A 55,559-nucleotide genomic window follows, 5' to 3' on the forward strand; every position below is an offset into this window, starting at 1 on the left:
AGACGTCCCGCAGAATCGCGGGAGTGTCCGCCTCCGGCGTGTACCAGCCGATACCGAAGCCGTCACCGTTCGTCGTCTCCACCCCCATCCGGGAGTGCAGGCTCTGGTCGATCAAGGAGTGTTCCGGCTTGAACAGAACCTGGCTGAGAAGAATGGGCGTACCCGAGTAGGCGATCCAGCGACACATCCTGGGTCCCCCGTTTCTTGTTTCGGGAGGTATGGAGAGCCGTGCCCCGGGTCGATACGCCGGCCGGCGCGGCCGGGGGAACACGGCGTGACGTTCCCGGACTTGGGGTTCCCGCCGTACGCGGGACAGCGGACCCGGTCACATCCGCGGCACATGGCCCACGGCACACCGGGAGCGTCAGCATGCGAGCACTCACCAGTATCGCTTGTGCGGGCCCCCTTGGCGCGCGGAGTACAGCTCCCAGTGGGCCGGCACGGACCGACACGGGTGACCCGTGTCCAGGCATCGCGGAAGATCCCGTCAGTAGTCAGGGTGACCTGCCGGCGTCACGCAAGGGGGGTCAGGAGTTCAGGAGCTTGCGCTTCTGGTCCTCGAACTCCGCTTCGGTGAGGATGCCCTGGGCCTTGAGCTCCCCCAGCTGCTTCAGCTGTTCGATCCTGCTGGCCGTGTCGGAGGCCGCCGGTGCCGCGGGAGCCGCGGGCGGCTCAGCAGGGTATGCCGCTTGCGGCGCGGGCTGCTGAGCGGCCCATCGGCCCTGCTGGCGACGGGACACACGGTTCGATACGGCGGTGGCCGTCCCGGCGACGACGGCCGTGCGGGCGACTCCTCGGATGAGACCGGGCATGGTGGTCTCCCTTCTCACTCCCCCTTGCTCTTCAGGCTCGCTCTTCAGGAAGTGGCTTCGGTCGAGTCGAGCGCGGCCATGACGACCGACGCGGGGATTCTTCCGGAGGCGACCAGTTCGGCACCGCCGCGATGCAGGGCGGCGGCGAACGGCGCGGCCCACACGTTCTCGTAGACCAGGACGCCCGCGGAGTTCCCGGGCTCCAGGGCGGCGGCCGCCTCCTGGAGGTCGTCCTGGCCCAGCAGCCCGGAGGACGCTCCCTCGAAGACGGCCAGGTCCAGCGCACCGTCGCCGGTGAGATCGCCGATCTCCAGAGCGATCACGGATCCGTCGGCGTCCTTCCGGATGAACGTCAGGTCGAGGATGCGGATGAGGCCACGGTCCACCAGGTCGACCAGGAGGGGGAGGCCCTCGCCGGTCATTCGGTTACCGGGAAACTCGACGACCAGATAGTCGATCGGTCCCATCTCGCCGGATGTGTCGACTTCATCGAATGCGTCGCTCACGGCGTCACCTCTGGGCTTGTGGCTGCCTTCCCCCATGCCATTGCATCACCGGACCACTGCGATCGCACCTCGTGACGGACTCACCCGTCGGGCCCACCCGGGTCGCGTGTGCCGCACCGTACGGATCTTCTTGTGCCCATGAGCAACGAAGGCGACGAGCAGCTCTCGGCCCGGGAACGCAGCGAACTCGATGAACTGCGGCACCGGGTGGGCGCTCTGGAGAGCGCCCACGGCCCGGAGGCGGCGCGGCATCACCGGCTGCGATCCACGGGCTCGGTCCTGCTCATCCTCCTTGCCGCCCTGCTGTCGTTGCTGTCCGTCGTCGCGGTCTGGGCGAACAGCATCGTGCGGGACACGGACCGCTATGTCGCCACCGTGGGGCCGCTGGCCTCCGATCCGGATGTGCAGAAGGCCGTCACCAACCGGGTCACCGACGTGGTGCTGGCGCAGATCGACGTGAACGCGTTGGTCAAGCAGTTGCAGGACGCCGTGTCGGAGAAGGGCGTCCCGCCGAAGGCGGCCCAGCTGGTCGGCAACCTGGACGGGCCGATCACGAGCGGTCTGAAGCAGCTGGTCAGCGGCACCGTGGAACGGGTGGTCAGCAGCAGCGCCTTCGAGACGGTCTGGGTGGACGCCAACCGCAGGGTGCACTCGTCCGTCGACAAGGCCCTGACGGGCGAGGGCGGCGGCGCGGTCTCGCTGAAGAACGACGAGGTGGCCATCGACGTGGCACCGATCGTGGCGCAGGTCAAGGAGCGGTTGGTCGGCGCCGGCCTCGGAGTCGCCGCGAAGATCCCGGACATCCACACGGACTTCGTGGTGGTCCAGTCGAAGGACCTCGGCAAGATCAAGACCTATATGAGGGTCCTGGAGATCATGGGCAGCTGGCTGCCCCTCATCGCCCTGCTGGTGGCTGCGGCGGGGGTGTACACGGCGTTCAACCGCCGACACGCGCTGATCGGAGTCGGGTCTGCGGTCTTCGTGGCCATGCTGGTCCTCGGGATCACGCTCACCGTCTTCCGCGACGTCTACCTCGACCATCTGCCCTCCGGCGCCTCCCCGGCCGCCGCCGGTGCGGTGTACGACGCGCTGATCAGGTTCCTGCGCGCCGGTGTACGGGCGCTCGGGGCCGTGGCCCTCATCGTCGCCGTCGGCGCTTTCCTCAGTGGGCCGTCCCGGGCCGCCGTGTTCGTTCGCAAGGGCTGCCGCGGAAGCATCGGCGCCCTGCGTGACGTGGCGGAGTCCGGAGGGCTCCGCCTGGGTGCGGTCGGGCGGTTCGTGCACCGCTTCAAACGGTGGATCGGGGTCGCGATCGTGGTGGTCGCAGCGATCGTCCTGTTCACCTGGAGTTACCCGACCACGATGGTCGTGGTGTGGACCACGGTGATCGTGCTGGTGGGCTTCGCGATCCGCGAATTCCTGGACGGGGCTTCCGCCGCGCCGGCTGACCAGGCGGTCGGCACCGCTCACTGACGCGTGGTCAGACCGAGAGCCGTACGAGCCCGTACAAGCCCGTACGAGCCCGTACGAGTCTGGAAGAGCCGGTACGAGCCCGGAAGAGTCCGTACCGCCCCGGCTCGCCGGAAGCCGCCTCCAGGGATACGTTGAGTGGAGATGGAGAAGCTCGTATGCCCCTGTGACACGGCCGGGTCGGAGCACGCCCCGAAAGCAGTGGCCTGTGTGCCCTGAGCGCAGCGACGCCTGAGGACGGCCTGCACGTGTCGGAGCGGTCAATCCTCCGCCGACGCCCACCGCCGCCAGCGCCACCGCCATCGGCATCGCCTGCGCGTCGGCAACCACTCTCGGAGCCGCTGCCATGACGGAAAACAGGCTGGACGGACACGCGCTACGGCACCGCACCCCCCAGGAGCGGGCCGCACTCGGCAAGGGGGCGCGGGCCACGGTACCCCGCAGCAGCCACGCCGAGTTCGCCCCCGGGCCGAAGCGGCCGGATCCGCTGGAGATCATCGAGAAGCAGTCGGCGACACGGGTGCCCGAACTCGTACCGATCCGCTACGGCAGGATGGCCGAGTCGCCCTTCCGCTTCTACCGGGGGGCCGCCGCCATCATGGCCTCGGATCTCGCGGACACGCCGAGGTCGGGGTTCACGACGCAGCTGTGCGGCGACGCGCACATGCTGAACTTCCGGCTGCTGGCCTCGCCCGAGCGCCGCCTCATGTTCGACATCAACGACTTCGACGAGACGCTGCCGGGCCCCTGGGAGTGGGACGTCAAACGCCTGGCCGCCAGCCTCGTCATCGCCGGCCGGCTGAACGGCTTCAGCGACAAGGAACGGGCAGGGATCGTGCGGGCGACGGTGCGGTCCTACCGCGAGCACATGCGCGACTTCGCCGGGATGGGCAATCTGAGCGTCTGGTACGCCCAGTTCGACGTGGACTGGGTACGTGAGCGGTTCGGGGCGGACCTTTCCGCGCGTGGCCGCGGCCGCTGGGCGAAGGCCACGGCGAAGGCGCGCTCCCACGACACCCTCGAGGTCTTCGAGAAACTGACCCGCGTCACCGACGGCAAGCGCCGCATCACTCCCGATCCGCCGCTGATCATCCCCCTCCAGGACCTGTTGCCGGATGCTCAGCGCGGCAGTCTGGAGCAGCAGATCCGCCAGCTCATCGAGCGCTATGGCCAGACCCTGCAGTCGGACCGGCGCTTCCTTCTCGAGCAGTACCGGGTGGCCGACATGGCCCGCAAGGTGGTCGGGGTCGGCAGCGTCGGCACCCGCTGCTGGATCGTGCTCCTGCTGGGCAGGGACGGCGAGGATCCACTCTTCCTCCAGGCCAAGGAGGCCGACGAGTCGGTGCTGGCACCACACGTCGGGGGCCCCCGTTTCCGGACGCAGGGCGAGCGGGTCGTCTCCGGGCAGCGGCTGATGCAGGCCACCAGCGACATCTTCCTGGGCTGGGAGCGGGTCGAAGGGCTCGATGGCCGACGGCGGGACTTCTACGTACGGCAGTTGCGGGACTGGAAGGGGGTCGCGGTGGCCGAGGACATGGTGCCGCGAGGCATGCGTACCTTCGGCGCGCTCTGCGGGGCGACCCTGGCCCGCGCCCATGCGAGGTCCGGCGACCGGATCGCCATCGCCGCCTACCTGGGAGGCGGCGACTCCTTCGACCGGGCGTTGCTGACATTCGCCGAGCACTACGCCGACCAGAACGAACAGGACCACCAGGCACTCGTCGACGCCATCAGCAGCGGCCAACTGGCGTCCGAGGCAGCCTGAAGAGGTACGGCACACGCGAACTCCTCGTCGGTGATGCGCCGAGGCGCAGACCGCGTGGCCGCCTGACGTCCGTCCGCCGTCGTGATCGCCGAGGCCCTGTCTCCGCGCCCCGGCCTCCCCTCTCCGCTACCTGTCCCTCTCCTCCTTCCGTTGCAGACCGGCCTGCACCGCACCGGCCACCACACGGGCGGCCACGCCGACGAGCAGGATGTCGCCGGTCATCTGAGCCATCGTGAGGACGCGGGCCGTGTGCGTGACGGCGGTGATGTCGCCGAAGCCGACCGTGCTGAACACGGTGAGGGTGAAGTACAGCGAGTCGGTTCTCGAGAGGGACTCACTGAAGCTGCCGGACGTGCTGCGCCCGAGCAGGTAGTAGGCCGCCGCGAAGAGCAGCAGGAAGAGCGGAAGAGTCGTGGAGAGGGCCTCGACCGCCCGCAGACGAGGGGCGGGGGAGGAGGTGATCCTACGGATTTGCCAGACGAAAAGCGCCAGCATGGCCATCAGGCCCACGATGAGTCCAACCGCCGAGCCGGCCGAGAACTCCGTGTCCATGGGCAACAAGTAGTACCCGAGGACAAGTCCGGTCGTCGTCATGACCGTACGCAGGACAGCGAGCAACGCTTGGTGGCGGCCCGGCCTGGGCGGCCGGGCCGTATCGCTTGCCGTCTGCTTGCCGTGGGGAGGATCCGCATGGTTCATGTGCTTCTCCTCGGCTCGCAGGAAGCCGCTCCTGAGGCCTGCCCGACCGGCAAACGGCGGTTGGAACGCGAAGCCGCTGAACGCTCGGGTCCGTGTACGTGTGAACGCACGCCCTCACCGGGGCGTCAGTCGGGGCCGACGCCCATCCCATCGTCAGCGTCGGCCGTCCCACCCGCGACCAGAGCCGTGGAGTCGCCATGACGGTCTTGAATGAGGCGCACACCTCGTCCGCCGCCACGTGCCACCTGGTACAAACCGGTGGTCTGCGTCAACTCCACGCATCGCTCCGGATCGGCGACGCCCGCCAGTTCGACTCCTGACAGGACCGGCGACCCGTTCTCCGTGCGCTCACGCCAACGGCCCCGAACGAGGAGTCCGAGGCCGAGCAGGAGCTCTCCCTGGGGGAGAAATTGGGGCCCACCTCGCGCACTGGTGTCATACATGACCGCCGGTTGTCGCCGCTGTCCGTGCTCGTTGATGTCAACATTGGATGTCAGCGGAACAGCCCTGGTACCGGGCAGATCTCCAACGGTTCGTCCGGTCGGTCTGCCCAGCTCCACCAGACATGCCCATCGGCACACCTCCACAGCGACCGACAGGTCCGCCGGCCGTCGTCCTTGCGCTCGGAGAGCACCAGGCCGCCAGACTCCAGAGCTTGGCGGCACTCTGGACAGGCCGGGGCTTTGTTGGGCATGGGGCGCACCCTAACTGAGTGACCTCTTCGTCCCGAAGCAATTGGTGCGGGAGTACTGCCTTGAACTGGCGTGCCTCTCAACTGGGCCGATGGTCCGCAGACGTCCGCACGCGTTCGCCGGTGTTCGTCGGCGTTGTCACGCAGTTAGACACTCACTGCTGCCGTAGGTCAGTCCGCGGTGCGCTACGTGGGCAGGCGAGTTCATTGAAAGATCGGTCCGAAGGGTGCGGGGGAGAGCAGCTCGGAGAGTTCCATTCGTGGAGCCTGATCCTGATCTGATGGTTGTGGTCCGCATGCCAGATGACCTCGCCCGTGACCGACGCGCCTATGGGGGGCAACTCCATGTGATGCGGCATGCTTGTGATCTCTGCGAGTCCCACCGCGTTCGACACGCCGTCAATCATGAAGAACACCCCGAACGCCGGCCGCGCGATGACACGTCCACTGACCCGAGAACCCAGCGGCAGCGCGGCGACGGTTGCTGGCCAGCTCTGAACTATGGCGTCTGGGCTCGGCGCGCGGGAGGAGCCTGGCTCACGGTGCTCGGACATCGACTCATCATGGCAAGCGCGGCGACAGAGTGTCGACGGAAAGCTCCGGGAGATCCCCTCCTGGGGCACCACGCTTTCCGATTGTGGTGGGGCGCCGACGTGCGTTCAGGGTCGTTCACCTGCGTTCATGAGCGGCTGGCCACAGGGTGGGACGCACTCCCGGTCTTGGCCGAACGTCGGTGAACCGGGCTGAATGAGACGGAAAGTGAGACGGACGGGGCGGTCGTTGTCAGTGGCCTCGCCCAGTCTCCTGCCATTAGCATGATCGGCCAGTACCTGAGCGGCAGTTTTTGGATCTGCTGGAGCAATCCCTGAAACGGCTCGCGGCCAACGGCGAGCCGGGATACCTATAGGTAAGGTTCCCGGCTCATGTTTGTGTAAGCCGTTGTTAAGGCACCCGGAAATCTACGACATACGTGCGTGCAGTGCTTCTGGCCGAACTTGATGTCAGCCAGAAGCGCTGCACGCCTAAAACGGGCGCGGGGGATCGGCGCGGCCAACCGTGATGCTCATGGTGAATTGTTCATTTCCCAGATGGTTGGGTGACAACAATCCGCCAGATCACCGAATTGGCTGCCGAGAACTTCCATGCCAGTTCATGCATCTTGGCGTGCGGAATCTCTGCTGTGAACACGCCGCTGCCGTCACTGCACTGAGACCCGACAAGGGACTTTCCAGCGGCGATCACGTTGAACTTGGAGGGACCGGCGCATGTCCACATCACCGTGATGGATGAGGCTTTCCCCGCTGACGCCGGAAGCGTGACGCCGCCCGCGCCGCGACCCGACCCCGTGTACCACGTCTTCGACCCGACAGGGAGTGGCGATTGGACCGGATTGGGAAGGCGGTCCGGGCTCGTCGGGGTCCACTCCGGAGAGGGGGCCGCGTCGGACCCCGCCGTCGCTTCCGCCCGCGACGACGTCGACACGTGGGAGGCGGTCGCCTGGGAGTGAGATCCGCCGGAACAGGCCGACACCAGGGCCAGGGCCGACAGGGATGCGGCCAGCAGAGAGCGCTTCATCGGATCGTCCTCAGCTCACGAGTGGGCGATGTAGGGCGAGAGCGCCGGGAGCTTGGCGGTCCCGTGGTTCGAGACGATCAACTTGCAGCCACCGTTATAGGAGCCGCGCTCCCAGTTGAAGGAGTAGCCCTTCGAGCCGAGGGCGAGCCATCCGTCCTTCTGGCTCGCGGGAACCTTCCACGACCCCCCAAGGGTAGTGGTGGTGGTCTTGGCGTAAGAGATCGAGCCGCTGATGGTCTCCTCGGCGGACTCGACGATGATCGACTCGCTGAGCTTTGCCGCATACGTGATGGTGCCGGTGAGATCCTCGGCCACAGCCAGATCAGCATCACCATAGACGTGTACACGCACGTCGTGCAGGGCACCCAGCGGGAGGCCATCAGTCACATGGATCGGCTGCTCAAGAGGCGTTTCGGTCGTCAGCGACCGCACCCGTTGATGTCAAAAGTGGATGTCAAAGGCCCCGGACCATGATCGGTCCGGGGCCTTTTGTCTGGTGCCCCCGGCAGGATTCGAACCTGCGACACCCGCTTTAGGAGAGCGGTGCTCTATCCCCTGAGCTACGAAGGCGGGGACCGCCGCGGAGGGCGGTCCCTGACAGGTTAGCGGATCAGGTGGGGGTGGTGGGGCCGGGGCTGATGCCTCCGCCCGGTTTCCAAGCTTGGTGGTCTCCCGTCGTTGCCGAGGTCTGTTTATTACCGCGGTGCTCGCCCTGGACTCCGGCTACGGTTCGCCTTCGTCGCCGTCGCCGTGTGCGCGGTCGGGGCGGCCCCCAGTCCCCGTCCATCCATCACGACACGTACCAAGGAGCACCCCCCATGACCGCCCGTTTCAAGGACAAGGTCGTCATCGTCACCGGGGCCGGATCCGGCATCGGCCGGGCCGCCGCGCGGGCCTTTGCTCGCGAGGGTGGCATCGTCGTGGCCGTCGGGGCCCGGCCGGAGTCCATCGAGGAGACCGTGCGGCTTGTCGACGAGGACGGTGGTGTGGCCGACGCGGTCGTCGCCGACGTCACCCGGCCCGAGGACATGGAGCGTCTGGTGCGCACCACGGTGGAGCGTCACGGCGGTCTGCACATCGCCCACAACAACGCGGGCATCTTCGGCAAGCCCGCCCCGGTCGGCGACCTGGACCTGTCCGTGTGGCGGTCCGTGCTGGACGTCAACCTGAACGGCGTCCTGATCGGCATGCAACAGGAGATCGCGCACATGCGGGCGAACGGCGGCGGCGTCATCGTCAACACCGCGTCGAACATCGGCTACCACGGGCGCCGTCCCGGCATGGCCGCCTATGCCGCGTCCAAGGCCGCGGTGAGCACCCTCACCCGGGTCGCCGCCCTGGACCACATCAAGGACAACGTGCGCATCAACGCGGTCAGCCCCGGTGCCACGGACACCGGCATGTCCCTGCGTCCCGGAGAGAGCGATGCCGACCGTGCCGCCCGGCTGGCGACGACGGTTCCGATCGCCCGCGTCGCGACGACGGACGAGATCGTGGCCGCGGTGCTGTGGCTGGCGTCCGACGAGTCGAGCTTCGTCGTCGGGCACGACCTCGTCGTCGACGGCGGTGTCACCAGCTGATCCCCACCTGATCCTCCTGTCAGAGGAGGGCGATTCAGAGGAGGGCGACCCGGGTGAAGTGGCCTGCCGTGTGGAGTTCCTGCTCTATGCGGGTCGCCGTGCGGCGCAGTTCCGGGAGGATCTCCTCGACGCACTCCCGCTCCGTGCGGCCCGCCGCGTGCAGGGCCACGTTCACCGCGGCGACCGCCCTGCCCGTACGGTCGCGGAGGGGGACGGCGATGGTGCGCAGGCCGTCCTCCCAGTCCTCGTCCAGCAGGGCGTACCCCTGGTTCTCCGTCAGCAGCACCCGGCCCAGGGAGGTCGCCGCGGCGGGCAGCCGGGTGCCCACCCTGATGTCGACGCCCATGATCCGGGGGGACGCGGCCCTCGCCGTGTACTGGATCTCCGGGCCGGCGTCCGAGCCCGACGGCACCAGGATCGCCAGTGCCGTCGACTCCCCCACGAGTGCCGAGAGGTCGGCCAGGTGGGGGGCCGCGATGCGGGGGAGGGTCGTACGGGAGAGGGGTGGGAAGCCCAGGGACAGGACGCGGGGGGTGAGGCCGAAGGTGCGGGACTCGGGGTGTCCGCGGACCAGGCCGAGGTGTTCGTAGGTGATCAGGGCGCGGCGGGCAGTCGCCCTCGTCAGGCCGGTCGCCCGGGCCACGTCCGTCAGGGTCAGCGCGGCCCTGCCCTCGCCGAACGCCGTCAGGACCGTCAGGCCACGCGCGAGGGACTCGACGAACTCCCGGCCCAGTTCTTTCTTGGCCGTGCCGATCCAGGCGGCCGATCCCGAGGGCGGCGGGCCCGGGTCCGGTTCGGGGGCGGCGGCCAGTTCGCGTTCCATCTCGGCCACCGTCGCCCGCAGTCGCGGCAGCAGGGTGTCGCGCAGGTCCGTCGCCGTGTGACGGCTGGTGTGGCTCACGACGCTCGCCACACAGGCGATCCGGCCCGTGCGGGGATCCCGTACGGGAACGGAGACCGCCACAAGGCCCGGTTCGATCAACTGGTCGTCCAACGCCCAGCCGTCCCGGCCGGCCTGTGCCGCCTTCGCCTCGAACTCGCCATCGGGGAGGGGGAGTTCGCGTGGGGGTACGGCGGGAAAGTCGCGGTTCTCCGGGTCCGCCGCCCGCCGTTCGTGCCATGTCCGCCAGTCGCTGTCCGTCCACTCTGAGGCGAACAGGGGCCCCGGCGCGGTGCGTTCGGCGGGGAGCAGGTCGCCGATGCGGAAGCTGAGGGACATCGCGCGGCGGCGGGTGGCCTGGTGGATGAAGCGGATGCCGTCCCGGTCGGCGACGGCCAGCGACACCGACTCGTCCAGTTCGCCGGCGAGGGCGTCGGCCCGTCCGGACAGCAGGGCGGGCAGGCGCAGGGCGGCGAGATAGGCGTTGCCGAGTTCCATGAGGCGGGGGGTCGTCACCGCGTCCCGGCCGTCGAGGCGGACGTATCCCATGCGGGCCAGCGTCGACGTGATGCGGTCGACCGTGGAACGTGCCAGGCCGGTCGCGCGCTCCAGCCCGCTCAGGCTCAGTGTCCCGCCCGCCTCGGTCAGCTCCCGCAGCACCCCGACCCCCCGGATCAGCGGTGTGACCGCCTCGTCCGGCACGGCGGACCGCGGTACCGGCGGGGGAGTGGTGGTCTCAGCGGGCATCGGCTCTCCGGTACGGCGTTCGCGGCAGGCCTACGGTAATCCGATACCGCGCCCCCAGCGCGCCACGGCCCCCGCCGATCCGCCCAGCGCCACCGCCCTCGAACGGCCCGCAAGGGGCCGGTTCCTGCCCCCCACCCCCCTACCCCCGCATCACCCCCACCCGATAGTTCCCGTCCCCGTCCACCCCCAGCACCCGCACCCGCACCCCCCTGACCGGGTCCCGGAACTCCTCCCCGACCGCGAACGGTGCGTCCGAGAGTTCCGCGTGGACGTTGGGGCTGCGGGTGCAGCCCCCGCTGTTGCGGCGCGCGTCGTAGACGCGGACCGGGCCGCGGCCGGTGTCCACGTTCGCGTCGACCTTGTAGACGAGGACGCCCGGCCGGCACACCGTCTCGTCGTTCCCCTCGCGGGTGCGCAGCTCGACCGCGTAGCCGGTGCGCCTGCCGAGGGGGACGAAGAGGAGCTTGGTGCCGAGGCCGGGCCGGGCCAGCGGGGTCAGCGTGTACTCCGAAGTCCCGGGCGCGGTCACGCAGTTGACCTGCGTCGCGTCCAGCCAGCCGAGCTTCCACTTGTGCCAGCCGAGGAGGTCGTTGTTGGTGCCCCAGTCCTCGCTCATGATGTCCCAGTGACCGACCGCGCCCCCGCCGTTCTGGGTGTAGAGGTCGGGCAGGCCGAAGACATGGCCGTTCTCGTGGGGCAGGACGCGGTAGCCGGTCTGCGGGAAGGAACCGGAGCCGTCGTCCTGGCGGGAGTACACGAAGGAGGCGTTGGCGACGGGGACGCCGTCGGCGACCGGGGCGTCGGTGTTGCCGGCGAAGGTCACCGACAGGACCGTGTCGAGGGCGGAGGGGCCGGCGTTCGGGGTCACCAGGACGTTCAGGAAGTCGTACGACCGGAAGTCCACCCGGGGATCGGCGGCGGCCACGATGTCCTGGACGAGTCGGCGGTAGCCGGGGTCGAAGGGGGCGCCGCGCTCTATGCCGTAGGCCCGGAAGGACCTGGGCATGCGCAGCCAGTCGGTGATCGGGGCCTCGGCGCGGTAGTCGAGACGGCCGTAGGAACTGGTTCGGAACCAGTCCTGGGTCTGCGGGAAGAACTCGCGGAAGCGGCTCTGGGCGGTGCCGGAGCCGGGCGCGTCGGAGAAGTCGATCATCAGGGTGAGGGCGCGGACGGTGCCGGTGGAGCGGGAGTAACCGCCGGGCGTGGGCAGGCCCTCGGACATCTGGACGGCCGGGCCGCCGCTGATCAGGCAGGCGCCGTGGCTGTCGGAGCGGGCCAGGGCGACCGGGCCGGCGGTCGTGGTCCCGGGGGCCGGGCGCTCGGTGCCGGCCGAGGTGCTGACCGTGAGGGTCAGCGCGGTCACGGACACGAGGGCGGCGACGCGGCGCGGGCGTATCCGACGTCTGGTCCACGGCATGCGAGCACCCTCCGGAGCGCGGCAGCCGCTGGTCACAAGGCTGCACTTCTTCGATCACCCTCTGCCGGGGCAGGGGTGCACGCGCGCTGGAGGAGACCGAACGTGGGTATCGCGTGACTGTGACTCAGGTCACATCATCATTTCTCCTCAACCCGAAATAACCGGGGAGCGTCTCCCCGTTTAGACCAGTGTCCGAGCGAAACGGGGATTGAGTCCCCGGATCAACCGTCAACCGAGGAGCACACCGTGCAGACCGCTCTCTCCGCACAGCGCAAGGCGCCCCGCGCCGACGCCCTGCGCAACCGCGAGCGGATCGTCACCGCCGCCAGCGAGATGTTCACCGAGTTCGGCCCCGACGTGCCGCTCGACGAGATCGCCCGCCGGGCCGGCGTCGGCAACGCCACGGTGTACCGCAACTTCCCCGACCGCGACGCACTCGTCCGTGAGGTCGTCTGCTCCGTCATGGACCGGACGTCCGAGGCGGCCGAGCTCGCACTCGCGCAGACCGGGGACGCCTTCAGTGCTCTGGAGCGCTTCGTGCACGCGTCCGCCGACGAGCGGATCACCGCGCTGTGCCCGATGGTCCAGGGCGCCTTCGACCAGCACCACCCCGACCTGGTGGCCGCACGCGTACGCGTCGAGCAGCTCGTCGAGCAGCTCATGGACCGGGCGAGGGCGGCCGGTCAGCTTCGCGGCGACGTGAGCTTCGGTGACCTGATGGTCGCCGTGGCCCAGCTGTCCCGGCCCCCGGCCGGCACCGGCTGCCTCACCCTCGACGGGTTCGTGCACCGCACGCTTCAGCTGTTCCTGGACGGACTGCGGGCACCGGCCCGCTCCGAGCTGCCGGGCACGGCCCTGACCTTGGAGGACCTCCGCCAGGCCTGATCCGACGCCGATTAGTTCAGCGCGCGAGAACAGTCTCAACAACGACCTTCGACTTTCGACCGGCCGTCGCCGACGACGGACCGTCCCCTTTCGACATTATTTTTCCGTTCCGAAGTCCCGAAGTGGGTACCCCCATGTCTGCAACAGCCGCAAAGGCCTCCGGCGCACCGGCCGTGTCCGGTGACGCCAACCGCTGGAAAGCGCTCGTCTTCATCGCGCTCGCCCAGCTGATGGTCGTCCTCGACGCGACCATCGTGAACATCGCCCTGCCCTCCGCCCAGACCGACCTGGGCATCTCCGACGGCAACCGTCAGTGGGTCGTCACGGCCTACGCGCTCGCCTTCGGCGGACTGCTGCTCTTCGGCGGCCGCATAGCCGACCTGTGGGGCCGCAAGAACGCCTTCGTCGTCGGTCTGATCGGTTTCGCCGGCGCTTCCGCGCTCGGTGGCGCGGCCACCAGCGGCGCCATGATGTTCGGTGCCCGTGCCCTGCAGGGCGTCTTCGGCGCGCTGCTCGCGCCCGCCGCGCTCTCCCTGCTCGCCGTGATGTTCACGGACGCCAAGGAGCGCGCCAAGGCCTTCGGCATCTACGGCGCGATCGCCGGCGGCGGCGGCGCCGTGGGCTTCATCCTCGGCGGTGTGCTGACCGAGTACATGGACTGGCGCTGGACGTTCTTCGTCAACATCCCGTTCGCGATCGTCGCCGCGCTCGGCGCGTACTTCGTCATCCGTGAGCCCGAGGGCGGCCGCAACCGCAACCCGCTCGACATCCCCGGCGTCCTGCTGTCCACCCTGGGCCTGGTCGCGCTGGTCTACGGCTTCACCCGCGCCGAGTCCAACGGCTGGGGCGACTCCGTGACCGTGGGCATGTTCGTCGCCTCCGCGGTCCTGCTGATCTCGTTCGTCGTCACCGAGGCCCGTACCAAGGCCCCGCTGCTGCCGCTGCGCGTCGTCACCGACCGCAACCGCGGCGGGATCTACCTCTCGCTCGGCATCGCGATCATCGCGATGTTCGGCACCTTCCTCTTCCTGACCTACTACCTGCAGATCATGAAGGGCTTCACGCCGATCAAGACCGGCTTCGCCTTCATGCCGATGATCGTCGGCATGATGATCGGCTCGACCCAGATCGGCGCCCGCCTGATGACCCGCGTCCCGGCGCGGCTGCTGATGGGCCCCGGCTTCCTGGTCGCCGCGGTCGGCATGCTCCTCATGACCCAGCTGGAGATCGGCTCGTCGTACTCCTCGACGATCCTGCCGGCGATGCTGCTGCTCGGCCTCGGCATGGGTACGGCGTTCATGCCGGCCATGTCCCTGGCCACGCTGGGCGTCGAGCCCCGTGACGCCGGTGTCGCCTCCGCGATGGTCAACACCTCGCAGCAGGTCGGCGGTGCGATCGGTACGGCCCTGCTGAACACGATCGCCGCCTCCGCCACGACCTCCTACATCGCCGACCACATCGGCTCCGCGACCTCCAGGTCGCAGCAGCAGCTGGTGACGCTGGAGGGCCAGGTGCACGGCTACACCAACGCGATCTGGTTTGCCGTCGGCATGCTGGTGCTCGCCGCGGTGATCGTCGTGACCCTCGTCAACGCCGGCCGCACGGACACGGCCGTCGTGGCCGGGTCCGGCGAGGGCGCCGAGGAGGAGCTGGCGATCCCGGTCGTCGCCCACTGACGGCGACCGGCCGGTCGTACCCCTTCGAGAACCACGTACGTACGGGGAAGGGGACGCCCCGTACGTACGACCCCAGGAACTGCCCTGGCCCAGCTGAGTGAGCGGCTCAGCGGAGCCAGGGCAGATCCGCGCCCGCCTCGTTCGGCTGCAGTCCCTCGGCGACGATCTGCATGATCTCGCCGAGGGACTTCTGCTGTTCCGGGGTGAGCCGGTCGAAGACGGCGTTGCGTACGGCCCGCACATGGCCCGGCGCGGCGCCCCGCAGCATCTCCAGGCCCGGGTCGGTGAGCACCGCGAACTGGCCGCGCCGGTCGTCCGGGCAGTCCTCCCGGCGCACCCAGCCGTTGCGCTCCAGACGGGCGATCGCGTGCGAGAGCCGGGACCGGGTGATCTTCGCCTTCATGGCCAGCTCGGTCATCCGCAGCCGCCGGTCCGGGGCCTCGGCGAGGCCGACGAGCAGTCCGTAGTAGATGTGCGGCATGCCCGCGTCCCGCTGGAGCTGGCGGTCGAGGTGATCCTCGAGAAGGGTCGTGGCGTGCACGTACGAGCGCCAGATGCGCTGCTCTTCGTCGTCGAGCCACTGGGGCTCCTCGTCGGGGATGGATGCCGTGTTCATGTTTCCCACTCTACGAGCTCTCTCCTTGAACCTTAAACAAGTGAGGCGTACAGTCATGTCGGTAGAAGCTTTAAATTTGAAGCACTCGATCCATGTGAAGCACGCGACGCATCGGAAGTACCGGAGGAGTCCCCGCCATGTCCGCCGCCACGCTGGAGCGCATGCCCGCCCTCTATCTGAGCCACGGCGCCCCGCCGCTCGCCGACGATCCCGTCTGGCCCGGTGAGCTCGCCGCCTGGTCCGCGGAGCTGCCCCGCCCCAAGGCGATCCTCATGGTCTCCGCCCACTGGGAGGAGGCCCCCCTCGCCCTCGGCGCGGTGCGGCCCGTCCCGCTCGTCTACGACTTCTGGGGCTTCCCCGAGCACTACTACAAGGTGACGTACGACGCCCCCGGCGCCCCCCAACTCGCCGATTCCGTCCGTAAGTTGCTGCGCGCCCCCGGCATCCCCGTGCAGGACATCCCGGACCGCGGACTGGACCACGGCGCCTACGTCCCCCTCGTCGAGATGTTCCCCGAGGCCGACATCCCCGTCCTGCAGATCTCCATGCCGACCCTCGACCCGGTCCGGCTCATGGAGATCGGCCGCAAGCTCGCCCCGCTGCGCGACGAGGGCGTCCTGATCGTCGGCTCCGGCTTCTTCACCCACAACCTCGCCGCCCTGCGCCACACCGGTGGCGGAGTGCCCACCTGGTCCTCGGAGTTCGACGACTGGGGCCGGCGGGCGCTGGAGGCACGGGACGTGGACTCCCTGCTGGACTTCCTCAACAAGGCCCCGGCCGGGCGCTACGCCCACCCCCGCACCGAGCACTTCGCGCCCCTGTTCGTCACCATGGGCGCGGCGGACGTGAGCGGTGAGCTGGACGCGCAGAAGTCCGTCATCGACGGGTTCTGGCTGGGAATGGCGAAGCGGTCGGTGCAGTTCGGCTGACCCCCGCCGGCGAGGGCCTACAGGTCCTTCTCGTACCAGGCCACGTCCCAGTAGCGGCCGAACTTCCTGCCCACCTCCCGGTACGTGCCGACGTGCCGGAAGCCGAAGCGTTCATGCAGCCGCGTGGACGCTTCGTTGGGCTGTGCGATGCCGGCGTAGGCCCGGTGCACGTCCTCGCCGGCCAGGGCCTCGAAGAGGGCCTTGTAGAGGAGGGTGCCGATGCCCCGGCCGCCCGCGTCCGGGGCGAGGTAGACGGTGACCTCCACGGAGGTCGCGTACGCGGGCTTCGCGCGGAACGGGCTCGACGTGGCGTACCCGAGGATCCGCTGTGAGGTTCCTGTCGGGTCCGTGTCGGTGGCAACCTTCAGCCGGTACGGGCCGTCTTCAGGGTGGGAGAGCAGCCAGGGGCGGCGCTCCTCCGGGGTGAAGACAGCGGTGTCGAATGTGATCGGCGTCTCACGAACGTAGTGGTTGTAGAGGTCGGTGAGGGCCCCGAGGTCGCTTTCGACTCCCGGCCTGACCTGCAACTCTGCACGTTCCGACGGCATCGCGCCTCCCCATGTGGCCGGACAGGGTACTGCAAGATCAGAAAAATAGCGGCACGGCTTGGGAATTCTGTCCGGTTTCCAGTCGTTGTTTCCATCGGATGCAGGGCACCCGAGGAGAGTCCGGAAAGCAACCGGTACCGGGACCCAGCGTCCGAAGGACCACCCGCTGACCCAACATCGCAAGGGAGCACGCATGGCAACCCGTGCCGTCGCCCGTCGTAAGTCCGCCACCGGCGGGTCTACCGACGCGGCACGCAGTGTTCGCGTCCATGGCGGCGAGATCGCCGACCGCGACCTGGTCGGCATGTACCTCGACGAGATCGCGCGTACGCCGCTGCTCGACGCCGCCAAGGAAGTCGAGCTGTCCCAGATGATCGAGGCGGGTGTGTTCGCCCGGCAGGTCCTCGACGGGTACGAGGAAGCCAAGGCCGACGCCACCCGCGAGGAGCTCGAGGCCCTGGTGGAGGAGAGTGAGCGCGCCAAGGACGTGTTCATCCGCTCCAACCTCCGCCTGGTCGTCGCCGTGGCCCGCCGCTACCCCCGCAGCGGACTGCCCCTGCTCGACCTGATCCAGGAGGGCAACGCCGGCCTGGTGCGCGCGGTCGAGAAGTTCGACTACCGCAAGGGCTTCAAGTTCTCGACCTACGCGACCTGGTGGATCCGGCAGGCCATCACCCGCTCCATCGCCGACCAGTCCCGCACCATCCGGCTGCCCGTCCACCTCGTGGAGGAGCTGGGCCGCATCCGCCGTGTGCAGCGCGAGTTCAACCGCGAGCACGGCCGCGACCCGGAGCCCGCGGAGGTCGCCGCCGAGCTCGGCTCGAACCCCGAGCGCGTGATCGACGTCCTGGACTGGGCCCGCGACCCGGTCTCGCTGAACATGTCGGTGGACGACAACGGCGACACCCAGTTCGGTGACCTGCTGGAGGACACGTCGGCGGTCTCGCCGGAGCAGTCGGTGCTGACGCTGCTGCGCAGCGAGGAACTGGACGACCTTATCGGCCGCCTCGACCAGCGCACCGCCTCCATCATCAAGATGCGGTACGGCATCGAGGACGGGCGCGAGCGCACGCTGACCGAGGTCGGCAAGGAGCACGGACTCACCCGCGAGCGGATCCGGCAGATCGAGAAGCACGCCCTGCTGGAGCTGAAGAAGCTGGCGCGGTCCACCGGGTTCGACGCGGCGGCGTAGGCGGGGTGTGCCCGCGTACGCCGGGTGGCGAAAGACCGCGTAAAAGATGGCTGTAGTAGGCCGCTTAACCGGCTGGACCCAGGGAACAAGACTTCAGGGTCCAGGTGTTCGGGTCCCGGAGACCTGGTCTTCGGACCCATCGGACCCATCGGACCCTCCTGAACCAAGTCCCGCCGCAATCCCCCCCCGGCGCCGGGACTCTCCCCGAGCCGGATCTCGGCGCCCCTCCCCCCGGGCGCCGGGGTCCGGCTCTTTTTCACGCCCCGCCTTCTCACGCCCCGCCTTCTCAATCCCGTCTTCTCAATCCCGTCTTCTCGCGCTCCGCCTTCTCGCGCTCCGGCACAGCGGAACGGTGGGTCACCCCGTACCTGAACCACGGGGTGACCCACCGGACGGCAGATTCTTTCACCCCCTTGCCGCCCGGACCAACCGTCCTCCCAACTCCCGCACCGCGGCCGCCAGTTCCACCGGCTCCTCCACCGTGAACTCGACTCCCGTCATCGCCAGCCGCACCGCCATCCAGTCCACCGCGTCCCCGACGGTCGCCCGCAGCCGGCACCGGCCCTCGCCCACCGGCTCCGGCACCCCCATCCACGCCGGCACCCGGGCCCCCACCACGGACGCCTCGCCCTCGAACGTCACGACCAGCTCGTAGGTCTCCTGGCGGCGGTACATCGACTGCCGCAGAAACTCCGCCGCGCCCCCCGTCGGCAACTCCCGCGGAGCGAACCGCGCCCCCGTGGCGAAGGGGTCGTTCACCCGGTCGACCCGGAAGGTCCGCCAGTCGCCGCGGTCGAGGTCGTAGGCGACCAGGTACCAGCGGCGGCCGGTGGAGACCAGACGGTAGGGCTCCACGACGCGTCGGGACTCGGCGCCGTCCTTGGCGCGGTAGGCGAACCGGAGCCGCTCGTGCCCGGCCACCGTGGACGCGATCACCGTCAGGGTCTCGGTCGGGATGCTCGCCCCGTCCCCGCTGGTCAGCGGAGTCGTCGCGGCCTGCAGGGTGGACACGCGGTGCCGCAGCCGGGACGGCAGGACCTGTTCCAGTTTCGCCAGCGCCCGTACGGACGCCTCCTCCATCCCCTCGACCGCGTGCCCCGCCCCCGCCCGCAGCCCGACCGCGATGGCCACCGCCTCCTCGTCGTCGAGGACCAGCGGGGGCATGGCCTTGCCCGCGACGAGCCGGTAGCCGCCGTCGGAGCCCTTGGTCGCCTGGACGGGATAGCCCAGTTCACGCAGGCGGTCGATGTCCCGTCGGACCGTGCGGCGGGAGACCCCGAGCCGGCCGGCGAGCTCGCCGCCGGGCCATTCGCGGGGCGTCTGGAGGAGGGAGAGGAGCGTCAGGAGCCGTGCCGGGGTGTCCGTCGTCATGAGTTCGAGAATGCCGTAGAAGTAGGACACGATCTGACCTAATGGGGCCATAGCTTCACGGCATGACCTCCACCGAGACCACATCCACCGCTGTACAGCCCGCCGTGGGCGACCGGCGCCGCTGGTTCGCCCTCGCCATCGTGATGACCGCGGCCTTCATGGACCTCGTCGACGTCACGATCGTCAACATCGCCATCCCGTCCATCCGGCAGGACGCCGGCGCCTCCGTCAGCCAGATCCAGTGGATCACCGCCGGTTACGCCCTGGCGTTCGCCGCGGGGCTGATCACCGGAGGGCGGCTCGGTGACATCCACGGGCGCAAGCGGCTCTTCCTCGTCGGGATCGGCGGGTTCACGCTCGCGTCGGCGCTCTGCGGCTTCGCCGCGAACCCGGAGATGCTGGTGGCGTCCCGGATCCTGCAGGGCGGCATGGCCGCGATGATGGTTCCGCAGGTCCTGTCGATCGTGCACGCCACCTTCCCGGCGCACGAGCGGGGCAAGGTGTTCGGGCTCTTCGGCGCGGTCGTCGGGCTGGGGGCCGTCTCCGGTCCGCTGCTCGGGGCGCTGCTGACCGAGTGGAACCTCTTCGGGCTCGAGTGGCGGCCGATCTTCCTCATCAACCTGCCGGTCGGGATCATGGGGCTGGTGCTCGGGAGCCGTTTCATCACCGAGTCCAAGGCCCCGCGCGCGCTGAAGCTGGACCTGGTGGGCGTGGCCATGGTCGTGCTCGGGCTGCTGATGCTGCTCTACCCGCTGACCCGCGGCGAGGAGCTGGACTGGCCGGTGTGGGGGTACGTGTCGATGGCCGGCGCGCCCCTCGTGTTCGCGGCGCTGGTGGCGTACGAGCGGCGCAAGGCCGCGCGGGACGGGTCGCCGCTGGTCGAGCTGTCGCTGTTCAGGGTGAAGAGCTTCGCGGCCGGGATCGCGGTGCAGACGGTGTTCGGGGTCGGGCTCGGCATCTTCTTCCTGGTGTGGACGCTGTACATGCAGACCGGGCTGGGCTGGAGCCCGCTGCGGGCCGGGCTGACCGGGGTGCCGTTCTCGCTCGCCGTCTCCACGGCCGCGGGGCTGTCCGTGCAGAAGCTCGTGCCGCGGTTCGGGCGTGGGGTGCTCCAGGCGGGTGCGCTGCTGATGGCGGTGGGCGTGCTGCTCTACCTGTGGGAGGCCGAGCGGTACGGCATGGGCATCAGCTCGTGGCAGATGGCGTTGCCGCTGGTTGTGATGGGAGTCGGCATGGGCCTGATCGTCGCCCCGCTCACCGACGCGGTGCTCTCGGAGGTGCCGCGCGAGCACGCCGGTTCGGCGTCGGGACTCATCAACACCGTGCAGCAGATGGGCAACGCGCTCGGGCTCGGGCTGGTGTCGGTGGTGTTCTTCGGGGTCATCGGCGAGAACCTGCGGCCGGAGCAGGTGGGCCCGGCCTTCGTGGACGCCTTCCAGCACGCCCTCGGCTGGGTCGCGGCGGTGATGGGCGTCATCTTCCTGCTGATGTTCGCGCTGCCGAAGCGGCCGGCGCAGCATGTGGAGGGGGCCGGTGACCTTCCTGTGGTGGACGAGAAGGAGCCGGAACTCGTGTCCTGAAACCCGAGGTGAGGGGCCCGGTACCGGCTGCGGTACCGGGCCCCTCTGCCGTACCCGGACACAACCGGACGTCCCTCGGAAGTTCGGTGGAGTCCCTTGGACGTTCGGAAGTCCGTTGGAGTCCCTTGGAACGCCCCTGGAAGTCCGTTCATGCCTGGATGACGTCCGAACCTGTTTACTTTCCGGAAATCCGGGCGTAGCCTCCCGACTGAAACCACACGTTCGGGCATCGGTCGGAGGCGAGCGGGCATGTACGCACCGGAGCGGCAGCAGGAGATCCTCCGGCTCGCGCGTGACGGCGGGCGGGTGGACGTCGTCTCGCTGGCCGAGGAGTTCCAGGTCACCGCCGAGACCATCCGGCGCGACCTGAAGGCCCTCGACCGCGCGGGTCTGCTGCGCCGGGTGCACGGCGGTGCCATCCCGGCCGGGCGCCTCGACTTCGAGCCGGACCTCGCCGAGCGCGAGACGACCGCGGCCGACGAGAAGGACCACATCGCCAAGGCGGCCCTCGCCGAGCTGCCGACCGAGGGCACCCTGATCCTCGACGCCGGTACGACCGTGGCCCGCCTGGCCGCCGCCGTCCCGCTGGAGGCCTCGCTCACCGTCGTCACGCACAGCCTGCCGATCGCGGCCCGCCTCGCGGACCACCCCGGCATCCAGCTCCACCTGGTCGGGGGGCGCGTACGGCACCGTACGCGCGCCGCCGTCGACGCCTGGGCGCTGCGGGCGTACGGCGAGATCCGGGCCGACGTCCTCTTCGTGGCGGCCAACGGCTTCTCCGCCGATCGGGGCCTCACCACCCCCGACCTCGCCGAGGCCGCGGTCAAGCGCGCGGCGATCGCCGCCGCCCGCCGCGTGGTGCTGCTCGCCGACTCCTCCAAGCACGGCCAGGAGCACTTCGCCCGCTTCGGTGACCTGAGCGACGTGGACCTGCTGATCACCGACAGCGGGCTGAGCCCCGAAGACGCCGTCGCCATCGAGCGTGGCGGCACGGATGTGCTGTGTGTTTAGAAACGAGTGCGCATGATCCTCACGGTCACCCCGAACCCGTCCCTGGACCGTACGTACGAGGTCCCGTCGCTGGAGCGCGGCGAGGTCATCCGCGCCACCGGTGAACGTATGGATCCCGGCGGCAAGGGCGTCAACGTCTCGCGTGCCGTCGCGGCCGCCGGACGGCGCACGGTCGCGGTCCTGCCCCTGGGCGGGGCGCCGGGGGCCCTCGTCGCCGACCTGCTCGACGCGCAGGGCATCGAGGTCGCGCCGGTGCCGGTGGCCGGGGCGACCCGGTCGAACATCGCGCTCGCCGAGTCGGACGGGGTCCTCACGAAGATCAACGCGCCGGGTCCCGAACTGTCCGCGGCCGAGCAGGAGGCGTTGCTGGAGACGGTCCGCTCGCAGTCGCGCGACGCCTCCTGGATCGCCTGCTGCGGAAGCCTGCCCCGGGGGCTCGCCCCCTCCTGGTACGCCGAGGTGGTCGCACGGGCGCACGCCGGAGGCGCCCGGATCGCGCTGGACACCTCGGGGCGCGCGCTCCTGGAGGCGCTGCGCGAACGGCCCGACGTCGTGAAGCCGAACGCCGAGGAGCTCGCGGCGGCCGTCGGACGCCCCCTGTCCACGGTGGGCGACGCGGTGAAGGCGGCCGAGGAACTCCGGGAGATGGGTGCGCGGGCGGTACTCGCGAGCCTGGGCGCCGACGGGCAACTGCTCGTGGACGGCTCGGGCGCCTGGTTCGGCAGCGCGCGCGTGGACGCCGTACGCAGCAATGTCGGCGCCGGCGACTCGTCCCTGGCCGGCTTCCTGATCGCCGGCGGCAGCGGCCCCGGGGCCCTCGCCTCCGCGGTCGCGCACGGCGCGGCGGCCGTCCAGCTGCCCGGCAGTGTCATGCCGACGCCGGACGACCTGGACCCGGCGGCGGTGACGGTCACGGCCGAGGTGCCGGTGGACCGTGTGCTGACGGAGCCGGTGACATGACCGGCCCGACGCCTTCCCCAACGGTGGCGCACCGTACGGCGACGAACCGTACGGCGACGGCGACGAACCGTACGGCGACGAACCGCGCGGTGGCGATCCTTACGGCCACCACCCCCGAGACCCCACACCGCTGCACCCCCGTGCCCCTCCCATTCCCCCTCACCCTCCCCCTCGCCCACCCCACCCCCCGGGCGATACGCGTGCGAAGGAGCCCGCGATGAGCGACATGATCACCGCGGACCTGGTCGATCTCGACCTGTCCGCCGACACCAAGGAAGCGGCGGCCCGTGCCCTCGCCGAGCGCATGGTCGCCCTGGGCCGGGTGACCGACCTGGAGGGCTTCCTCACCGACGTGGCCGCCCGCGAGGCACAGATGCCGACCGGCCTCGACGGCGGCATCGGCATCCCGCACTGCCGCAGCGAACACGTCACCGAGCCGACGCTCGCCTTCGGGCGCAGCTCTGCCGGGATCGACTTCGGCGCGCCGGACGGACCCGCCGACCTGATCTTCCTGATCGCCGCACCGGCCGGCGCGGACGACGCCCACCTGACGATCCTGTCCTCCCTCGCGCGCCAGCTGATGAACACGGAGTTCACGGACGCGCTGCGGGCCGCGGGCGCCGCGGAGAGCGCGGCCGCGCTGATCCGCGGCGACGAGGCGCCGGCGCAGGATGCCGGTGCGGCGCAGGGCGCCGCCGAAGACTCCGTTGCGGCATCGGCGGCGGCCTCCGCCGATGCCGCAACGGCCACCACCCCGCAGAGCGCCGACGACGACGCGCGCCCCTTCCGGATCGTCGCCGTCACCTCCTGTCCGACCGGCATCGCCCACACCTACATGGCGGCCGAGTCGCTGGAGAACGCCGGCCGTGAGGCGGGCGTCGAACTCGTCGTCGAGACCCAGGGCTCGGCCGGCTTCGAGCGGCTCGACCCGGCCGTCATCGCGGCGGCGGACGGCGTGATCTTCGCGCACGACGTCCCCGTACGCGACAAGGCCCGCTTCGCCGGCAAGCCCACCGTCGACGTCGGTGTGAAGGCGGGCATCAACCGGCCCGCGGAACTCATCACCGAGGTGCGGGGGAAGGCCGCGCGTGGTGAGGTGACGGCCGGCGCCGCGGGCGCGGGGACGCCGGTCGAGCGGGCCGGCGAGCCCGGCGACGGCTACGGCACCAAGCTCCGCAAGTGGCTGATGACCGGCGTGAGTTACATGGTCCCGTTCGTCGCCGCGGGCGGTCTGCTGCTCGCCCTCGGGTTCGCGATCGGCGGCTGGCAGATCGCGAGCGCGCCCTCGGTCATGAAGCACTTCTCCTGGACCGAGATCGACAGCTGGGGCGCCCTGCTGTTCCAGATCGGCCAGGTCGCCTTCGGCTTCCTCATCCCGGTCCTCGCCGGATACATCGCGTACGGCATGGCGGACCGCCCCGGTCTCGTCCCCGGCTTCGTCGGCGGAATGATCGCCTCCAACATCGCCGCGGGCTTCCTCGGCGGCCTGGTCGCCGGTCTGCTGGCGGGCGGTGTGGTCCTCACGATCCAGCGGGTCAAGATCCCACCGGTGCTGCGCGGCATCATGCCGGTGGTGGTGATCCCGCTGATCTCCTCGCTGATCGTCGGCTTCCTGATGTTCGTGGTGATCGGCAAGCCCATCGCCGAGGCCCAGAAGGGCATGACGGACTGGCTCAACGGCCTCTCCGGTTCCAACGCCATCCTGCTCGGCATCCTGCTCGGCCTGATGATGTGCTTCGACCTCGGCGGCCCGGTCAACAAGGTCGCGTACGCCTTCGCCACCGCCGGAATCGCCGTCCAGGCCCCGAGCGACTCCGCGATGAAGGTCATGGCCGCCGTGATGGCCGCGGGCATGGTCCCGCCGCTGGGCATGGCGCTCGCGACCACCGTCCGCAAGAAGCTCTTCACCGAGACCGAGCGGGAGAACGGCAAGGCCGCCTGGGTCCTGGGCGCGTCCTTCATCTCCGAGGGCGCGATCCCGTTCGCGGCGGCCGACCCGCTGCGCGTCATCCCGGCCTCGATGGCGGGCGGCGCGGTCACCGGCGCCCTGTCGATGGCCTTCGGCGCCACCCTGCGCGCCCCGCACGGCGGCATCTTCGTGGTCCCGCTGATCGGCAGCCCGTTCCTCTACCTGATCGCCATCGCGGCGGGCGTGTGCGTCACGACCGCACTGGTGGTCGCCCTGAAGAGCATGCGCAAGCCGGCGCCGGGGACCACGGACACCGAGGCGACGGACGCCGCCGGCACCCCGGCGGCCGAGCGGAAGCAGCCGGTCGCCGCGTGAACCCTGCCCCTTTGGGGCGGCCGTGAGTGGTTCACGGCACCTGCGAGATACGTCACGGTCCGGGACTGAAGTCCCGGACCGTGGTGTCTACTGGAACGCATGCCTGAGCACCACTCCGCCTACCAGTTGCTTGGTATGACCCTGCTCGTCCTGGTGGCCGTCGCCTGGGCGATGGGGCTGGCCTTCATGCTGCACCGCGCCCGCCACAACACCGCGCCGTGGCACTTCGGCCGCGGTCTGCCCGCCCTGCCCCACCAACGGCAGACCGGCCCCGGACGCGAGTGCGTCGAGCTGACCCCGGCGGAGGAGGACGCGTTCGCGGGACTGGTACGACAACTCGGCGGCGGCCGCTGACACGGGCGCCGGAGCGGGGACGTACGTGAGCATCCGCGCCCGAATTGCGAGCCCGCCGGTCAGGAGACCTGGGCCGCGCGCCGCTCCATGGCGTCGCGGGCCGCGTCCTCGGTGACGTACACCTCGCACATGTGCCGCCCGTCGGGCGTCGCCGTGTGCTCGACCTCCCACAGGGAGATCTCCGCCCCGTCGCGCAGCAGGAACGCGTGCTCGTACAGCGAGAAGCCCAGTCCGGCCCGCCCCGCCCGGCACGGGCGACCGAACGCCTGCGTGATCTGGTGGGCGAACGCCTCCGCCAGCCGCGCGGCCGTCTCCGGGCCCGGCCGGTCCGTGTTCTCCGCGCGGCGCAGCAACCGGCGCGCGTGGTCCGCCGAGTCGTCCGGGACGTAGGCGTGCCGCGGTGTCTGCACGGGCAAGAGCTGCACCGTCACCGGGAGCTCGAAGTCCGGGTTGTCCGGCGGTAAGGGCAGCCGCGCGGTCGCCGCACGCAGCTCCTCCTCGTCGACGTACACCTCGTGCTGTGGAACGCTGTCCCGCGCGGTGTTGTGGACGAGCTCCCACAGAGTGAGCGCCGAGCCGTCGGCGAGCAGCCACGTGTGCCGGTACGTCTCCCGGTGCAGCCCCGCGCTGTGGTGCGCGGAGTGCAGCGAACTGTCGTACGCCAGCGCGCAGTCCAGTTGCCGTATCGACTCGTCGGGCAGCTCGAAGGAGTTCAGGGCACGACCGAGGAGCCGCGCGAGATGCTCCTCCGGAGACTCGGGCGACTCGTGTGGTTCGTACGCTGCCGTCTCGTACGGAACGCTCAAGGCTTCTCCCGGCGTTGCTGCATGTCACCTTGTGGGTGCATACCGTAGCCCCTCGGTCGGACATCATGTCCGGGAACCGAGAAAACGTACGCCCGGAAAACGACCGGCCCGCGCGGGAAATTCCCACGCGGCCGACGAACCGTCAAAAACCCCCGGTCAGACAGGGCTTGCGGCGATCACGACGTACCGACGGCACTGCCCGCGACCCACTCGTTCCACGACATGTTCCAGCCGTTCAACCCGTTGTCGGGCGCCACCGTCTTGTCGGGGGAGTTCTTCACGATCACCACGTCCCCGATCAGCGAGTTGTCGTAGAACCACTTGGCCGGAGTGTCCGACTGCCCGCCCTTGACGTCCCGCAGCCCGACACAGCCGTGGCTGGTGCCGGTGCGCCCGAAGGGCGGATTCCCCTTGTTGTACCAGTAGTTGCCGTGGATGAAGGTCCCCGACTGCGTCAGCCGCATCGCGTCCGGGACGTCGGGGATGTCGTACGCGTTGGCGAGGGCGACCGTCCGGCTGTCCATGCGGATCTTCTTGTACTTCTCGGAGATCGCCATCTGCCCGTTGTACGTGGTGAACTCCGGGCTGCCGGTGGAGATCGGCACCGACCGGACGGTCCGCCCGTCCCGCACGACCTTCATGGTCTGCGTGTCCGCGTCCACGGTGGACACCTGCGAGCGCCCCACGGTGAAGCTGACCGTCTTCTCCTGCACACCGGTGACCCCATTGGCGCCCTCGACCCCGTCCAGGTCGATCTTCATCGTGACCTTGGAGCCGGCCTTCCAGTACTCCTCGGGCCGGAAGTCGAGCCGCTGCGCCCCGAACCAGTGCCCGACCACCTGCTGCCCGCTGCTGGAGCTGACCTCGATGTGCGACTGCACGGCCTTCTTGTCGCCGATCGCCTTGTCGAAGTTGAACGACACCGGCATCCCCACGCCGACCGTCGCGCCGTTGTCCGGCGTGTACGTCCCTATGAAGCTGTTCGCCTTGGAGACGGTCGTGAAGACGGACTTCGCGGTCACGGCCTTGCCGTCCGAGTCCTTCGCCGTCGCGGCTATCTCGTACTTCGTCCCCCGCTCCAGCTGCTCCCCGGGCTTCCAGCCCTTCCCGCCCGCGACCAGCTGCCCCGGCACTTGCTTCCCCGTGCCGGCCACCGTCATCTTCACGCCGGTCAGCGTGCCGTCGCTGACCTTCACGCCGGTCGAGTTGATGGACGCGCCCGTCGAACCGTTCTTGGCGGAGATGACGATCTGTGCCGCTGAACTCTTCGCGGGGTCCTTGCCGCCCTTGCCTTCACTCCTGCCGTCGGAGTCGCCTCCGCACGCGGTGAGGGTGAGGGCGCCGACCATCAGGACGGCACAGGCCCCCAGTGCGCGCCGCGCTGTTATGTCCGGCGTTGTCACGAGCTGCTCCAGATTCATGTGATGTGCGTAGTCCGCTCCACTCCGTGAAGAAAGAGGGACCCGGTCCCCGCCCGGGTTCCCTGCCAACGCGAATGCCATCACGTGACAGAACCCGGACAATCGGGGGCGGGGTGAGGTTGTCGGCCGGCTGCGGGCCGGTGGGGGCTGGTCGCGCAGTTCCCCGCGCCCCTAGGAGGTTGCAGTCACCTGCGCCAGGACGAACCGTTCGCCGGACCGCGCACTACCACGGACACCCCCCACCCCGGCCCCGACCCACAACGCACCCGCACGCGCTACACACGCCCCCACCGGACCGAGGCAGGCCGCCGCAGGCATCCAGGGGCGCGGGGAACTGCGCAAAACGCCCGCCCCCACCGAACCCGCACCCGCACCCGCAGACAAACACCGTTCAACCGCCGGAGGCACCCGCAGGCATCACCCCCCGTACAGCTCCCGGTAGGCCGGCCACACCCCACCCACCCCCTCCACCGACTCCGCCGCCCGTACCGCCCGCACAATCGCCCGTGTCACCACATCCGCCCCCGCCGCAAGCACGGAGTTCAGCGCGAGCGGGTCCGCGGCATCGAGCGGCCGCGCCCCCGTGGCCAGAGCGAACACCGTGTCGCCGTCGTGCAGCAGATGCACCGGCCGCACGGCACGCGCGATCCCGTCGTGCGCGGTCCCCGCCACCTTCTGGGCCTGAGCCTTCGACAGTTCCGCATCCGTGGCCACCACCGCGAGCGTGGTGTTCAGCGGAGGTGGCGCACTCCTCGCCGCGGCCTCGGCCAGCCGCCGGCGCGCGGCGTCATGCACTCGCTGCTCCGGATACCGCACCCGCCCGTCGAACAGCTCCCCGTAGAGCACCCCCGTCTCCGGATCCGACACCGCCCCCACCGCGTTGGCCACCACCAACGCCGCCACGGTGATCCCCGAGGGGAGCACGACACTCGCCGTCCCCACTCCGCCCTTCATCGCCCCGACCACGGCCCCCGTCCCCGCCCCCACACACCCTTCCGCCACCTCCGCACCGAAGGCACTCGCCGCGGCGGCCTCGACAGCGGCCCGCCCGGTCGCCGCGTCCGGCCGGGCCCGGAAGTCACCGCCCCGCCCGAGATCGAAGACACACGCGGCGGGCACGACCGGCACCACATGCGAGGGATCCGGTCCGACCCGCACCCCCCGCCCCCGCTCCTCCAGCCAGGCCATCACCCCGGAGGCCGCGTCCAGCCCGTACGCGCTGCCCCCGGTCAGCACGATCGCCTCGACCTTCTGCACCAGGTTGCGCGGATCGAGCGCGTCGGTCTCCTTGGTGCCGGGACCTCCACCGCGCACGTCCACCGCGGCGACGGCCCCGCCCTCCGGGGCGAGCACGACGGTGGTGCCGGTGAGCCAACCGCCGCCGGTACGCGTCGCGTGCCCCACGCGCACACCGGGGACATCCGTCAGAGCGTCAACTGTCATGGGTGTCTTCGGTGTCATGAGCACAGTTTCGCCCGGCCGGTGTCAACAACGCTCGTGATCAATACAGCCAGGACCGCCTCGCAAGGGGAGCGCACTGTTCGTCGGCCCGCAGGCCGAAGCCAAGCTCCCGCCCGCTGTCATGCCCTACGGCGGCCGTTCCCGGGCCCCGTACCCTGGACACATGACCTCCGCCCCCGCCCCGGCCCCCGAGCCCCGCGAGCCGAAGCCCGCGCTGATCTTCGATGATCCGCTGGACCAGCAGTCCTCGGACGACACGGACCGAGGCTGGGGCGACCGGCCGCGCACCGACAGTGACAGCGCGGCCGACCTGAAGCGCTTCCTCGACGAGAAGCCGCCCCACCACCTCTGAGCGAGGCGCACCACCCAGGTCGCTAGCGCCCGTCGTGGCCCGAGCCCCGCTGGGCGACCAGGGCGTCGCGGATCTCCTTGAGGACCTCCAGCTCGGTCACCTCGATGACCTCGTGCGTGCCCTCCTTCGCCTTCCTGCGGGCCTCCGTCCGGGCCAGGTACTTCGACATCGGCAGGACCATCAGGAAGTAGACGACGGCCGCGGTGATCACGAAGGTGAGCGTCGCGCCGAGGACCGAGCCCCACAGGATCCGGACCCCCTCCGCGCTGTCGCCGGTACCTCTGCACGGGCCCTTGATGCACGAGTTGTAACTGTCGAGGTTCTTGGTCCCGACTGTTCCTACCAGCGGGTTGATGATTCCCTTCACCACCGAGTTGACGATGTTGGTGAAGGCGGCGCCGATGACCACCGCGACAGCCAGATCGACGACGTTCCCGCGCATCAGAAAGGCCTTGAAGCCCTCCAGGACGCTCGGCTTCTTCTCGCTCACCCAGAGGCCTCTTCTCGCACGCGCAGCTTGTGGAACAAACAGCTCCGCAACCTACGTCAACGCGAGGTGACCCTGTTCCATTGGGTAGCTCGAAAGGGCGACTTGACAGGAACTCGCGCAGCAGACGGACCGCACGGCTCAACACAGCGTCACCGCCAGCCGTGCCGTCGCGCTCGCGCCGGCGAGACGTGCCGCCGTGGACCGCGGCACCGAGAGCACGACCAGTGCCCCGCCCTCGCTCACACCGTCCTGCGGCTCCGGCACCTTTGTCACCCGCGCCCCGCGTGCGACCACTCGGGCATCCCCGCCCAGCGCCGACTCCTCGGCGGCGATGACGTCGACCCGGTCCCCGGCGCGCAGCAGCCGGACCGTGGCACCGTCGGCGATCCGCACCGGCGCCGACACCGACTCCACGACACGGTGCTCGCGCACGGGCTCGGCTGCCGGATGCCCCCGCGCCCCGTCGACAACACCCGGCACCCCGTCGCCGCCCCGCGGGCCCGCCGCCACCAGTGCCGCCGCGGTGACGGCCAGGCCGAGGGCCACGGCACGGCTGCGGCTGCGTACGAGTCGCCGTAGCCGGAACCGGCCGCCCCCTACTCGTACAGGGGCGAAATGCGGGACCGCGCACGTCGGGGGAGCGTCGGTGCCGGGCGGGCACGGAACGAGGGGAGAAGGCGAGGGGGAGAGGGAGGGGGAGGGGGCGAAGGACATGTGGACCACCACCAGCGAAGGGACATCGGCTTGCGCTGCCACGATGCGGCTTCGCGCCGAATCCCGCTGAGCTCTGTGGACCACCGGCCGGTTGTGGAAAACTCCCTCACCCGAACGAGGACTTCCGCCCCCTCAAGCCCGGCATCCGCTAGGGCAGTTCGAACCCGGGGTCCATCCCGCCCAGTGCGCCGACGCACAGGCAGTCCCGCTCGTCCCCCGTCGGCAGCGCCGCCACCGCGTCGAACAGCACACCCCGCAGCCGGTCCACGTTCGCCGCGAACACCCGCAGCACCTCGTCGTGCGAGACGCCCTCACCGGTCTCGGCGCCCGCGTCGAGATCGGTGACCAGGGTCAACGACGTGTAGCAGAGCTCCAGTTCACGGGCGAGGGACGCCTCGGGGTGGCCGGTCATGCCCACCACCGACCAGCCCTGCGCCTGGTGCCACAACGATTCGGCGCGGGTCGAGAAGCGCGGGCCCTCGATCACGACCAGCGTGCCGCCGTCCACGGCCTCCCAGTCCTGGCCCCGGGCCGCCTTCAGCGCGGCCGCCCGGCCGGCGGGGCAGTACGGGTCGGCCAGGGACACGTGCACCACGTTCGGCACGGTGCCGTCCGGCAACGGCAGTCCGTCGAAGTACGTCCCCGCCCGGGACTTCGTACGGTCGACCAGCTGGTCCGGCACCAGCAGGGTGCCCGGTCCGTACTCGGGACGCAGCCCGCCCACGGCGCACGGCCCGAGGATCTGCCGCGCCCCCACCGACCTGAGCGCCCACAGATTGGCCCGGTAGTTGATCCGGTGGGGCGGCAGATGGTGGCCGCGTCCGTGCCGTGGCAGGAAGGCGACCCGCCGGCCGGCGACCTCGCCGAGGAAGAGGGAGTCGCTGGGCGGACCGTAGGGGGTGTCCACCTGGACCTCGGTCACGTCGTCGAGGAACGAGTAGAAGCCCGAGCCGCCGATTACGCCGATCTCTGCGTTCGCCATGACCAGCACAGTATCCGGCTCCGAAAACCCCCGGCGACCGCGGCCCGGACAACGCCGAGAACCCTGCCGTCCTGTGACGGCAGGGTTCAGGAGTGCGGCCTATGCGGCCGAGCTGCTGCTCGACGACGTGCCCGAACTCGACGACTTCGTGTCCGAGGAGGACGAGGAAGAAGACGAGGACGAGGACGACTCGGACGACGACGTGGACGTCGACGGCTTCGAGGACGACGACGCCGGCGAAGTGCTCGACGAGGAGCCGCGGCTGTCGTTGCGGTAGAAGCCGGAGCCCTTGAAGACGATGCCGACCGCGGAGAACACCTTCTTGAGGCGGCCCTGGCAATTGGGGCACTCGGTCAGAGCGTCGTCGGTGAACTTCTGCACCGCCTCGAGGCCCTCGCCGCACTCGGTGCACTGGTACTGATAGGTGGGCACTGTCTTCCTCCTGGCACTCTCACTCAATGAGTGCTAACGATGGTCCATAGTGACGCATTCCCGGGGATCAGTCCACTGCCACCGGCACTCGGTGACCGATGCCACGTGCGACGGTCCGGCCGCGGGGCCGCGTCGTGAGGTGTGAACGCAGCGCCACCAGGGTCGCCAGGGCGAGCAGCGTGCCGCCCATCGGCACCAGGAACCCGGCGCCGCCCCAGAAGCGGTCCTCCAGCTGTCCGGCGAGCGTGACGGCGGCAGCCTGGCCGAGCGCCACCGCTCCGGTCAGCCAGGTGAAGGCCTCCGTGCGGCCGCCGGCCGGGACCAGGTTCTCGACCAGGGTGTAGCCGGTGATCAGGGCGGGCGCGATGCACATGCCGACCAGGAGGCCCAGGCCGGCCAGGACGAGCACCGAGTGCGCGGCCCACAGGCCGGAGGCCGTCAGCGCGAGGGCGCCGTAGGCGACGACCAGGCGCCGCCGGGGGGCCACCTTCCAGGCGATGGCACCGCAGACCAGGCCGGAGAGCATGTTGCCCGCGGCGAAGACGCCGTACAGGACACCGTTCAGGCCGGGCTCGCCGATCGACTCGCTGAACGCGGCCAGGGAGACCTGCATGCCGCCGAAGACGGAACCGATGCCCAGGAAGGTCACGATCAGCACGCGCACCCCGGGGACGCGCAGCGCCGGCGTGTGCTCCACGCGCGTGTGCTCCCCGGGAGCGACGGAGGGCTGCGTGCTCTTCTGCGCGGCGAACAGCAGGCCGCCCAGCAGCGTCAGGGACGCCTCCGTCAGCAGGCCCGCGGCGGGGTGGACGGCGGTGCACAGGGCGGTGGCCAGCAGCGGGCCGAAGACGAAGGTCAGCTCGTCCGTGACGGACTCGAAGGCGGCCGCCGTGGTCATCAGGGGGGAGTCCTGGAGCGTGACGCCCCAGCGGGCGCGCACCATGGGCCCGATCTGCGGCACCGAGGCGCCGGTGGGCACGGCAGCGGCGAACAACGCCCACAAGGGCGCGTGCGCGAGGGCGAGAGCCGTCAGCGACAGGCCCGCCAGGGTGTGGACCAGGACGCCGGGGACCAGCACGGCGCGCTGCCCGTACCGGTCCGCGAGACGGCCGCTGTAGGGCGCGAACAGGGCCATGGCGACGCCGGTGACGGCCGCGACGGCGCCCGCCGCGCCGTAGGAGCCGGTGGTGTGCTGCACGAGCAGCACGAGGGAGAGGGTGAGCATCGCGAACGGCTGGCGTGCCGCGAAGCCGGGAAGCAGGAACGTCCAGGCGCCGCGGGTACGCAGCAGCTGTCCGTATCCCGGGCGGGAGGAGGTGACCGTGGATGCCACGGCCCGTGCCTTTCTGCCGCCTGGTAGCGCGGTTCCCTTTGCCAAGGGAGGGCGCCGAGAGCTGTCCTCTTGCGCGGACTGCGGTAGATGCCGAAGACCGCTCTCAGGGACGTCTCGGCCGCCATACGGTCGCGCCAGCTCTGCGTCAGGCAGAGTTGGTTCGATCAGGGGTCGGTCACCATCGTACAGGGGGCGCGTAACACACCCTTAACGTGCGCTGTCGGTGCCGTCCGTGCCCAGCCAGTCGGCCAGCTTGCCGCCGTGGCCCACCGCGCGCAGCCGCCGTTCGGCGGCGTCGCGGACCGGGTCGGTGGCGACCACGAGCAGTTCGTCCCCGCGCCGCAGCACGGTCGTGGGCAGCGGGACGAACGATTTTTCATCGCGGACGACGAGGGTGACCGCGGCCCCGGCCGGCAGCCGCAGCTCGTTGACCTCGACGCCGTGCATCCGCGACCCCTCGGGGATCGCGACGGACAGCAGGTGCCCGCGCAGCCGCTCCAGGGGCGCCGACTCGATCCCGAGGTCGGCGGCGTCCGAGTCGCCGCCCAGCCGCAGTGTGCGCGCCAGCCAGGGCAGCGTCGGGCCCTGGACGAGGGTGTAGACGACGACCAGGACGAAGACGATGTTGAAGATGCGACGGCTGCTCTCGACACCGCTCACCATGGGGATCGTCGCCAGGATGATGGGCACGGCGCCGCGCAGTCCGGCCCAGGACATGAGTGTCTGCTCCTGCCAGGGCACCCGGAACGGCGTCAGGCACAGGAAGACGCTCAGTGGTCGCGCCACCATGGTCAGCACCAGCCCGATGACGAGTCCGGGCAGTACGTCGTCGCCCAGCTCGTGCGGGGTGACCAGCAGGCCGAGCAGGACGAACATGCCGATCTGGGCGATCCAGCCGAGCCCGTCGGCGAAGCCGCGGGTGGCGGGCCAGTGCGGCAGCTTGGCGTTGCCCATCGCCATGGCGGCGAGGTAGACGGCGAGGAACCCGCTGCCGTGGGCCAGCGCGCCCGCCGCGTACGCGGTGACGGCGATCGCCATGACCGCGATCGGATAGAGGCCGGAGGCGGGCAGGGCGACGTGTCTGAGGCCCCAGGAGCCCAGCCAGCCCACCGCGATGCCGATGGCGGCGCCGATGGCCAGCTCCAGGGCTATCTCGGCGATGAGCGTGTACCAGTGCTCGACCGGGCCGGTCTGGGAGAAGGCGACCACCAGGATGACCACGGGGGCGTCGTTGAAGCCGGACTCGGCCTCCAGCGTGCCCGTCACGCGCGCGGGCAGAGGGATCCTGCGCAGCACCGAGAAGACCGCCGCCGCGTCCGTCGAGGAGACGACCGCCCCGATGATGAGCGCCTGGCGCCATTCGAGGCCGATCAGGTAGTGCGCCGCCGTCGCCGTGACCCCGACGCTCACCGCGACCCCGCCCAGCGCCAGCGCGGTGGCGGCCGGCAGGGCCGGTCTGATCTCCTTCCACTTCGTGCCGAGCCCGCCCTCGGCCAGGATCACGACCAGGGCCGCGTACCCGATGACCTGGGTCAGTTCGGCATTGTCGAAGTGGATGTCGCCGATGCCGTCCTGGCCCATGGCGATGCCGATCCCCAGGTACACGAGCAGGCTGGGGAGCCCGCTGCGCGAGGAGATCCGGACCGCTGCCACGGCGACGAGCAGGACGAGCGAGCAGACGAACAGGAGCTGGTTGAGGTGGTGGACAGTCAGCGGCCGTTCCCTTCCCAGGCTCACCGCATCACGCGCGTGTGAGCTCACGTACATAGGACACGAAGCGGTTCAGCCACGCATCCAAGTACTTCGTTACCTTACCTAACTCTTGACGATTTCTTGACGCTTCGCGCGGCGAGATCGAACGCTCGTCCGCGTTCGTACCCGACTCCGCGTCAAGTCCGCCTGAGCCCTGCGCCTATGGTTGCTCCAGCGCGCAGAGCCTGCGTCACATCCCCGGCCGGGCGCGCGACGCCTGGTGCGTGCGCTCGGCCGGGAATGTGACGCAGGCTCCCCGTCGAAAGCACAGCCCGCCCTGCCGCTCGCGTTAGGACAGCAAGGACAGCGATGCCCCCCACCACCACCGCCTCATCGGGTCAGCAGCCCGGCAAGTCCGGCAGGAAGAAGGGGCGCCGAGCCCGCCTGATCGTTCTCGTCCTCGTACTGGCCCTCATCGGCGCTGTCGCCTACGGCGGGTACTGGTCGGTGAGCACCGTCCGCGCGTCCTTCCCGCAGACCAAGGGTTCGACCGAGCTCGACGGCCTGTCGGGCCCCGTGGACGTCAAACGCGACAGTTACGGCATTCCGCAGATCTACGCCTCCTCCGACGTGGACCTGTTCATGGCGCAGGGCTACGTCCAGGCCCAGGACCGGTTCTACGAGATGGACGTGCGCCGGCACATGACCTCCGGGCGCCTGTCGGAGATGTTCGGCACGGGCCAGGTCAAGGACGACGAGTTCCTGCGCACGCTGGGCTGGGACCGGGTCGCGAAGAAGGAGTACGACACCAAACTGTCGGCCTCCACCAAGAAGTACCTCCAGGCCTACGCCAAGGGGGTCAACGACTACCTCCAGGGCAAGAGCGGCGAGGACATCTCCCTGGAGTACGCGGCACTCGCCTTCAAGAACGACTACAAGCCCGAGAAGTGGACCCCGGTCGACTCGCTCGCGTGGCTCAAGGCGATGGCCTGGGACCTGCGCGGCAACATGCAGGACGAGATCGACCGCGCCCTGATGACCAGCCGCCTCGGCCCCAAGCAGATCGCCGACCTGTACCCCGACTACCCGTACAGCCGCAACCAGGCGATCGTCCAGGAGGGCCAGTACAACGAGCTGACCGGGACCTTCGAGCAGAACGGCAGCTCGCAGGCGAACGGCCTGTCCGGCACCGGAACGTCCACGAGCGGCACCGGAACGTCCACGAGCGGCTCGGGAACGGCCGCGAGCGGCACCGCGACAGGCACGTCGGCCTCGACCTCCTCCTCGACCGCCTCGGCCCTCCAGAGCCAGCTCTCCGGCCTCTACGACGTCCTGGACGACGTCCCCACGGCCGTCGGAGTCAACGGCCAGGGCATCGGCTCCAACTCCTGGGTCGTCGCCGGCTCGCACACCATCACCGGCAAGCCGCTGCTCGCCAACGACCCGCACCTGTCGGCCTCGCTGCCGTCCGTCTGGTACCAGATGGGCCTGCACTGCCGGACCGTCTCCAGCAAGTGCCAGTACGACGTCTCCGGCTACACCTTCGCGGGCATGCCCGGCGTGATCATCGGCCACAACGCGAAGATCGCCTGGGGCATGACGAACTCCGGCGTCGACGTCACCGACCTGTACCTGGAGAAGCTCTCCGGCGACGGCTACCTGTACGACGGCAAGACGGTTCCCTTCACCACGCGTGAGGAGACCATCAAGGTCGCCGGCGGCGCCTCCAAGAAGATCGTCGTCCGTGAGACGAACAACGGCCCCCTGCTCTCCGACCGCTCCGACGAACTCGTGAAGGTCGGCAAGAAGGCCACCGTCGACAACGCGGCCCCCGACCGGGGCGACGGCTACGGCGTCGCGCTGCGCTGGACCGCGCTCGACCCCGGCACCTCCATGGACGCCGTGTTCGCGATGGACCGGGCGTCGAACTGGAGCGACTTCCGCGCGGCGGCCGCTTTGTTCGACGTGCCCTCGCAGAACCTCGTCTACGCCGACGCCGAGAACATCGGCTACACGCTGCCCGGCCGCATCCCGATCCGCGCGAAGGGCGACACCGGAGCCATCCCGGCCCCGGGCTGGGACCCCAAGTACACCTGGACCGGCAAGTACATCGACCAGGACGAGCTGCCCTACGAGTACAACCCGGAGCGCGGCTACATCGTCACCGCCAACCAGGCCGTGGTCGACAAGGGCAAGTACCCCTACACGCTCACCACGGACTGGGGCTACGGCACCCGCAGCCAGCGCATCACCGACCTGATCGAGCAGAAGATCAAGGGCGGCGGCAAGATCTCCACCGACGACATGCGCCAGATGCAGCTCGACAACAGCAGCGAGATCGCCAAGCTGCTCGTACCGAAGCTGCTGAAGATCGACGTCGAGGACAAGGACGTCCGTCAGGCGCAGGAGCTCCTGGAGGGCTGGGACTACACCCAGGACGCCGACTCGGCCGCGGCCGCCTACTTCAACGCCGTCTGGCGCAACATCCTCAAGCTCGCCTTCGGCAACAAGCTGCCCAAGGAGCTGCGGGTCAAGGGCCAGTGCCTGTGGGTGGACCCGGTCAACACCGTCGGCCCCGCGGATGAGGCGGACAAGGTCCGCGAGTGCGGCCAGCGCGACGCCGACCAGGCGCAGCCCGACGGCGGCGACCGCTGGTTCGAGGTGGTGCGCAAGCTCATGGACGACGAGAACAGCGACTGGTGGAAGACCCCGGCCGGCGTGGGCGACCGCCCCAAGGCCGACAACCGCGACGAGCTGTTCGAGCGCGCCATGATCGACGCCCGCTGGGAGCTGACCGCCAAGCTCGGCAAGGACATCGACACCTGGAGCTGGGGCCGGCTGCACCGCCTGTTCCTGAAGAACCAGACCCTGGGCACCGAGGGCCCCGGCTTCGTCCAGTACATGCTCAACCGCGGCCCCTGGAAGCTCAGCGGCGGCGAGGCGACGGTCAACGCGACCGGCTGGAACGCCGCGGGCGGCTACGGCGTCGTCTGGGTGCCGTCGATGCGCATGGTGGTCAACCTCGGCGACCTCGACAAGTCGAAGTGGATCAACCTCACCGGTGCCTCCGGGCACGCCTACAGCGCGCATTACACCGACCAGACCGGCAAGTGGGTCAAGGGCGAGCTGCTGGACTGGTCCTTCTCGGACGACGCCGTCGACAAGAACACCACCGACACGCTGGTGCTGAAGCCGTGAGCCTGCGGCGCTAGAGCGAAGAAGGGGCCCGCCACACCCACGTGTGGCGGGCCCCTTCGTGCGCGAGGAGGACGTTCGCCGCGTGGGCCTGTACCGGCATGCCGACACTGCACGCCAAGCACTGCGCGGCGGCACGGGTGCGGCACGTGGGCGAGGGGCGCACACGATCCCGTGCGGCCCCTGGATGTTCACGCGCCGCTGGGAAAGCGGCGCACGCCCGACGGCGTCACCACCGCGTGCACCGGGCGGTCGTGCGCCTCCTCCGGGACCTGCGCGACGACCTCGGAGTCGTACAGGAGCACCACCAGCGCCGGTCGTGCGCCCGCGCGCTCCAGGCGCGCGAGCACCCGGTCGTACGACCCCCCGCCGCGCCCCAGGCGCATCCCGCGCCCGTCCACCGCGAGGCCGGGCAGCAGCACGACGTCGGCGCCGGTCACGGCGTCCGGGCCCAGACGCTCGCCGGAGGGCTCGAAGAGGGCCATTTTTCCGCCGTGTTGGACGCGCGTGAGAGAGCCCTCGCCGGTGTAGGCGCCCCAGTCCAGGTCGTTGTCCGGCAGCAGCGCCGGGAGCAGGACCCGCACGCCCCGCTCGCGCAGCGCGTCGAGGAGCGTGAGCGTGCCGGGTTCGCTCCCCACGGAGACGTACGCCGCCACCGTGCGCGCACGCGCCAGTTCGGGCAGCCCGAGGGCCCGGCCGGCCAGCGCGGAAGCCGCTTCCCGCACGTCATCGGCCGTCAACCTGTTCCTCACCGCCAGGTACTCTCGTCGCAAGGTTCGCTTGTCAGATTCGGTGGGACGTCCGACATGACTCAAAGTCTGCACCCGTACCCTTCCAATACGCTCATATAACAGCTTATTAACCGGATCCCCAGATTCCAGGCAAAGGCACCGGATAGGGTGCGGACATGACTCAGTCGCACCCTCGGATCAGCAAGGCTGTCATTCCGGCAGCAGGACTCGGCACCCGCTTCCTGCCGGCAACCAAGGCCACTCCCAAGGAGATGCTGCCGGTGGTCGACAAGCCGGCGATCCAGTACGTGGTCGAGGAGGCCGTCTCGGCGGGCCTCGATGACGTCCTCATGATCACGGGACGCAACAAGCGCCCCCTGGAGGACCACTTCGACCGCAACTACGAGCTCGAGTCCGCCCTCCAGAAGAAGGGCGACGCCGACCGGCTCGCCAAGGTCCAGCAGTCCAGCGACCTCGCCACCATGCACTACGTGCGCCAGGGCGACCCCCGCGGTCTCGGCCACGCGGTCCTGTGCGCGGCCCCCCACGTGGGCCAGCAGCCCTTCGCGGTCCTCCTCGGCGACGACCTGATCGACGCCCGCGACCTTCTGCTCAAGCGGATGATCGAGGTGCAGGAGCAGCACGGCGGCAGCGTCATCGCGCTGATGGAGGTAGCGCCCGAGCAGATCCACCTCTACGGCTGTGCCGTCGTCGAGGAGACCGAGGACAGCGACGTCGTCAGGGTGAGCGGCCTCGTCGAGAAGCCGGAAGCGGCCGACGCCCCGTCGAACTACGCGGTCATCGGCCGCTACGTCCTCGACCCGCGCATCTTCGACATACTCCGCAAGACCGAGCCGGGCCGGGGCAACGAGATCCAGCTCACCGACGCCCTCCAGCAGCTCGCCCAGGACGAGAAGGTCGGCGGCCCGGTGCACGGCGTCGTCTTCAAGGGCCGCCGCTATGACACCGGCGACCGCGGCGACTATCTGCGTGCCATTGTCAGACTCGCGTGCGAACGTGAAGACCTGGGCCCGGACTTCCGGGCCTGGCTTCGCAGTTACGTAGCCGAGGAGATGTAGGCATTTGAGCAGCGCCGCGCCCCGCACCGCCGACCAGGACCACCTCTGGTCGGTGGACGAACACCTGGAGGACATCCTCGCGACCGTCCGCCCCCTCGAACCCATCGAGCTGCAACTGCTCGACGCCCAGGGCTGTGTCCTGGTCGAGGACGTCACGGTCCCGGTGTCCCTGCCCCCGTTCGACAACAGCTCCATGGACGGGTACGCGGTACGGGTCGCGGACGTGACGGGCGCGAGCGAGGAGTTCCCGGCCGTCCTCGACGTCGTCGGCGACGTGGCGGCGGGTCAGGCCGAACTGCTCCAGGTCGGCCCCGGACAGGCCGCCCGCATCATGACCGGCGCCCCGCTGCCGCCCGGCGCCGAGGCCGTCGTCCCCGTCGAGTGGACCGACGGAGGCCTCGGTGAGGGCCCGGTCAGCGGGATGCGTGCCCGCAGCCTCGCCCCCGAGGGCGCCGAAGGGCACGTGCACGTGTACCGGCCCGCCGAGGCACGCGCGCATGTGCGTGCCCAGGGCAGCGACGTCCGCGCCGGCGACCGCGCCCTGGACGCCGGAACCGTCCTCGGCCCGCCGCAGATCGCCCTGCTCGCCGCCATCGGCCGCGGCACCGTACGCGTGCGCCCGCGCCCGCGTGTGGTCGTCATGTCCACGGGCAGCGAACTCGTCCAGCCCGACGAGGGTCTCGGCACCGGCCAGATCTACGACTCCAACAGCTTCGCCCTCACCGCGGCCGCCCGGGACGCCGGCGCCATCGCCTACCGCGTGGGCGCTGTCGCCGACGACGCCGAGACCCTGCGCGCCACCATCGAGGACCAGCTCGTCCGCGCCGACCTCGTGGTCACCACGGGCGGCGTCAGCGTCGGGGCGTACGACGTCGTCAAGGAGGCGCTGTCCTCCGTCGGCGACGCGGAGGAGCCGGGCAGCGGCATCGACTTCCGCAAGCTCGCCATGCAGCCCGGCAAGCCCCAGGGCTTCGGCTCCATCGGCCCCGACCACACCCCGCTGCTGGCCCTGCCGGGCAACCCGGTGTCGTCGTACGTCTCCTTCGAACTGTTCGTCCGCCCCGCGATCCGCGCCCTCATGGGCCTCGCCGACGTCCACCGGCCGCGGACCAGGGCCACCCTGACCGCGGACAAGGCGCTGACCTCGCCCAAGGGCCGCCGGCAGTTCCTGCGCGGCACGTACGCCGACGGCTCCGTCAGCCCGGTCGGCGGCGCCGGCTCCCACCTGGTGGCGGCCCTCGCGCACGCCGACGCGCTGATCGTCGTACCGGAGGACGTGGAGTCCGTGGAGCCCGGCACCGAGGTCGAAGTGGTCCTGCTCGGCTGACCACTCCAGGTTGGCGGTACCGTGTCGCGCACAACAGGCCGGACCGGGAGCGCCGCACAACCATGAGTACGCAGGACCGACTGACACACATCGACGAAGCGGGAGCCGCCCGCATGGTCGATGTCTCCGGCAAGGACGTCACCGCACGCACCGCGCGCGCGAGTGGACGCGTCCTCGTCTCGCCCCGAGTGATCGAGCTGCTGCGGGGCGAGGGCGTCCCCAAGGGTGACGCCCTGGCCACCGCGCGGATCGCGGGCATCATGGGCGCCAAGCGCACCCCCGACCTCATCCCGCTGTGCCACCCGTTGTCGGTGTCCGGTGTGAAACTGGATCTGTCGGTCGCGGACGACGCCGTGGAGATCCTGGCCACCGTGAAGACGACGGACCGCACGGGCGTCGAGATGGAGGCCCTCACCGCGGTCTCCGTCGCCGCGCTCACCGTGATCGACATGGTCAAGGCGGTCGACAAGGGAGCGGTCATCACGGACGTACGGGTCGAGGAGAAGACGGGCGGCAAGTCGGGCGACTGGAGCCGGACATGACGTATCGCGCTCTGGTGGTCACCGCCTCCAACCGGGCCGCCGCCGGTGTCTACGAGGACAAGGGCGGCCCGCTGATCGCCGACGGCCTGAAGGCGTTCGGCTTCACCGTCGACGGCCCTCAGGTCGTCCCCGACGGCGACCCCGTGGAGGCTGCCCTTCGCACCGGTGTCGAGGCCGGATACGACGTCATCGTCACCACCGGCGGCACCGGCATCTCGCCCACCGACCGCACCCCCGAGGCGACCCGCGCGGTGATCGACCACGAGGTGCCGGGCATCGCGGAGGGCATCCGGGCGTTCGGACGGGAGAAGGTGCCGACCGCCGCGCTTTCCCGGGGCCTGGCCGGGGTGGCGGGGCACACGCTGATCGTCAATCTGCCGGGTTCCAGTGGCGGGGTGAAGGACGGACTGGCCGTCCTGGAGCCCCTGTTGACCCACGCCGTCGACCAGATCCGCGGCGGCGACCATCCCAGACCCGGCGCCGGCAGTGGGGGTGCGAGCTGAACAGCTTGTCCTGGCCCGTCGTACTGGCGGACGGCGATGTCGTCCTGAGGCCGATAAAGATGCGCGACCAGCGGGTCTGGCGCGAGGTCAACCGGCGCAACCGGGACTGGCTGCGCCCCTGGGAGGCGACCATCCCCCCGCCCACCCCGAGCGGCCCGATCGCGCACCGGCCGACCTACCGCCAGATGGTCCGCCACCTGAGGGCCGAGGCGAACGCGGGGCGGATGCTGCCGTTCGTCATCGAGTACCGGGGCCAGCTGGTCGGGCAGTTGACAGTCGCCGGGATCACCTGGGGCTCGATGTGCTCGGGGCACGTCGGCTACTGGGTGGACCAGTCGGTGGCCGGGCGCGGAGTGATGCCGACCGCCGTGGCGCTTGTCGTGGACCACTGTTTCCGCACCGTCGGTCTGCACCGCATCGAGGTCTGCATTCGCCCCGAGAACATGCCCAGCCGACGGGTCGTGGAGAAACTCGGATTCCGCGAGGAGGGACTGCGGCCGCGCTATCTCCACATCGACGGAGCCTGGCGGGACCATCTCGTGTTCGCGCTCACCGCGGAAGAGGTGCCCGACGGGCTGCTCAGGCGCTGGCAGCGGGCACGCTCCAGCGGAACGCCGCACGACAATCCCGCATAGCCGGGAAATGGAATGTGTGTTCGAAAATGATCGGTGCATGACCGGCTCAGGGCATTGAATTCCCGACTGAGGCGGCCTGCTGATCGGATCGGTCGGAAAAAAAGCTCGAAATATCAGCCAGATCGTGCGACACACCGGCGCAATTGGCAGATGGCCTCACGCAAACCCCTCTACCGTGTGAGGCGTGAGCAGCAGCGGCCTCATCTACGCAGTCATTGTCGGGGCCTGGGCCGCCTACTTGGTGCCGATGTGGCTCCGTAGGCAGGACGAGCTGAACGAGGCCCGTCCGACGGAACGCTTCAGCACCGCCATCCGGTTGCTGTCCGGACGGGCGGGCATGGAGCGTCGATACGCCAGGGACCTGCGCGCGCGCTCCACCGACGAGGGGGAGCACGGCGCCGACGAACCGGACGCCGTCACCGACTCGGTGGACGTCCGGGCCTTCGCCATGCCTCCGACCCGTCCGCAGACCCAGGCGACGGTCCAGCCGCCGGCTTCCGAGCGCCGCGAGGCGCCGCGCGAGCACGCCCGGGAAGCCGAGCGGGAGACGGGACGGGAAGCGGGGCGGGAAACAGGGCACGGCGACCCGGCGCGCGCGAAGAACAACGCGCCCGCGCCCGAACGCGGGGGCGCCCCGACGCGGAAGCAGACACCCGCCTCCGCCGCCCGGCGCACGGCCGCCGCCGAAGCGGCCGCGGCGCGCGCCCGGCGTACGAAGGCACTCGCGCGCCGACGGCGTACGACGGTGATGCTCTTCCTCGCCTTCACACTCGGCACGATCGTCGCCGCCGTGGGAGGACTCGCCTTCCTGTGGGCGCCAGGCGTGCCCGCGGTGATGCTCAGCGCGTACATCGCCTACCTGCGCTCCCAGGAACGCCGACGCTTCGCCTACCAGATGGACCGGCGCCGGGCCGAGATCGCCGCCCAGCACCTGCGGGAGCGGGCCCGTCAGCCGCGCCGGCGCGCGGCTGTGAGCACCGGCGCGGACGCCGACGAATCGGACGAGGGACCAGGAGCGCAGACCGATCCCGGGCTCTCCGCGCTCGCCGCCGACCGGCGCGCCCTCGTCGAGCAGACCGACCACGCAGAGTGGGTCGACCAGCAGCGCGAGCGGCAGCGCAGGCCGGGACACGGGGACAGCTGGGACCCGGTACCGGTGCCGCTGCCGACGTACGTGACCGCGCCGGTCGCTCCGCGGGCCACCTCGGACGTGGACCTCGGGGCGCCGGACGCGTGGAGTTCGGCCCGGTCCAGCACCGTGGCCCCCGAGCACTCCGGCCAGGAGGCGGCGCACGTCGAGGACGACGGGGGATCGGAGGACGGGTCCGACGACGCGGACGACAAGCCCGGGGCGGACGGCCGCACCGACGCCCGCCGCGCCGCCTCCGCCCGCCGGGCACGCGAGCGCGGCCGTACGCCGCTCTTCGACCAGTACGAGGAAGGCGAGCGGCCGCGCGCGGCCAACGAGTGAGGGACGGGGCCGGGATCAGCGGGCCCTGACCAGCCGGGAACGGATTTCCAAGCATCCGGACGGGGATGCTAGAGTTTCACTCGTTGCAAGGGCCTGTGGCGCAGTCCGGTAGCGCACCTCGTTCGCATCGAGGGGGCCAGGGGTTCGAATCCCCTCAGGTCCACGCATCATGAAGACCCGCTCCTGATTCAGGGGCGGGTCTTCTGTCATGTGTGGGGTGGTCTCACAGGGGCTTCGCGAAGCAGCGGCTCTCCTCGTGGTGGCGGTAGTAGCCGAACTTGACGCAGGGTTCGTAGCCGCTGGAGGTGTACAGGGCGACCGCCTCCGGCTGCTTGGTGCCGGTCTCCAGGACCATGCGCAGCCGGCCCGCCGCGCGGGCGTCCTCCTCCAGGGCCGTCAGGAGACGGCGGGCGAGACCGCGGCCGCGCATCTGCTCGATCACGTACATGCGCTTGAGCTCGGCGTCGCCGTCCAGGTTGCCCTCGCCGTTGGCGTCCCGGGAACGCCAGCCGCCCGTGGCGACGGGGCTGTCGTTCTCGTCGTACGCGATCAGGTACACGCCGTTCGGCGGCTCGAAGTCCGTCGGGGCCAGCTCGGTGGCGTCGCCGCCGTCGCCGTAGCGGACGTGGTACTCGGCCTGGACCTGGTCGTTGAGCTTGACGGCGTCGGGGTGGTCGAAGGGGACACGGCGGATCATCATGCCCTCCAGTGTGCCGGTATCGTTCCCGGGTGCTCACTGTGACCTCCGCCAATGTGAACGGGCTGCGCGCCGCCGCGAAGAAGGGCTTCGTGGAGTGGCTCGCGGAGACCTCCGCCGATGTGCTCTGTCTGCAGGAGGTGCGCGCCGAGCCGCAGCAACTGCCCGACAGCGTCCGTGCACCGGAGGGCTGGCATGTCGTGCACGCGCCCGCCGCCGCCAAGGGGCGCGCCGGTGTCTCCCTCTACAGCCGACGTGAGCCCGACCGGGTCCAGGTCGGCTTCGGGTCGGCCGAGTTCGACACCAGCGGGCGCTACGTCGAGGCGGACCTGCCCGGCGTCACCGTCGCCTCCCTCTACCTGCCCTCCGGCGAGGTCGGCACCGAGCGGCAGGACGAGAAGGTCCGCTTCATGGACGAGTTTCTCGCCCACCTGAAGGACCTGCGGGCACGCTCCGCCGCCGACGGCCGCGAAGTCGTCGTCTGCGGCGACTGGAACATCGCCCACCAGCAGGCCGACCTGAAGAACTGGCGCGCCAACCAGAAGAGTTCCGGGTTCCTGCCGGAGGAGCGCGCGTGGCTCAGCCGCGTGTTCGACGAGACCGACGGCGGTTACGTCGACGTCGTGCGCGCACTGCACCCGGACGTCGAGGGGCCGTACTCGTGGTGGTCGTACCGGGGGCGGGCCTTCGACAATGATTCAGGATGGCGGATCGACCTCCACGTCTCCACGCCGGGGCTCGCGGCCAAGGCGGTCAAAGGGTACGTCGAGCGCGCCGCCACGCACGCCGAGCGCTGGTCGGACCACGCGCCCGTGACCGTCGTCTACGAGCTCTAGTCCACCTTCAGTCCCGCTTCCGCAACCGCCGGTCCAGCGCCAGGGACAGTTCCGCCTCCACCACGCTCCGGGCCAGGGGGCGCAGGCGGTGGAGGTCGTCCTCGCCGGCGTGGCGGAGGACGAGTTCGGCGAACATCTCCGCCAGGGCGTCGGCGTGTTCGCGGACGTGTCGGCCGGCCGCCAGGACCTCGGCGAGGGGGATGCCCTCGCGGACCAGGGCGGAGGAGACGTCCAGGAGGCGGCGGCTGATGTGGACGATCTCGTCGCCGTCGGTGCCGAGGTAGCCGAGGTCGAGGGCGGCCGCGAGGTTCTCCGCGGTGACCTCGCCCTCGAAGCGGGCGGCGAGTTCCTCGGGGGTGAGGCGGACCGGCTCCTCCTCCGTCGGCGCGACACCCAGGACGTCGGCCACGTCACGGCCGTGGTCCAGGGCCTCGGCGAGTTCCGCGATGCCGGTGAGGGTGTGGCCGCGCTCCAGGAGGGCCGCGATCGTGCGCAGCCGGGCCAGGTGGTGGTCGTCGTACCAGGCGATGCGGCCCTCGCGGCGAGGGGGCGGTATGAGTTTGCGTTCGCGGTAGAAGCGCAGGGTGCGCACTGTGATGCCGGCCAGGCGGGCCAGCTCCTCCATGCGGTATTCGCGCTTCTCCGTCACGGCCGCAGCCTATGTCGTACCCCCGGTAACTTTCCTTTCCGCGCCCCCTACCCATCGGTACGGAGCTGCTCTACCCTCCCATTGCGCCAGTGTTCACTGGCAGAGTCGCGCAGGGAAGGCATCGGCATGGCCGAACGGGAACATGTGCGGGTGGCGGTGGTCGGATCCGGGTTCGCAGGACTGGGGGCCGCCGTACGGCTGCGGCGGGAGGGTGTCACCGACTTCGTCGTGCTGGAGCGGGCCGGCAGTGTGGGCGGCACGTGGCGGGACAACAGTTATCCGGGGTGTGCCTGTGATGTGCCGTCCCATCTGTACTCGTTCTCCTTCGCGCCGCATCCCGACTGGCCGCGCACCTTCTCCGGGCAGGAGCACATCCGCGCCTACCTCGAGCATGTGACGGACGTCTTCCGGCTCCGCCCGCACCTGCGCCTCAACTCCGAGGTGAAGCGGATGACCTGGGACGGCGAGAAGCTGCGGTGGGACATCGAGACAACCAGTGGCCGGCTGTCGGCCGACCTCGTCGTCTCCGCCACCGGGCCGCTCTCCGATCCCAAGATCCCCGACATCCCGGGGCTGGACTCCTTCCCCGGCAAGGTCTTCCACTCCGCCCGCTGGGACCACGACTACGACCTGAGCGGCAAGCGGGTCGCCATGGTGGGGACGGGTGCCTCGGCCATCCAGATCGTCCCGGCCATCCAGCCGCTCGCCGAGAAGGTCACGCTGTTCCAGCGCACCCCGCCCTGGGTGCTGCCCCGCGTGGACCGGGCGATCACCGGGGCCGAGCGCCGGCTGCACCGGCTGCTGCCCTTCACCACCCAGGTCCGGCGCGGACTGCAGTGGGGGATCAGGGAGTTGCAGGTCCAGGCGTTCACCAAGCGCCCGGGTGAGCTCGGTGCCGTGGAGCAGCTGGCCAAGCGGAACATGGCCCGTGCCGTCAAGGACCCGGCGCTGCGCGCCAAGCTCACCCCCGACTACCGCATCGGCTGCAAGCGGATCCTGCTGAGCAGCACCTACTACCCGGCGCTCGCCCGGCCCAACGTGGACGTGGTCGCGAGCGGGCTCAGCCGCGTCGAGGGGTCGGCACTCGTCGCCGCCGACGGCACCGAGGCCGAGGTCGACGCGATCGTCTTCGGCACGGGCTTCCACGTCACCGACATGCCGATCGCCGACCGGGTCGTCGGCGCGGACGGGCGCACGCTCGCCGAGGCGTGGAAGGGCGGGATGGAGGCGCTGCGGGGTGCCTCCGCCGCCGGGTTCCCCAACTGGATGACGATCATCGGGCCCAACACCGGCCTCGGGAACTCCTCGATGATCCTCATGATCGAGTCCCAGCTGAACTACCTGGCCGACTTCGTGCGCCAGCTCGACGTCCTCGGCGGCCGCGTCGCCCTCGACGCCCGCCCCACCGCCGTACGGGACTGGAACGACCGGGTGCAGGAGCGGATGAAGCGCACGGTGTGGAGCACCGGCGGCTGCACCAGCTGGTACCTGGACGCGAACGGCCGCAACACTACGATCTGGCCCGGTACGACGACCGAGTTCCGGCGGGCGACCCGGCGGGTGGACCTCGCCGAGTACGAGGTGCTGCGGGTACCGGCGCACGCGGAGGTGACCGCCGTATGAGCCGTCCGACGCACGTGGTCTCCGGGCCGTACGCCCCGCCCGCCCCGGCGCGCGAACTCACCGCCTGCTCCGCCGACGGCGCTCGCCTGCACGTGGAGGTGCACGGCCCCGACGGCGCGCCCCCCGTCGTCCTCGCCCACGGCTGGACCTGCTCCACCGCCTTCTGGGCCGCCCAGCTCCGCGAACTCGCCGTGGACCACCGGGTCATCGCGTACGACCAGCGCGGTCACGGACGCAGTCCGGTGAGCCCGGCCTGCAGTGCGGACGGGCTCGCCGACGACCTCGAAGCCGTGCTGGAGGCGACCCTCGGGGCAGGGGAGAAGGCGGTGATCGTCGGTCATTCCATGGGCGGGATGACGGTGATGGCGGCGGCGGAGCGCCCCGCGTTCCGGGACCACGCGGCAGCCGTCCTGCTGTGCAGCACCGGTTCGTCGCGGCTGGTCGCCGAGTCGACCCTCGTACCGATCGGGGCCGGGCGGCTGCGCACCTGGCTGACCCGGCGCGTCCTCGGGGCGCGGGCGCCGCTCGGGCCCGTCACGCCGCTGGCCCTGCGGATCCTCAAGTACGGGACGATGGGTGCCGGTTCGGCCCCGCACATGGTGGAGGCGTGCGCGCGGATCGTGCACGCGTGCCCGCGCAAGGTGCGCCACGCCTGGTCGCAGGTCCTCGACCTGCTCGATCTGGATCACGGCGTACGGCAGCTCACCGTGCCGACGGCCGTCTTCGTCGGTACGGCCGACCGGCTCACCCCGCCCGTGCACGCCCACCAGTTGGCCGCCGCGCTGCCGAACTGCCTCGGGGTGACCGAACTGCCCGGCGTCGGCCACATGACACCCATCGAGGCGCCGGAACCGGTCAGCGCGCGGATCCGGGCACTCGTCACCACGTACGTCCAGGTCAAGGAGGGCGCATGAGCAGGGTCGGACTCGAAGGACAGGTCGCGGTCGTCACGGGGGCCGCGCGGGGCGTGGGCGAGCTGCTCGCCCGCAAGCTGTCGGCGCGCGGGGCGAAGGTCGCGCTGGTCGGCCTCGAACCGGACGCGCTCAAGCAGCTCTCCGAGCGGCTGCACGGCGACAGCGACCACTGGTACGCCGACGTCACCGACCACGCGGCGATGGCCCGGGTCGCGCAGGAGGTCAAGGCGCGGTTCGGGAAGGTCGACATCGTGGTCGCCAACGCGGGGGTCGCGACCGGCGGGCCCTTCGTCGACTCCGATCCCGAGGCGTGGCGGCGGGTGATCGAGGTCAACCTCATCGGATCGGCCGTCACCGCCCGGGCGTTCCTTCCGGTGCTGATGGAGAGCCGCGGGTATCTGCTGCAGATCGCCTCCCTCGCCGCGATCACCCCGTCGCCGATGATGACCGCGTACTGCGCGTCCAAGTCCGGTGTGGAGGCGTTCGCGCACAGCCTGCGGGCCGAGGTCGGCCACAAGGGCGTGCGGGTCGGGGTCGGTTATCTGTCGTGGACCGACACGGACATGGTGCGCGGGGCCGACCAGGACGACGTCATGCGGGAGCTCAGGCAGCGACTGCCGTGGCCGGCCAACAAGACGTATCCGCTGGGGCCGGCCGTCGAGCGGATCGTGGCCGGGATCGAGCGGCGGTCGAGCCATGTGTACGGGCAGGGGTGGCTGCGCGGGATGCAGGGGATGCGCGGGTATCTGCCGGGGCTCATCGGGACCGTCGGGCAGCGGGAGATGCGGCGGTTCGGACAGCGGCTGGAGGGGATGAGGGTGGGGCTCGTCGGGGCTGGTGGGGCGGCGGACGAGGAGGCCCGCGCTACGCACCGTAACTGATCGAAATGCGTTCTTTGTCCGGGCGTGTGAATCTGGTCGAGGCCCCGGCCAGGGGCCTTTCCCCCTCACCCCCACGGGAGTGAACCCACATGGGTATGAAGGACCAGTTCCAGGAGAAGTCCGAGCAGTGGAAGCAGCAGGCCAAGCAGAAGGCCCAGGAGGGCCGGGAGCAGGCGCAGCGCGGTCGCCCGGGCCAGGGCCAGGGCCCGGACCGCGAGCGTGAGCGTGAGCGTGACGGCATGCGGGACGAGGAGAGCGAGCGGCTCCAGCGCGAGGAGCGGGAGCGGCTCGACCACGACTACGACATGTAGGTAGTCGCTGCTTGACGCGCGGGGTGCCCTCTCTTTTCTGGGAGGGCACCCTGTGTTTTCGGGGTGCGTTGTTGGCTGCGGGCCGGTGGGGCTTCTCGCGCCCCGCGGCGGAGCCGCTGATGTCACTGCCCCGCGCCCCTGAAGGGACTCACCTGGGCGGCAGCTTTGGACGTGCACGGTCCGGCACGTCACGGTAATCCGGCGGCGTCGCCGGGGGGTTCGTCTCCAGCAGGCTCAGCGCCAGCGTCACCGCGTCGTCCAGTTGGGCGTGGCGGCCCTCCGCCCAGTCCAGAGGGGTGCGCTGGATCTCCAGGTCCGGGGTGACGCCCCGGTTCTCGATCGACCAGCCGTACGCGTCGAACCACGCCGCGTTCATCGGGACCGTGATCACCGTGCCGTCGCCGAGCTGGTGACGGCCGGTCATGCCGACCACTCCGCCCCAGGTGCGCTGGCCCACCACCGGGCCCAGACCGAGGAGTTTGAAGGCCGCCGTGATCATGTCGCCGTCCGAGGAGGTCGCCTCGTCGGCCAGGGCGACGACCGGGCCGCGCGGGGCGTTCGAGGCGTACGACACCGGCTGGGCGTTTCTCGTCAGGTCCCAGCCGAGGATCGTTCGGCTCAGTTTCTCCACCACCAGCTCGCTGATGTGGCCGCCCGCGTTGCCGCGCACGTCGACGATCAGGGCGGGCCGGGAGACCTCCATGCGCAGGTCCCGGTTGAACTGGGCCCAGCCCGAGCCGCCCATGTCGGGGATGTGCAGATAGCCGCAGCGGCCGCCGCTCAACTCCCGTACGACAGCCCGGCGTTTGGCCACCCAGTCCTGGTAGCGCAGCGGGCGTTCGTCGAGGAGCGGGACCACCGCCACCCGGCGGGCCCCGCCCTCGCCCTCAGCCGGGGTGAACGTCAGCTCCACCGTCGTACCGCCCGCCGCGGCGAGCAGCGGATAGGGGCCCGTGACCGGGTCGACTGGGCGGCCGTCCACGTGGGTGAGGACCGCGCCCTCGCGGATGCCCGTGCCGGCCAGCGGGGAGCGGGCCCTGGAGTCCGAGGAGTCGCCGGGCAGGATCCGCCGGACCCTCCAACCCCCGTCCCGGAGGACGAAGTTGGCGCCCAGCAGGCCCTGGCGGCGCTGGTATTGCGCGGGGCCCTCGTTGCGGCGGGCGGCGGTGACGTAGGCGTGGGAGGTGCCCAGTTCGCCGAGGACCTCGCGCAGGAGGTCGGCGAACTCGTCGGGGGAGGCGATGCGTTCGAGCAGCGGGCGGTACTGGTCGAGCACCGCGTCCCAGTCGATGCCGCACATTCCCGGGTCCCAGAAGTGGGCCCGGATCAGGCGGCCCGCCTCCTCGTACGACTGGCGCCACTCGGCGGCCGGGTCGACCTCGTGCAGGATGCGGCGCAGGTCGATCCAGACGGTCGAGTCGCTGTCGCCGGACTCGGTGGCGGGCGTGGCGCGCAGCTCGCCCTCGTCCACCACGACCAGCCGGGAGCCGTCGCCGCTGACCGCGAACCAGTCCAGGTGCTCGACCAGTTCGGTCTTCTTCGCCTTGCCGACGGCGAAGTGTTCGAGGGTCGGGCGCTCGGAGGTGTCGTCCGGGTTGACGAAGGTCTCGCCGAGCGCTCCCGAGATGGGCCAGCGCAGCCAGACCAGGCCGCCGCCCGCGACCGGGTACAGCGCCGAGTACTTGGAGGCGGGGACCGGGAAGGGGGTCACCCGGCTCTCCAGCCCTTCGAGTTCGACGGTGACCGCCCCACCCTCACCGCTCTCGTCCTCGACCGGGTCCAGGCCGCCGGCGGCCGGGCGGCCCTCCGGGTTCAGGGCGAAGGGGGAGGGGGTGGCCGAGGACAGCGGGACCAGGTAGGGGCGGCAGCCGAGCGGGAAGGACAGGTCGCCGGTGTGGACGTCGTACACCGGGTCGAAGCCCCGCCAGGAGAGGAAGGCGAGGTAGCGGCCGTCGCGGGTGAAGACGGGGTTCTCGTCCTCGAAGCGGCCGTTGGTGACGTCGAGAATCAGGCGATCCTCCCCTCCCCTCGGGGAAATACGGGCCATCTTGATCTGGCGCAGGGACCGTCCGATGCCCGGGTGCGACCACGTCAGCCAGGTGCCGTCGGGGGAGAAGGCGAGGTCTCGCACCGGGCCGTTGACCGAGCGGACGAGCTCGGTGACCTCCTCGTCGGAGTCCTCCGTAGCGTCGAGAAGGAGCAGGCGGCCGTCGTGCGAGGCGATGGCCAGGCGCTCGCCCTGCGGGTCGGAGACCAGCTCCAGGACGCGCCCCAGCTCCCCCGAGGCGAGCCTGCGGGGTTCGCGGTCCCCCGTCGCCCGGGGCAGATACGCGATCTCGACCGCGTCCTCGCCCTCCGCGTCCGTCACGTACGCGACCTGGCCGGCGGAACCGAGCATCTCCGGGAGCCGGACCCGCACCCCCGGTGTGTCGGTGAGGGTGCGGGCGGGGCCGTCGCGGTGGGTCAGCCAGTACAGGCTGCCGCGGACGACGACGGCGCTCGCGCGGCCCGTCGCGTCGACCGAGATGCCGTCCACGTGCTGGGCGGCGGGCACCTGGTACGTACGGCGTCCCGCGCGCGGCCCGCTCAGCCGTACGTCGAGCCTGCGCGCCTCGGCCGAGAGGTCGTCGACGATCCACAGGTCGCCCCCGCACTGGTACACCACCCTGGTGCCGTCGCTGGCGGCGTGCCGGGCGTAGAAGGCGTCGTGGTCGGTGTGCCGGCGCAGGTCGGAGCCGTCGTGGGCGCAGGAGTAGAGGTTGCCGACGCCCTCGTGGTCGGAGAGGAAGGCGATCCGGTCGCCGACGAACATGGGGGAGTGGAGGTGGCCGCCGAGGTCGGGCAGCAGGCGTTCGCCGTGCAGCCAGAGGCGGCCGGTGGCGCCGCCCCGGTAGCGCTTCCAGGCGGCCGGTTCGTGCGGCGGGGTGCCGGTGAGCAGGAGCGTCTTGCGGTCGGCCACCTGGATGTCGGAGACCGGGCCCCAGGGGAGCTTGTGGCCGGGGGAGCCGTCGGTGGGGACCTTGTACGCCCAGGTGAAGTAGGAGAAGGGCTCGCCGTGGGAGGCGACGGCGAGGATGGTGCCCCCTTGGCCCCCTTCGGACGTGCCGCCTTGGCCCCCTTCGGACGTGCCGCCTTGGTCTCCCTCGGCCGGCGTCCAGCCGGTGACCTGGGTGTCGGCGCTGCCCCAGTAGGTGAGCCGGCGGGCCGGTCCGCCGTCCACGTCCGCGAGGTGGATCTCCGGCACGAGACTGCGCCAGCTTGTATACGCGATGTGGCGGCCGTCGGGCGAGAAGCGCGGGTGGCCGATCTTGGTGCGGTCGACGGTCAGGCGCCAGGCGCGGCCCGGGCCGTCGAGGGGGGCCAGCCAGAGGTCGTCCTCGGCCACGAAGCACAGGAGGTCGCCGCTGAGATGCGGAAGGCGCAGATAGCTCACCTCCCCATGCTTTTCCGGGGGATGGACCGGAGCAACTTATGAAAAATCGGCCAGCTGGGATCCGTAGTCCGGCCTGGGTGACCCATAACACGAACGAAACCGTTTCGTTTCGTTGGGGTGTGCGCTACATTCGTGTCGTACGAAACAGTGTCGTTCGACGTCCCGGAGCGGAAAGGGTGAGTGGCATGACCGAGGTCTCGACCACGCGTCGCAGCCGTATCACCCCCGAGCGCGAGGCCGAGCTGTACGAGGCCGTGGTCGAACTGCTCCGTGAGGTCGGCTATGACGCCCTCACCATGGACGCCGTCGCCGCCCGCACCCGGTCCAGCAAGGCCACGCTCTACCGTCAGTGGGGCGGCAAGGCCGAACTGGTGGCGAAGGCGGTGCGGCACACCAAGCCGGGCGGTATCGGACTCGACGAGATCGACACCGGATCGCTCAAGGGCGACCTGCACGCGCTCACCATGCGCTCGGACGACTGCACGATGGAGCAGAACTCCGCGCTCATGCGGGGTCTGGCCATGGCGGTCCACGGCAACCCGGATCTGCTGACCGCGTTCCGCGCGCACCTCATCGAACCCGAGATGGCGCAGTTCCGCCGAGTGGTGCAGCGGGCCATCGACCGGGGCGAGGTGCGCCCCGACAACCCGGCGATCGAGTTCATGATCCACATGATGATCGGCGGGTTCGCGGCCCGCACGATGATCGACGAGCTGCCGCCGACGCAGGCCTTCCTCCTCTCGTACATCGACGCCGTGGTCCTCCCCGCCCTCGGCGTTCCGACCGACTGACCGCGGCCCCGGGGCTCCACGGGGCGGGGTGTCCTCACCCGCCCTCTTCTGCCGTGGACCGGCCGAGAAAGGTGACGGGCCCGGGATCCGGTACGGCGATCTCGTGGAACCCGAGACGGTCGTAGAAGGCACGCGCGGGCGTGTTGGCGGACACCATCGACAGATGTACGGCGGCCACGCCCCGCTCGCGCAGCGCGTGCAGGAAGCTCTTCATGAGCGCGCGCCCGAATCCGCGCCCCTGCCATTCGGGGAGCAGGTCGATGTGCAAGTGGGCGGGGTAGGCGGCGACTTCGGGCACGAGCATCCGCTCGGGGCGGTGCAGGAGCGCGACGATCTCCTCGTCGGGGGAGCGCGGCTCGTGGCGGGGTTCCGGATAGCGGTCGGCCACCAGGGGCAGCCATTTCGCCCGGTAGTCCTCGACGAACCGGGGCGTGTCGGCGGTTCCGACGATGTACCCGACCGCCTGTCCCTCCCCGTCGTCCAGCACGAAGGCCAGCTCCGGTTCGAGGTGGACGTACGGCGTCGCGAAGGCGGCCGGGAAGATGCCGGGGTCCTTGTAGTGCGGCCGGCTGTCCCGGCCCACGTGGGCGGTGCGGACGCAGATGTCCTCGGTGGCGTCGCGGTCCTGGGGACGGTAGGGGCGTACGGCGGGAGAGGGGGCGGGCAGAGAGGGCATCGCAGCATCCTGCACGATGGGAGGCGGCGAGGGC

At 70.5% G+C, this 55,559-nt stretch carries 50 protein-coding genes, 2 tRNA genes and 1 pseudogene; 27 read left to right on the forward strand and 26 right to left on the reverse strand.

Translation table 11 applies throughout. The annotated features are described in order from the left end of the window. The 3 genes and pseudogenes from ACFVYN_RS04905 to ACFVYN_RS04915 all read right to left on the reverse strand — a co-directional run. Nucleotides 1-187, reverse strand: a pseudogene (locus tag ACFVYN_RS04905) (class II glutamine amidotransferase); the annotation flags it as partial. 340 nt (nt 188-527) lie between these two features. Further along, nucleotides 528-812: an SHOCT domain-containing protein gene (locus tag ACFVYN_RS04910; RefSeq protein ID WP_389992571.1), complete on the reverse strand. Its 285-nt coding sequence runs from the start codon at nt 810-812 to the stop codon at nt 528-530. A gap of 44 nt (nt 813-856) precedes the next feature. Further along, nucleotides 857-1,279 (reverse strand): DUF6325 family protein, encoded by a 423-nt coding sequence (locus ACFVYN_RS04915; protein WP_389992843.1) that lies wholly within the window; start codon nt 1,277-1,279, stop codon nt 857-859. Nucleotides 1,280-1,456: 177 nt separating this feature from the next. Here ACFVYN_RS04915 and ACFVYN_RS04920 point away from each other — a divergent pair, with 177 nt between their 5' ends. Next, on the forward strand, nt 1,457-2,791 hold the full coding sequence (locus tag ACFVYN_RS04920; protein WP_389992574.1) for a hypothetical protein: 1,335 nt from the start codon (nt 1,457-1,459) through the stop codon (nt 2,789-2,791). Between the two features lie 343 nt (nt 2,792-3,134). Next, a complete protein-coding gene (locus ACFVYN_RS04925; protein ID WP_389992577.1) occupies nt 3,135-4,553 on the forward strand; it encodes a DUF2252 domain-containing protein in 1,419 nt (472 codons plus the stop codon). A gap of 126 nt (nt 4,554-4,679) precedes the next feature. On the opposite strand, the gene ACFVYN_RS04930 is transcribed toward ACFVYN_RS04925, so the two are convergent. From ACFVYN_RS04930 to ACFVYN_RS04945, 4 genes are all read right to left on the reverse strand, one after another. Beyond that, nucleotides 4,680-5,252: a potassium channel family protein gene (locus ACFVYN_RS04930; protein ID WP_389992579.1), complete on the reverse strand. Its 573-nt coding sequence runs from the start codon at nt 5,250-5,252 to the stop codon at nt 4,680-4,682. 1,768 nt (nt 5,253-7,020) lie between these two features. Then, nucleotides 7,021-7,518, reverse strand: a complete 498-nt coding sequence (locus tag ACFVYN_RS04935) for a hypothetical protein (protein WP_389992582.1) — start codon at nt 7,516-7,518, stop codon at nt 7,021-7,023. 15 nt (nt 7,519-7,533) lie between these two features. After that, complete coding sequence (locus tag ACFVYN_RS04940) at nt 7,534-7,950, reverse strand: hypothetical protein (protein ID WP_389992853.1); 417 nt, start codon at nt 7,948-7,950, stop codon at nt 7,534-7,536. Nucleotides 7,951-8,012: 62 nt separating this feature from the next. After that, nucleotides 8,013-8,088 (reverse strand) — tRNA-Arg (locus ACFVYN_RS04945). 248 nt (nt 8,089-8,336) lie between these two features. On the opposite strand from ACFVYN_RS04945, the gene ACFVYN_RS04950 reads away from it, so the two are divergent. Beyond that, on the forward strand, nt 8,337-9,098 hold the full coding sequence (locus ACFVYN_RS04950) for an SDR family NAD(P)-dependent oxidoreductase (protein WP_389992585.1): 762 nt from the start codon (nt 8,337-8,339) through the stop codon (nt 9,096-9,098). Between the two features lie 34 nt (nt 9,099-9,132). On the opposite strand, the gene ACFVYN_RS04955 is transcribed toward ACFVYN_RS04950, so the two are convergent. Together ACFVYN_RS04955 and ACFVYN_RS04960 are read right to left on the reverse strand one after the other, a co-directional pair. Next, nucleotides 9,133-10,725, reverse strand: a complete 1,593-nt coding sequence (locus ACFVYN_RS04955; RefSeq protein ID WP_389992588.1) for a helix-turn-helix domain-containing protein — start codon at nt 10,723-10,725, stop codon at nt 9,133-9,135. 139 nt (nt 10,726-10,864) lie between these two features. Next, nucleotides 10,865-12,142 carry a M6 family metalloprotease domain-containing protein gene (locus tag ACFVYN_RS04960; RefSeq protein WP_389992591.1) on the reverse strand — a complete coding sequence of 426 codons (1,278 nt, stop codon included), beginning with the start codon at nt 12,140-12,142 and terminating at the stop codon, nt 10,865-10,867. A 246-nt stretch (nt 12,143-12,388) separates the two neighbouring features. On the opposite strand from ACFVYN_RS04960, the gene ACFVYN_RS04965 reads away from it, so the two are divergent. Further along, nucleotides 12,389-13,027, forward strand: coding sequence for a TetR/AcrR family transcriptional regulator (locus ACFVYN_RS04965; protein WP_389992594.1), 639 nt, complete (start codon nt 12,389-12,391; stop codon nt 13,025-13,027). A 134-nt stretch (nt 13,028-13,161) separates the two neighbouring features. Beyond that, nucleotides 13,162-14,703 (forward strand): MFS transporter, encoded by a 1,542-nt coding sequence (locus ACFVYN_RS04970; protein ID WP_389992597.1) that lies wholly within the window; start codon nt 13,162-13,164, stop codon nt 14,701-14,703. 106 nt (nt 14,704-14,809) lie between these two features. Here ACFVYN_RS04970 and ACFVYN_RS04975 read toward each other — a convergent pair whose 3' ends face one another. After that, nucleotides 14,810-15,319, reverse strand: coding sequence for a MarR family winged helix-turn-helix transcriptional regulator (locus ACFVYN_RS04975; RefSeq protein ID WP_389992600.1), 510 nt, complete (start codon nt 15,317-15,319; stop codon nt 14,810-14,812). A 137-nt stretch (nt 15,320-15,456) separates the two neighbouring features. On the opposite strand from ACFVYN_RS04975, the gene ACFVYN_RS04980 reads away from it, so the two are divergent. After that, the gene (locus ACFVYN_RS04980; protein WP_389992603.1) at nt 15,457-16,248 is read left to right on the forward strand and encodes a dioxygenase; all 792 of its coding nucleotides are present in this window, start codon (nt 15,457-15,459) and stop codon (nt 16,246-16,248) included. 17 nt (nt 16,249-16,265) lie between these two features. Here ACFVYN_RS04980 and ACFVYN_RS04985 read toward each other — a convergent pair whose 3' ends face one another. Continuing rightward, complete coding sequence (locus ACFVYN_RS04985) at nt 16,266-16,796, reverse strand: GNAT family N-acetyltransferase (RefSeq protein WP_389992607.1); 531 nt, start codon at nt 16,794-16,796, stop codon at nt 16,266-16,268. A 193-nt stretch (nt 16,797-16,989) separates the two neighbouring features. Here ACFVYN_RS04985 and ACFVYN_RS04990 point away from each other — a divergent pair, with 193 nt between their 5' ends. Continuing rightward, on the forward strand, nt 16,990-17,988 hold the full coding sequence (locus tag ACFVYN_RS04990) for an RNA polymerase sigma factor RpoD/SigA (RefSeq protein WP_389992610.1): 999 nt from the start codon (nt 16,990-16,992) through the stop codon (nt 17,986-17,988). Between the two features lie 405 nt (nt 17,989-18,393). On the opposite strand, the gene ACFVYN_RS04995 is transcribed toward ACFVYN_RS04990, so the two are convergent. Continuing rightward, nucleotides 18,394-19,359, reverse strand: coding sequence for a helix-turn-helix transcriptional regulator (locus ACFVYN_RS04995; RefSeq protein WP_389992845.1), 966 nt, complete (start codon nt 19,357-19,359; stop codon nt 18,394-18,396). A gap of 62 nt (nt 19,360-19,421) precedes the next feature. Between ACFVYN_RS04995 and ACFVYN_RS05000 the strand changes: the two genes are divergently transcribed. From ACFVYN_RS05000 to ACFVYN_RS05020, 5 genes are all read left to right on the forward strand, one after another. After that, nucleotides 19,422-20,939, forward strand: coding sequence for an MFS transporter (locus ACFVYN_RS05000; RefSeq protein ID WP_389992612.1), 1,518 nt, complete (start codon nt 19,422-19,424; stop codon nt 20,937-20,939). Nucleotides 20,940-21,188: 249 nt separating this feature from the next. After that, nucleotides 21,189-21,950: a DeoR/GlpR family DNA-binding transcription regulator gene (locus ACFVYN_RS05005; RefSeq protein ID WP_389992615.1), complete on the forward strand. Its 762-nt coding sequence runs from the start codon at nt 21,189-21,191 to the stop codon at nt 21,948-21,950. 12 nt (nt 21,951-21,962) lie between these two features. After that, complete coding sequence (gene pfkB / locus ACFVYN_RS05010; protein ID WP_389992618.1) at nt 21,963-22,910, forward strand: 1-phosphofructokinase; 948 nt, start codon at nt 21,963-21,965, stop codon at nt 22,908-22,910. A gap of 217 nt (nt 22,911-23,127) precedes the next feature. After that, nucleotides 23,128-25,194: a fructose-specific PTS transporter subunit EIIC gene (locus ACFVYN_RS05015; RefSeq protein ID WP_389992621.1), complete on the forward strand. Its 2,067-nt coding sequence runs from the start codon at nt 23,128-23,130 to the stop codon at nt 25,192-25,194. A 99-nt stretch (nt 25,195-25,293) separates the two neighbouring features. Then, entirely contained in the window at nt 25,294-25,548 is a 255-nt protein-coding gene (locus ACFVYN_RS05020; RefSeq protein ID WP_389992624.1) for a hypothetical protein, read from the forward strand. A gap of 59 nt (nt 25,549-25,607) precedes the next feature. Here the strand turns inward: ACFVYN_RS05020 and ACFVYN_RS05025 are convergent, their stop codons facing one another. The 3 genes from ACFVYN_RS05025 to ACFVYN_RS05035 all read right to left on the reverse strand — a co-directional run bounded on the left by ACFVYN_RS05025 (nt 25,608) and on the right by ACFVYN_RS05035 (nt 29,218). Next, nucleotides 25,608-26,354, reverse strand: a complete 747-nt coding sequence (locus ACFVYN_RS05025; protein WP_389992627.1) for a DUF6227 family protein — start codon at nt 26,352-26,354, stop codon at nt 25,608-25,610. Nucleotides 26,355-26,530: 176 nt separating this feature from the next. Continuing rightward, entirely contained in the window at nt 26,531-27,775 is a 1,245-nt protein-coding gene (locus ACFVYN_RS05030) for an Ig-like domain-containing protein (protein WP_389992630.1), read from the reverse strand. 417 nt (nt 27,776-28,192) lie between these two features. Then, entirely contained in the window at nt 28,193-29,218 is a 1,026-nt protein-coding gene (locus ACFVYN_RS05035) for a P1 family peptidase (RefSeq protein ID WP_389992632.1), read from the reverse strand. Nucleotides 29,219-29,399: 181 nt separating this feature from the next. Between ACFVYN_RS05035 and ACFVYN_RS05040 the strand changes: the two genes are divergently transcribed. Next, nucleotides 29,400-29,588 carry a hypothetical protein gene (locus ACFVYN_RS05040; protein WP_389992634.1) on the forward strand — a complete coding sequence of 63 codons (189 nt, stop codon included), beginning with the start codon at nt 29,400-29,402 and terminating at the stop codon, nt 29,586-29,588. 22 nt (nt 29,589-29,610) lie between these two features. Here the strand turns inward: ACFVYN_RS05040 and mscL are convergent, their stop codons facing one another. From mscL to ACFVYN_RS05070, 6 genes are all read right to left on the reverse strand, one after another. Beyond that, nucleotides 29,611-30,078 (reverse strand): large conductance mechanosensitive channel protein MscL, encoded by a 468-nt coding sequence (gene mscL, locus ACFVYN_RS05045; protein WP_389992636.1) that lies wholly within the window; start codon nt 30,076-30,078, stop codon nt 29,611-29,613. Between the two features lie 138 nt (nt 30,079-30,216). Continuing rightward, entirely contained in the window at nt 30,217-30,792 is a 576-nt protein-coding gene (locus ACFVYN_RS05050) for a hypothetical protein (RefSeq protein WP_389992639.1), read from the reverse strand. Nucleotides 30,793-30,940: 148 nt separating this feature from the next. Further along, a complete protein-coding gene (locus tag ACFVYN_RS05055; protein WP_389992642.1) occupies nt 30,941-31,774 on the reverse strand; it encodes an S-methyl-5'-thioadenosine phosphorylase in 834 nt (277 codons plus the stop codon). 99 nt (nt 31,775-31,873) lie between these two features. Beyond that, nucleotides 31,874-32,206 (reverse strand): FmdB family zinc ribbon protein, encoded by a 333-nt coding sequence (locus ACFVYN_RS05060; protein WP_389992644.1) that lies wholly within the window; start codon nt 32,204-32,206, stop codon nt 31,874-31,876. Between the two features lie 67 nt (nt 32,207-32,273). After that, nucleotides 32,274-33,539, reverse strand: coding sequence for an MFS transporter (locus ACFVYN_RS05065; protein ID WP_389992647.1), 1,266 nt, complete (start codon nt 33,537-33,539; stop codon nt 32,274-32,276). Between the two features lie 207 nt (nt 33,540-33,746). Continuing rightward, nucleotides 33,747-35,306 (reverse strand): potassium/proton antiporter, encoded by a 1,560-nt coding sequence (locus ACFVYN_RS05070; protein WP_389992651.1) that lies wholly within the window; start codon nt 35,304-35,306, stop codon nt 33,747-33,749. A gap of 294 nt (nt 35,307-35,600) precedes the next feature. Here ACFVYN_RS05070 and ACFVYN_RS05075 point away from each other — a divergent pair, with 294 nt between their 5' ends. Continuing rightward, nucleotides 35,601-38,429 carry a penicillin acylase family protein gene (locus tag ACFVYN_RS05075; RefSeq protein ID WP_389992654.1) on the forward strand — a complete coding sequence of 943 codons (2,829 nt, stop codon included), beginning with the start codon at nt 35,601-35,603 and terminating at the stop codon, nt 38,427-38,429. Between the two features lie 188 nt (nt 38,430-38,617). Here ACFVYN_RS05075 and ACFVYN_RS05080 read toward each other — a convergent pair whose 3' ends face one another. Then, nucleotides 38,618-39,241, reverse strand: a complete 624-nt coding sequence (locus ACFVYN_RS05080) for a 5-formyltetrahydrofolate cyclo-ligase (protein WP_389992848.1) — start codon at nt 39,239-39,241, stop codon at nt 38,618-38,620. Between the two features lie 92 nt (nt 39,242-39,333). Here ACFVYN_RS05080 and galU point away from each other — a divergent pair, with 92 nt between their 5' ends. The 7 genes from galU (at nt 39,334) to ACFVYN_RS05115 (ending at nt 44,877) form a co-directional block, all read left to right on the forward strand. Further along, nucleotides 39,334-40,236, forward strand: a complete 903-nt coding sequence (gene galU, locus ACFVYN_RS05085) for a UTP--glucose-1-phosphate uridylyltransferase GalU (RefSeq protein WP_389992657.1) — start codon at nt 39,334-39,336, stop codon at nt 40,234-40,236. Between the two features lie 4 nt (nt 40,237-40,240). Continuing rightward, a complete protein-coding gene (gene glp / locus ACFVYN_RS05090; RefSeq protein ID WP_389992660.1) occupies nt 40,241-41,563 on the forward strand; it encodes a gephyrin-like molybdotransferase Glp in 1,323 nt (440 codons plus the stop codon). Nucleotides 41,564-41,625: 62 nt separating this feature from the next. Further along, entirely contained in the window at nt 41,626-42,105 is a 480-nt protein-coding gene (gene moaC, locus ACFVYN_RS05095) for a cyclic pyranopterin monophosphate synthase MoaC (RefSeq protein WP_054233073.1), read from the forward strand. After that, entirely contained in the window at nt 42,102-42,608 is a 507-nt protein-coding gene (locus tag ACFVYN_RS05100; RefSeq protein WP_389992662.1) for a molybdenum cofactor biosynthesis protein B, read from the forward strand. Before moaC ends, ACFVYN_RS05100 begins: the two co-directional genes overlap by 4 nt. Beyond that, nucleotides 42,605-43,243, forward strand: coding sequence for a GNAT family N-acetyltransferase (locus ACFVYN_RS05105; RefSeq protein ID WP_389992850.1), 639 nt, complete (start codon nt 42,605-42,607; stop codon nt 43,241-43,243). The genes ACFVYN_RS05100 and ACFVYN_RS05105 overlap by 4 nt, the downstream gene beginning before the upstream one ends. A 184-nt stretch (nt 43,244-43,427) precedes the next feature. Continuing rightward, nucleotides 43,428-44,714 carry a gephyrin-like molybdotransferase receptor GlpR gene (gene glpR, locus ACFVYN_RS05110; protein WP_389992665.1) on the forward strand — a complete coding sequence of 429 codons (1,287 nt, stop codon included), beginning with the start codon at nt 43,428-43,430 and terminating at the stop codon, nt 44,712-44,714. 89 nt (nt 44,715-44,803) lie between these two features. Further along, nucleotides 44,804-44,877, forward strand: a tRNA-Ala gene (locus tag ACFVYN_RS05115). 60 nt (nt 44,878-44,937) lie between these two features. Here ACFVYN_RS05115 and ACFVYN_RS05120 read toward each other — a convergent pair. Continuing rightward, nucleotides 44,938-45,414, reverse strand: coding sequence for a GNAT family N-acetyltransferase (locus ACFVYN_RS05120; protein WP_389992668.1), 477 nt, complete (start codon nt 45,412-45,414; stop codon nt 44,938-44,940). A 29-nt stretch (nt 45,415-45,443) separates the two neighbouring features. On the opposite strand from ACFVYN_RS05120, the gene ACFVYN_RS05125 reads away from it, so the two are divergent. Then, nucleotides 45,444-46,247, forward strand: coding sequence for an exodeoxyribonuclease III (locus ACFVYN_RS05125; protein WP_389992671.1), 804 nt, complete (start codon nt 45,444-45,446; stop codon nt 46,245-46,247). A gap of 7 nt (nt 46,248-46,254) precedes the next feature. Here the strand turns inward: ACFVYN_RS05125 and ACFVYN_RS05130 are convergent, their stop codons facing one another. Next, nucleotides 46,255-46,896: a MerR family transcriptional regulator gene (locus ACFVYN_RS05130; RefSeq protein ID WP_389992674.1), complete on the reverse strand. Its 642-nt coding sequence runs from the start codon at nt 46,894-46,896 to the stop codon at nt 46,255-46,257. Nucleotides 46,897-47,022: 126 nt separating this feature from the next. Between ACFVYN_RS05130 and ACFVYN_RS05135 the strand changes: the two genes are divergently transcribed. The 4 genes from ACFVYN_RS05135 (at nt 47,023) to ACFVYN_RS05150 (ending at nt 50,625) form a co-directional block, all read left to right on the forward strand. Next, nucleotides 47,023-48,519 (forward strand): flavin-containing monooxygenase, encoded by a 1,497-nt coding sequence (locus ACFVYN_RS05135; RefSeq protein WP_389992677.1) that lies wholly within the window; start codon nt 47,023-47,025, stop codon nt 48,517-48,519. Then, nucleotides 48,516-49,433 (forward strand): alpha/beta fold hydrolase, encoded by a 918-nt coding sequence (locus ACFVYN_RS05140; protein ID WP_389992679.1) that lies wholly within the window; start codon nt 48,516-48,518, stop codon nt 49,431-49,433. The genes ACFVYN_RS05135 and ACFVYN_RS05140 overlap by 4 nt, the downstream gene beginning before the upstream one ends. Further along, entirely contained in the window at nt 49,430-50,314 is an 885-nt protein-coding gene (locus ACFVYN_RS05145) for an SDR family oxidoreductase (RefSeq protein ID WP_389992682.1), read from the forward strand. Before ACFVYN_RS05140 ends, ACFVYN_RS05145 begins: the two co-directional genes overlap by 4 nt. Before the next feature lie 89 nt (nt 50,315-50,403). Further along, nucleotides 50,404-50,625, forward strand: a complete 222-nt coding sequence (locus ACFVYN_RS05150; protein ID WP_389992685.1) for a hypothetical protein — start codon at nt 50,404-50,406, stop codon at nt 50,623-50,625. 148 nt (nt 50,626-50,773) lie between these two features. On the opposite strand, the gene ACFVYN_RS05155 is transcribed toward ACFVYN_RS05150, so the two are convergent. Beyond that, nucleotides 50,774-54,058, reverse strand: coding sequence for a S41 family peptidase (locus ACFVYN_RS05155; RefSeq protein WP_389992688.1), 3,285 nt, complete (start codon nt 54,056-54,058; stop codon nt 50,774-50,776). A 185-nt stretch (nt 54,059-54,243) separates the two neighbouring features. Here ACFVYN_RS05155 and ACFVYN_RS05160 point away from each other — a divergent pair, with 185 nt between their 5' ends. Next, on the forward strand, nt 54,244-54,849 hold the full coding sequence (locus ACFVYN_RS05160; RefSeq protein ID WP_389992691.1) for a TetR/AcrR family transcriptional regulator: 606 nt from the start codon (nt 54,244-54,246) through the stop codon (nt 54,847-54,849). 34 nt (nt 54,850-54,883) lie between these two features. Here the strand turns inward: ACFVYN_RS05160 and ACFVYN_RS05165 are convergent, their stop codons facing one another. Beyond that, nucleotides 54,884-55,525 carry a GNAT family N-acetyltransferase gene (locus ACFVYN_RS05165; RefSeq protein ID WP_389992693.1) on the reverse strand — a complete coding sequence of 214 codons (642 nt, stop codon included), beginning with the start codon at nt 55,523-55,525 and terminating at the stop codon, nt 54,884-54,886. Nucleotides 55,526-55,559 lie beyond the last annotated feature (34 nt).

Origin of the sequence: Streptomyces sp. NPDC058307 (assembly GCF_042880295.1) — a bacterium.
In the GTDB taxonomy this organism is placed as follows: Bacteria; Actinomycetota; Actinomycetes; order Streptomycetales; family Streptomycetaceae; genus Streptomyces.

Excerpts from the sequence above, each read along its gene's own strand:
- ACFVYN_RS05015 (WP_389992621.1), top strand. The coding sequence starts at position 23,128 with ATGAGCGACATGATCACCGCGGACCTGGTCGATCTCGACCTGTCCGCC.
- ACFVYN_RS05160 (WP_389992691.1), top strand. The coding sequence starts at position 54,244 with ATGACCGAGGTCTCGACCACGCGTCGCAGCCGTATCACCCCCGAGCGC.
- ACFVYN_RS05100 (WP_389992662.1), top strand. The coding sequence starts at position 42,102 with ATGACGTATCGCGCTCTGGTGGTCACCGCCTCCAACCGGGCCGCCGCC.
- ACFVYN_RS05020 (WP_389992624.1), top strand. The coding sequence starts at position 25,294 with ATGCCTGAGCACCACTCCGCCTACCAGTTGCTTGGTATGACCCTGCTC.
- ACFVYN_RS04980 (WP_389992603.1), top strand. The coding sequence starts at position 15,457 with ATGTCCGCCGCCACGCTGGAGCGCATGCCCGCCCTCTATCTGAGCCAC.
- ACFVYN_RS05150 (WP_389992685.1), top strand. The coding sequence starts at position 50,404 with ATGGGTATGAAGGACCAGTTCCAGGAGAAGTCCGAGCAGTGGAAGCAG.
- ACFVYN_RS04985 (WP_389992607.1), bottom strand. The coding sequence starts at position 16,796 with ATGCCGTCGGAACGTGCAGAGTTGCAGGTCAGGCCGGGAGTCGAAAGC.
- ACFVYN_RS04915 (WP_389992843.1), bottom strand. The coding sequence starts at position 1,279 with ATGGGACCGATCGACTATCTGGTCGTCGAGTTTCCCGGTAACCGAATG.
- ACFVYN_RS04995 (WP_389992845.1), bottom strand. The coding sequence starts at position 19,359 with ATGACGACGGACACCCCGGCACGGCTCCTGACGCTCCTCTCCCTCCTC.
- ACFVYN_RS04910 (WP_389992571.1), bottom strand. The coding sequence starts at position 812 with ATGCCCGGTCTCATCCGAGGAGTCGCCCGCACGGCCGTCGTCGCCGGG.
- ACFVYN_RS05070 (WP_389992651.1), bottom strand. The coding sequence starts at position 35,306 with ATGTACGTGAGCTCACACGCGCGTGATGCGGTGAGCCTGGGAAGGGAA.
- ACFVYN_RS04955 (WP_389992588.1), bottom strand. The coding sequence starts at position 10,725 with ATGCCCGCTGAGACCACCACTCCCCCGCCGGTACCGCGGTCCGCCGTG.
- ACFVYN_RS05035 (WP_389992632.1), bottom strand. The coding sequence starts at position 29,218 with ATGACAGTTGACGCTCTGACGGATGTCCCCGGTGTGCGCGTGGGGCAC.
- ACFVYN_RS05000 (WP_389992612.1), top strand. The coding sequence starts at position 19,422 with ATGACCTCCACCGAGACCACATCCACCGCTGTACAGCCCGCCGTGGGC.
- ACFVYN_RS05145 (WP_389992682.1), top strand. The coding sequence starts at position 49,430 with ATGAGCAGGGTCGGACTCGAAGGACAGGTCGCGGTCGTCACGGGGGCC.
- ACFVYN_RS05040 (WP_389992634.1), top strand. The coding sequence starts at position 29,400 with ATGACCTCCGCCCCCGCCCCGGCCCCCGAGCCCCGCGAGCCGAAGCCC.
- ACFVYN_RS04975 (WP_389992600.1), bottom strand. The coding sequence starts at position 15,319 with ATGAACACGGCATCCATCCCCGACGAGGAGCCCCAGTGGCTCGACGAC.
- ACFVYN_RS05055 (WP_389992642.1), bottom strand. The coding sequence starts at position 31,774 with ATGGCGAACGCAGAGATCGGCGTAATCGGCGGCTCGGGCTTCTACTCG.
- ACFVYN_RS04970 (WP_389992597.1), top strand. The coding sequence starts at position 13,162 with ATGTCTGCAACAGCCGCAAAGGCCTCCGGCGCACCGGCCGTGTCCGGT.
- ACFVYN_RS05165 (WP_389992693.1), bottom strand. The coding sequence starts at position 55,525 with ATGCCCTCTCTGCCCGCCCCCTCTCCCGCCGTACGCCCCTACCGTCCC.
- ACFVYN_RS05050 (WP_389992639.1), bottom strand. The coding sequence starts at position 30,792 with ATGTCCTTCGCCCCCTCCCCCTCCCTCTCCCCCTCGCCTTCTCCCCTC.
- ACFVYN_RS04960 (WP_389992591.1), bottom strand. The coding sequence starts at position 12,142 with ATGCCGTGGACCAGACGTCGGATACGCCCGCGCCGCGTCGCCGCCCTC.
- ACFVYN_RS05075 (WP_389992654.1), top strand. The coding sequence starts at position 35,601 with ATGCCCCCCACCACCACCGCCTCATCGGGTCAGCAGCCCGGCAAGTCC.
- ACFVYN_RS04935 (WP_389992582.1), bottom strand. The coding sequence starts at position 7,518 with ATGAAGCGCTCTCTGCTGGCCGCATCCCTGTCGGCCCTGGCCCTGGTG.
- ACFVYN_RS05005 (WP_389992615.1), top strand. The coding sequence starts at position 21,189 with ATGTACGCACCGGAGCGGCAGCAGGAGATCCTCCGGCTCGCGCGTGAC.
- pfkB (WP_389992618.1), top strand. The coding sequence starts at position 21,963 with ATGATCCTCACGGTCACCCCGAACCCGTCCCTGGACCGTACGTACGAG.
- ACFVYN_RS05135 (WP_389992677.1), top strand. The coding sequence starts at position 47,023 with ATGGCCGAACGGGAACATGTGCGGGTGGCGGTGGTCGGATCCGGGTTC.
- ACFVYN_RS04990 (WP_389992610.1), top strand. The coding sequence starts at position 16,990 with ATGGCAACCCGTGCCGTCGCCCGTCGTAAGTCCGCCACCGGCGGGTCT.
- ACFVYN_RS05030 (WP_389992630.1), bottom strand. The coding sequence starts at position 27,775 with ATGAATCTGGAGCAGCTCGTGACAACGCCGGACATAACAGCGCGGCGC.
- moaC (WP_054233073.1), top strand. The coding sequence starts at position 41,626 with ATGAGTACGCAGGACCGACTGACACACATCGACGAAGCGGGAGCCGCC.
- ACFVYN_RS05120 (WP_389992668.1), bottom strand. The coding sequence starts at position 45,414 with ATGATGATCCGCCGTGTCCCCTTCGACCACCCCGACGCCGTCAAGCTC.
- ACFVYN_RS04930 (WP_389992579.1), bottom strand. The coding sequence starts at position 5,252 with ATGAACCATGCGGATCCTCCCCACGGCAAGCAGACGGCAAGCGATACG.
- ACFVYN_RS05140 (WP_389992679.1), top strand. The coding sequence starts at position 48,516 with ATGAGCCGTCCGACGCACGTGGTCTCCGGGCCGTACGCCCCGCCCGCC.
- ACFVYN_RS04925 (WP_389992577.1), top strand. The coding sequence starts at position 3,135 with ATGACGGAAAACAGGCTGGACGGACACGCGCTACGGCACCGCACCCCC.
- ACFVYN_RS04950 (WP_389992585.1), top strand. The coding sequence starts at position 8,337 with ATGACCGCCCGTTTCAAGGACAAGGTCGTCATCGTCACCGGGGCCGGA.
- galU (WP_389992657.1), top strand. The coding sequence starts at position 39,334 with ATGACTCAGTCGCACCCTCGGATCAGCAAGGCTGTCATTCCGGCAGCA.
- ACFVYN_RS04920 (WP_389992574.1), top strand. The coding sequence starts at position 1,457 with ATGAGCAACGAAGGCGACGAGCAGCTCTCGGCCCGGGAACGCAGCGAA.